The 48,083-nt window shown below is 64.9% G+C and carries 47 protein-coding genes (1 of these 47 cut by a window edge); 21 read left to right on the plus strand and 26 right to left on the minus strand.

Features of this window, described 5'->3' with window-relative positions; translation table 11 throughout:
- Together OB2597_RS03430 and OB2597_RS03435 are read right to left on the minus strand one after the other, a co-directional pair.
- On the minus strand, positions 1-201 hold the 5' portion of the coding sequence (locus tag OB2597_RS03430; protein WP_009804124.1) for a type II toxin-antitoxin system death-on-curing family toxin. The gene continues 186 nt to the left of window position 1, outside the view; only the first 201 of its 387 coding nucleotides appear in the window; the start codon lies at positions 199-201; its stop codon lies off the left edge, out of view.
- Complete coding sequence (locus tag OB2597_RS03435; RefSeq protein WP_009804125.1) at positions 198-422, minus strand: AbrB/MazE/SpoVT family DNA-binding domain-containing protein; 225 nt, start codon at positions 420-422, stop codon at positions 198-200. Before OB2597_RS03435 ends, OB2597_RS03430 begins: the two co-directional genes overlap by 4 nt.
- Before the next feature lie 480 nt (positions 423-902).
- Here OB2597_RS03435 and OB2597_RS03440 point away from each other — a divergent pair, with 480 nt between their 5' ends.
- From OB2597_RS03440 to OB2597_RS03450, 3 genes are read left to right on the plus strand one after another with little or no spacing between them, the layout of a single operon-like run.
- Positions 903-1,898 (plus strand): NADPH:quinone oxidoreductase family protein, encoded by a 996-nt coding sequence (locus OB2597_RS03440; protein WP_009804126.1) that lies wholly within the window; start codon positions 903-905, stop codon positions 1,896-1,898.
- A gap of 51 nt (positions 1,899-1,949) precedes the next feature.
- Positions 1,950-3,140 carry an acyl-CoA dehydrogenase family protein gene (locus OB2597_RS03445; protein WP_009804127.1) on the plus strand — a complete coding sequence of 397 codons (1,191 nt, stop codon included), beginning with the start codon at positions 1,950-1,952 and terminating at the stop codon, positions 3,138-3,140.
- A complete protein-coding gene (locus tag OB2597_RS03450; RefSeq protein WP_009804128.1) occupies positions 3,137-4,216 on the plus strand; it encodes a phosphotransferase family protein in 1,080 nt (359 codons plus the stop codon). The genes OB2597_RS03445 and OB2597_RS03450 overlap by 4 nt, the downstream gene beginning before the upstream one ends.
- A 27-nt stretch (positions 4,217-4,243) precedes the next feature.
- On the opposite strand, the gene OB2597_RS03455 is transcribed toward OB2597_RS03450, so the two are convergent.
- The 7 genes from OB2597_RS03455 to OB2597_RS03485 form a co-directional block, all read right to left on the minus strand.
- A complete protein-coding gene (locus OB2597_RS03455; protein WP_009804129.1) occupies positions 4,244-5,824 on the minus strand; it encodes a fatty acyl-CoA synthetase in 1,581 nt (526 codons plus the stop codon).
- A 34-nt stretch (positions 5,825-5,858) separates the two neighbouring features.
- Positions 5,859-7,166, minus strand: a complete 1,308-nt coding sequence (locus OB2597_RS03460) for a TRAP transporter large permease (RefSeq protein WP_009804130.1) — start codon at positions 7,164-7,166, stop codon at positions 5,859-5,861.
- Positions 7,159-7,695: a TRAP transporter small permease gene (locus tag OB2597_RS03465; protein WP_009804131.1), complete on the minus strand. Its 537-nt coding sequence runs from the start codon at positions 7,693-7,695 to the stop codon at positions 7,159-7,161. Before OB2597_RS03465 ends, OB2597_RS03460 begins: the two co-directional genes overlap by 8 nt.
- 78 nt (positions 7,696-7,773) lie before the next feature.
- On the minus strand, positions 7,774-8,910 hold the full coding sequence (locus OB2597_RS03470; RefSeq protein WP_009804132.1) for a C4-dicarboxylate TRAP transporter substrate-binding protein: 1,137 nt from the start codon (positions 8,908-8,910) through the stop codon (positions 7,774-7,776).
- Between the two features lie 91 nt (positions 8,911-9,001).
- On the minus strand, positions 9,002-9,781 hold the full coding sequence (locus tag OB2597_RS03475) for an enoyl-CoA hydratase-related protein (RefSeq protein ID WP_009804133.1): 780 nt from the start codon (positions 9,779-9,781) through the stop codon (positions 9,002-9,004).
- Positions 9,778-10,668, minus strand: coding sequence for a crotonase/enoyl-CoA hydratase family protein (locus OB2597_RS03480; protein ID WP_009804134.1), 891 nt, complete (start codon positions 10,666-10,668; stop codon positions 9,778-9,780). The genes OB2597_RS03475 and OB2597_RS03480 overlap by 4 nt, the downstream gene beginning before the upstream one ends.
- A complete protein-coding gene (locus OB2597_RS03485; RefSeq protein ID WP_009804135.1) occupies positions 10,665-11,423 on the minus strand; it encodes a FadR/GntR family transcriptional regulator in 759 nt (252 codons plus the stop codon). Before OB2597_RS03485 ends, OB2597_RS03480 begins: the two co-directional genes overlap by 4 nt.
- 835 nt (positions 11,424-12,258) lie before the next feature.
- Between OB2597_RS03485 and OB2597_RS03490 the strand changes: the two genes are divergently transcribed.
- The 10 genes from OB2597_RS03490 to OB2597_RS03530 all read left to right on the plus strand — a co-directional run bounded on the left by OB2597_RS03490 (position 12,259) and on the right by OB2597_RS03530 (position 19,240).
- Complete coding sequence (locus OB2597_RS03490; protein WP_009804136.1) at positions 12,259-13,170, plus strand: NAD(P)/FAD-dependent oxidoreductase; 912 nt, start codon at positions 12,259-12,261, stop codon at positions 13,168-13,170.
- The gene (locus OB2597_RS03495) at positions 13,167-14,381 is read left to right on the plus strand and encodes a GTP-binding protein (RefSeq protein WP_009804137.1); all 1,215 of its coding nucleotides are present in this window, start codon (positions 13,167-13,169) and stop codon (positions 14,379-14,381) included. The genes OB2597_RS03490 and OB2597_RS03495 overlap by 4 nt, the downstream gene beginning before the upstream one ends.
- The gene (locus OB2597_RS03500; RefSeq protein ID WP_050759197.1) at positions 14,378-15,016 is read left to right on the plus strand and encodes a DUF1826 domain-containing protein; all 639 of its coding nucleotides are present in this window, start codon (positions 14,378-14,380) and stop codon (positions 15,014-15,016) included. Before OB2597_RS03495 ends, OB2597_RS03500 begins: the two co-directional genes overlap by 4 nt.
- The gene (locus OB2597_RS03505) at positions 15,013-15,303 is read left to right on the plus strand and encodes a DUF6525 family protein (RefSeq protein WP_009804139.1); all 291 of its coding nucleotides are present in this window, start codon (positions 15,013-15,015) and stop codon (positions 15,301-15,303) included. Before OB2597_RS03500 ends, OB2597_RS03505 begins: the two co-directional genes overlap by 4 nt.
- A 115-nt stretch (positions 15,304-15,418) precedes the next feature.
- Positions 15,419-15,562, plus strand: coding sequence for a hypothetical protein (locus OB2597_RS22045; RefSeq protein ID WP_009804140.1), 144 nt, complete (start codon positions 15,419-15,421; stop codon positions 15,560-15,562).
- 73 nt (positions 15,563-15,635) lie between these two features.
- The gene (gene zrgA / locus OB2597_RS03510; RefSeq protein ID WP_009804141.1) at positions 15,636-16,298 is read left to right on the plus strand and encodes a zinc uptake protein ZrgA; all 663 of its coding nucleotides are present in this window, start codon (positions 15,636-15,638) and stop codon (positions 16,296-16,298) included.
- Between the two features lie 2 nt (positions 16,299-16,300).
- Positions 16,301-16,990, plus strand: a complete 690-nt coding sequence (locus tag OB2597_RS03515; protein ID WP_040608985.1) for an ABC transporter ATP-binding protein — start codon at positions 16,301-16,303, stop codon at positions 16,988-16,990.
- On the plus strand, positions 16,987-18,234 hold the full coding sequence (locus tag OB2597_RS03520; protein ID WP_009804143.1) for an ABC transporter permease: 1,248 nt from the start codon (positions 16,987-16,989) through the stop codon (positions 18,232-18,234). Before OB2597_RS03515 ends, OB2597_RS03520 begins: the two co-directional genes overlap by 4 nt.
- A gap of 5 nt (positions 18,235-18,239) precedes the next feature.
- Complete coding sequence (locus OB2597_RS03525) at positions 18,240-18,743, plus strand: DUF3299 domain-containing protein (protein WP_040608987.1); 504 nt, start codon at positions 18,240-18,242, stop codon at positions 18,741-18,743.
- On the plus strand, positions 18,734-19,240 hold the full coding sequence (locus OB2597_RS03530; RefSeq protein WP_009804145.1) for a DUF3299 domain-containing protein: 507 nt from the start codon (positions 18,734-18,736) through the stop codon (positions 19,238-19,240). Before OB2597_RS03525 ends, OB2597_RS03530 begins: the two co-directional genes overlap by 10 nt.
- 479 nt (positions 19,241-19,719) lie before the next feature.
- Here OB2597_RS03530 and hisN read toward each other — a convergent pair whose 3' ends face one another.
- On the minus strand, positions 19,720-20,508 hold the full coding sequence (gene hisN, locus OB2597_RS03535) for a histidinol-phosphatase (protein WP_009804146.1): 789 nt from the start codon (positions 20,506-20,508) through the stop codon (positions 19,720-19,722).
- A 208-nt stretch (positions 20,509-20,716) separates the two neighbouring features.
- On the opposite strand from hisN, the gene OB2597_RS03540 reads away from it, so the two are divergent.
- The 4 genes from OB2597_RS03540 to OB2597_RS03555 all read left to right on the plus strand — a co-directional run bounded on the left by OB2597_RS03540 (position 20,717) and on the right by OB2597_RS03555 (position 25,305).
- On the plus strand, positions 20,717-21,724 hold the full coding sequence (locus OB2597_RS03540; RefSeq protein WP_009804147.1) for an ABC transporter substrate-binding protein: 1,008 nt from the start codon (positions 20,717-20,719) through the stop codon (positions 21,722-21,724).
- 85 nt (positions 21,725-21,809) lie between these two features.
- Entirely contained in the window at positions 21,810-22,850 is a 1,041-nt protein-coding gene (locus tag OB2597_RS03545; protein ID WP_009804148.1) for an ABC transporter ATP-binding protein, read from the plus strand.
- Positions 22,847-24,529, plus strand: a complete 1,683-nt coding sequence (locus tag OB2597_RS03550) for an ABC transporter permease subunit (protein WP_009804149.1) — start codon at positions 22,847-22,849, stop codon at positions 24,527-24,529. Before OB2597_RS03545 ends, OB2597_RS03550 begins: the two co-directional genes overlap by 4 nt.
- The gene (locus tag OB2597_RS03555; RefSeq protein ID WP_009804150.1) at positions 24,529-25,305 is read left to right on the plus strand and encodes a DeoR/GlpR family DNA-binding transcription regulator; all 777 of its coding nucleotides are present in this window, start codon (positions 24,529-24,531) and stop codon (positions 25,303-25,305) included. Before OB2597_RS03550 ends, OB2597_RS03555 begins: the two co-directional genes overlap by 1 nt.
- A 564-nt stretch (positions 25,306-25,869) precedes the next feature.
- On the opposite strand, the gene amaB is transcribed toward OB2597_RS03555, so the two are convergent.
- From amaB to OB2597_RS20815, 9 genes are all read right to left on the minus strand, one after another.
- The gene (amaB, locus tag OB2597_RS03560; protein ID WP_009804151.1) at positions 25,870-27,393 is read right to left on the minus strand and encodes an L-piperidine-6-carboxylate dehydrogenase; all 1,524 of its coding nucleotides are present in this window, start codon (positions 27,391-27,393) and stop codon (positions 25,870-25,872) included.
- A 163-nt stretch (positions 27,394-27,556) separates the two neighbouring features.
- A complete protein-coding gene (locus tag OB2597_RS03565) occupies positions 27,557-28,810 on the minus strand; it encodes an amidohydrolase family protein (RefSeq protein ID WP_009804152.1) in 1,254 nt (417 codons plus the stop codon).
- Positions 28,811-28,814: 4 nt separating this feature from the next.
- Positions 28,815-29,795: a succinylglutamate desuccinylase/aspartoacylase family protein gene (locus OB2597_RS03570; protein ID WP_009804153.1), complete on the minus strand. Its 981-nt coding sequence runs from the start codon at positions 29,793-29,795 to the stop codon at positions 28,815-28,817.
- A gap of 31 nt (positions 29,796-29,826) precedes the next feature.
- Positions 29,827-30,807, minus strand: coding sequence for a succinylglutamate desuccinylase/aspartoacylase family protein (locus tag OB2597_RS03575; protein WP_009804154.1), 981 nt, complete (start codon positions 30,805-30,807; stop codon positions 29,827-29,829).
- A gap of 67 nt (positions 30,808-30,874) precedes the next feature.
- Positions 30,875-31,714 (minus strand): ABC transporter permease, encoded by an 840-nt coding sequence (locus OB2597_RS03580; protein ID WP_009804155.1) that lies wholly within the window; start codon positions 31,712-31,714, stop codon positions 30,875-30,877.
- Positions 31,715-31,724: 10 nt separating this feature from the next.
- On the minus strand, positions 31,725-32,573 hold the full coding sequence (locus OB2597_RS03585; protein WP_009804156.1) for an ABC transporter permease: 849 nt from the start codon (positions 32,571-32,573) through the stop codon (positions 31,725-31,727).
- Positions 32,570-33,673: an ABC transporter ATP-binding protein gene (locus OB2597_RS03590; RefSeq protein WP_009804157.1), complete on the minus strand. Its 1,104-nt coding sequence runs from the start codon at positions 33,671-33,673 to the stop codon at positions 32,570-32,572. Before OB2597_RS03590 ends, OB2597_RS03585 begins: the two co-directional genes overlap by 4 nt.
- Before the next feature lie 140 nt (positions 33,674-33,813).
- The gene (locus OB2597_RS03595; RefSeq protein WP_084658568.1) at positions 33,814-34,896 is read right to left on the minus strand and encodes an ABC transporter substrate-binding protein; all 1,083 of its coding nucleotides are present in this window, start codon (positions 34,894-34,896) and stop codon (positions 33,814-33,816) included.
- A gap of 44 nt (positions 34,897-34,940) precedes the next feature.
- Entirely contained in the window at positions 34,941-35,768 is an 828-nt protein-coding gene (locus OB2597_RS20815; protein ID WP_009804159.1) for an IclR family transcriptional regulator, read from the minus strand.
- A 132-nt stretch (positions 35,769-35,900) separates the two neighbouring features.
- Between OB2597_RS20815 and OB2597_RS03605 the strand changes: the two genes are divergently transcribed.
- Both OB2597_RS03605 and OB2597_RS03610 read left to right on the plus strand, forming a co-directional pair.
- The gene (locus OB2597_RS03605; protein WP_009804160.1) at positions 35,901-37,940 is read left to right on the plus strand and encodes a hydantoinase/oxoprolinase family protein; all 2,040 of its coding nucleotides are present in this window, start codon (positions 35,901-35,903) and stop codon (positions 37,938-37,940) included.
- Positions 37,941-37,944: 4 nt separating this feature from the next.
- Positions 37,945-39,921 (plus strand): hydantoinase B/oxoprolinase family protein, encoded by a 1,977-nt coding sequence (locus tag OB2597_RS03610; RefSeq protein WP_009804161.1) that lies wholly within the window; start codon positions 37,945-37,947, stop codon positions 39,919-39,921.
- A gap of 378 nt (positions 39,922-40,299) precedes the next feature.
- Here the strand turns inward: OB2597_RS03610 and OB2597_RS03620 are convergent, their stop codons facing one another.
- A complete protein-coding gene (locus OB2597_RS03620; protein ID WP_202944571.1) occupies positions 40,300-41,514 on the minus strand; it encodes an ABC transporter substrate-binding protein in 1,215 nt (404 codons plus the stop codon).
- Positions 41,515-41,735: 221 nt separating this feature from the next.
- On the opposite strand from OB2597_RS03620, the gene OB2597_RS03625 reads away from it, so the two are divergent.
- Positions 41,736-42,677 carry a LysR family transcriptional regulator gene (locus OB2597_RS03625; protein WP_009804163.1) on the plus strand — a complete coding sequence of 314 codons (942 nt, stop codon included), beginning with the start codon at positions 41,736-41,738 and terminating at the stop codon, positions 42,675-42,677.
- Positions 42,678-42,681: 4 nt separating this feature from the next.
- On the opposite strand, the gene OB2597_RS03630 is transcribed toward OB2597_RS03625, so the two are convergent.
- The 6 genes from OB2597_RS03630 to OB2597_RS03655 form a co-directional block, all read right to left on the minus strand.
- Positions 42,682-43,548 carry an alpha/beta fold hydrolase gene (locus tag OB2597_RS03630; protein WP_009804164.1) on the minus strand — a complete coding sequence of 289 codons (867 nt, stop codon included), beginning with the start codon at positions 43,546-43,548 and terminating at the stop codon, positions 42,682-42,684.
- Between the two features lie 4 nt (positions 43,549-43,552).
- Complete coding sequence (locus OB2597_RS03635) at positions 43,553-44,488, minus strand: enoyl-CoA hydratase/isomerase family protein (RefSeq protein WP_009804165.1); 936 nt, start codon at positions 44,486-44,488, stop codon at positions 43,553-43,555.
- 231 nt (positions 44,489-44,719) lie between these two features.
- Entirely contained in the window at positions 44,720-45,358 is a 639-nt protein-coding gene (locus tag OB2597_RS03640) for a MotE family protein (RefSeq protein ID WP_009804166.1), read from the minus strand.
- Entirely contained in the window at positions 45,358-45,723 is a 366-nt protein-coding gene (locus OB2597_RS03645) for a hypothetical protein (protein ID WP_009804167.1), read from the minus strand. Before OB2597_RS03645 ends, OB2597_RS03640 begins: the two co-directional genes overlap by 1 nt.
- Positions 45,707-46,660 carry a flagellar motor switch protein FliM gene (locus tag OB2597_RS03650; protein ID WP_009804168.1) on the minus strand — a complete coding sequence of 318 codons (954 nt, stop codon included), beginning with the start codon at positions 46,658-46,660 and terminating at the stop codon, positions 45,707-45,709. Before OB2597_RS03650 ends, OB2597_RS03645 begins: the two co-directional genes overlap by 17 nt.
- Before the next feature lie 2 nt (positions 46,661-46,662).
- Entirely contained in the window at positions 46,663-47,184 is a 522-nt protein-coding gene (locus OB2597_RS03655; protein ID WP_084658577.1) for a flagellar basal body-associated FliL family protein, read from the minus strand.
- Positions 47,185-47,368: 184 nt separating this feature from the next.
- Here OB2597_RS03655 and fliF point away from each other — a divergent pair.
- Positions 47,369-48,083 (plus strand): flagellar basal-body MS-ring/collar protein FliF (gene fliF, locus OB2597_RS03660; RefSeq protein WP_009804170.1); only part of this gene is annotated, 715 nt, incomplete at its 3' end.

The raw sequence follows: 48,083 nt of genomic DNA on the forward strand, positions 1-48,083 counted from the left end.
CCCCTTGGAGATGCCGAAGGCATAGGCCGCCGCCATGTCCACGAGCCGGGCGTCTGTGTATGCAGCAAGGTTCAGCGCGCGGGCGCAGCCCATCTCCAGAAGGGCGCGGTCGCGCATGCCGGAGGCGCCGCCATGGCGCGTGATCTGTCGGTCGTGGATGGCGATGACGGCAGCAAGAGGAACCCAGACGGGCTGCGTCATGCGAGCGCCTGAAGCAGATCCCTGTTCTCGTCCATGACGATCTCAGCGGCAGCCAAGGCAGCGGCAACGGCCGGATCCTGCGGCGTGATCTTCAGGCTGCCATCATCGCCACGAACGACGAACAGAGTATCGCCTTCCTTGGCGTCGAGGATCGTCAGCATTTCGGTGGTCAGGGTCATGACCGCCGAGTTGCCCACCTTCCGGATCTTGGTTTCAATCATGACACCCGCTCCTTGGATATATAACGGTATATACCTCTCGCCGGGCAGCAGGCAAGCCTGTCGCCACGGGCCGACAGGGCAGATCAGGCTTCTCAACCTGTCGGGCAAGACCCCGGGCCCTTGTGCGGACCGCTTTTCACCGGAGGCCCGAGGGCCGGTGCCAACCACGCGCGCACCTGTTGCTCGGTGAGACCAAGGTGCTCCGGCATAGCGCCGATGACGACACGCAACGGTGCACTCCCGATCCCCCGCTTTCGTGCCCCTCGGGATGCTGCGCGCGGATGTCCATCCATTCCCGTTGCGCGGCCACGGTGGCCGGTGCGGCGACGGCATCTTGCAGCCCGAGACGGTCCGCGGCGAGGTCCTGAAATCATGGAGCGACCCCCCTTTCGCCGCGAAAACCCTCCGATCCGCCTTTCATGAGGCGCCGGATTGTCCGACAATAGCGCAATCGACTGTGAGCCGCGAGGAACCGAGAAGATGAAAGCCCTGCTGAGCCATGCCCCCGGCGGTCCCGAAACACTGGTCCTGCGCGATCTGCCCGACCCCGAGCCCGGCCCCGCCGAAGTCCGGATCGCGGTGCGCACCGTAGGCATCAACTTTCCGGACACGCTGATCATCGAAGACAAGTACCAGTTCCGGCCGGACCGCCCTTTCGCGCCCGGTGCAGAACTTGTGGGCGTCGTGGATGCACTCGGCGACGGAGTGAGCGATCTCAGGGTCGGGGACCGGGTGATGGCGCTGCCGATGTGGGGCGCGCTGGCCGAAAAGATCTGCATCGCCGAGACCCGCTGCCACCGCCTTCCCGACGCGGTCGGCGATGAACAGGCCGCATGTCTGCAAATGACCTATGGCACCGCGCTCTATGCGCTGGAACAACGGGGCGATCTGACCGAGGGCGAGAGCCTCCTGGTGCTCGGAGCGGCGGGGGGCGTCGGCCTGGCCGCCGTCGAGCTGGGGGCGGCGCTTGGCGCACGTGTGATCGCCGCGGCGAGTTCCGAAAGCAAGGTCGGCGTCGCGCGGGATCATGGCGCCTCGGACAGCCTGGTCTATCCGGAGGCGCCGCTGGAACGCGCCGCTCAGAAGCAGCTCTCGGACCAGATCAAGCACCTCGCGGGCGCCGAAGGAGTCGACGTGGTCATGGATATCGTCGTCGGCGACTACACCGAACCGGCGCTCCGGGCGACGGCCTGGGGCGGGCGCGTCCTGATCGTCGGTTTTCCGGCCGGGATCGCCAGGATTCCCGCCAACCTTCCGCTGCTGAAATCCTGCGATATCCGGGGCATTTTCTGGGGCGGCGCGATCGAACGCGACTGGAACCGGCACCGCACGGACATGGCCCGCCTGGTCGACATGTGCGCCGCAGGGCAGATCCGCCCCCGTGTTCATCAGACCTTTCCCCTTGCCGAAGGCGGCGCCGCGATCCGCGCTTTGTCCGAACGCGGCGTGATCGGCAAGGTCTGCGTAACCCTTTGACAAAACAGGTGGCGCGGAACGACGCGCCGAAAAAGAAGGACCCGTTCCAACATGAGCACCCACGATCAGATCATCCACATCTCGGACCGCGCGGCCGAGATCGCCGCCCGCGTCGAAGACTTCGTGCGCACCACCGTCGCGCCCTATGAAAAGGACCCGCGTCTCGGCGCGCATGGCCCGTCCGATGAACTGGCGCAGGAACTGAAGGCCCTGGCCCGCCACGCAGACGTGCTGACCCCGCATATCCTGCCGGACGGCGGGCATCTGACGCATCGCGAGACCGCGGCGGTCCTGATCCGCTCGGGCCTGTCGCCGCTCGGACCGATTGCCTGCAACACCGCCGCGCCGGACGAGGGCAACATGTACCTCCTGGGCCAGGTCGGATCGCCGGAGATGAAAGAGCGGTTCCTCAAGCCCATGGTGGCGGGCGAAACACGGTCGGCCTTCTTCATGACCGAACCGGCCGAGGAGGGCGGCGCGGGCTCCGATCCGTCGATGATGCTGACCACCTGCCAGCCCGATGGAAACCACTGGGTCATCAACGGCCGCAAGACCTATATTACCGGCGCCGATGGTGCGGGCGTGGGCATCGTGATGGCCAGATCCGACGATGGCGCCTGCATGTTCATGGTCGATCTGCCCGATCCCGCGATCCGCATCGACCGGGTGATGGACACGATCGACAGCTCCATGCCCGGCGGCCATGCGGTCATCACCATCGACAACCTGCGGGTGCCCGCCGATCAGATGCTCGGCCAGTCGGGCGAGGGCTTCAAATACGCGCAGGTGCGCCTCTCCCCTGCCCGCCTGACGCACTGCATGCGCTGGCTTGGCGCCTGTATCCGCGCGAACGAGATTGCGTCGGACTATGCCAATCGCCGTCAGGCCTTCGGCAAGCCCCTGGTCGATCACGAAGGCGTCGGCTTCATGCTGGCCGAGAACCTCATCGACCTGAAACAGGCCGAGCTGATGGTCTACTGGTGCGCCGACGTCCTCGACACCGGGGCACTCGGCACGGTCGAAAGTTCCATGACCAAGGTCGCGGTCTCCGAGGCGCTGATGCGCGTTGCGGATCGCTGCGTGCAGGTCATGGGCGGACAGGGTGTGACAGCGGACACGATCGTCGAACAGGTCTTCCGCGAAATCCGCGCCTTCCGGATCTACGACGGTCCGACCGAGGTGCACAAATGGAGCCTCGCCAAGAAGATCAAGCGCGACTGGAAGGCGGCGCAGGGCTCATGACCGGCAGCGGGAACAACGCGACAGCGGCCTCTGCCAATGTCGGGGTCATGCCGGTCCGAAAGGGTTTCGCCCTCGATCTCGACCGGCTGACCGCCTGGATGCAGGCGAACGTGGCCGGGTTCGAAGGCCCGGCCGAGGTATATGAATTCAAGGGCGGGCAGTCCAACCCGACCTACAAGATCGTCACCCCGTCGCGGTCCTTCGTCCTGCGGCGCAAGCCACCCGGCAAGCTGGCCAAGGGGGCCCACGCCGTCGACCGGGAGGCCAGGGTCCTCTCGGCGCTTGGACCGACCGGGTATCCTGTCGCGAAGGTGCACGGAGTCTGCACCGACGACAGTGTTCTGGGCAGCTGGTTCTACGTCATGGACATGGTCGAGGGGCGGATCTTCTGGGACGCCACCTTTGCCGACGTACCGGCCGCGGACCGTCCCGCCTACTTCGGCGCGATGAACGCGACGCTGGCGCGGCTGCACCGGCTGGAACCCGAGGCCGTCGGCCTGCAGGACTTCGGACGGCATGGCGGCTACATGCAGCGGCAGATCCGGCACTGGGCGCAAAGCTACGAGGCCGACACCGACGCGGGGCGGCACCCCGGCATGGACGAGCTGATCCGCCTGCTGCCCGAGGGCATCCCCGAAGCTGACGAGACCACCATCGTGCACGGCGATTTCCGCTGCGACAACATGATCTTCCACCCGACAGAGCCGCGCATCCTGGCCGTTCTGGACTGGGAGCTGTCGACGCTTGGTCATCCGCTGGCGGATTTCACCTATCATGCGATGATGTACCGGATGCCGCCCGATATCGTCGCCGGGCTGGGCCATGTCGATCCCGCCGCGCTGAACCTGCCGACCGAGGCGGAATATCGCGCGATGTACTGCGCGAACACCGGGCGGGCGGACATTCCGGATTACGAATTCTACATGGCGTTCAACTTCTTCCGCATCGCCGCAATCTTTCACGGCATCAGGGGCCGCGTGATCCGGGGAACCGCCGCCTCTGCCAATGCCGAAGCGCGGGCAGAAGCCTTTCCCCGTCTCGTCGACCTGGCGCTCGAGGCGGCGCACGCCCGCTAGGCCGTCGCGCCCCGGCTCGGGCCCCCGTCAGGTGCCCGAGAAGACCTCGGCGAACTCGTCGCGCAGCAGCCGTTTCAGGATCTTGCCGCTGGCATTCTTCGGCAGCTCCTGCGCGAGCTCGATATGCTTGGGCGCCTTGAAATGCGAAAGCGTGTCGCGGCAATAGTCGTTCAGCACCTCGACCGTCAGATCCGCACCGGCCCTGGGCACGACCACCGCCGTCACCGCCTCGATCCAGGTCGGGTGCGGGATGCCAAAGACGGCCACCTCTGCCACGTCGGGATGCCGGAAGATCGCCTCTTCGACCTCGCGGCTGGCCACGTTTTCCCCGCCGCTCTTGATCATGTCCTTCTTGCGGTCGACGACATAGAGGTACCCTTCCTCGTCGAACCGCCCCAGGTCACCGCTGTGGAACCAACCGTTGCGGAAGGCCTCGGCGGTCTTCTCCGGGTTGCGGTAGTACTCGGTGATCAGCTGCGGACTGCGATGCACGATCTCTCCGACCTCGCCCACGGGCACCGGATTGTCGTCGTCGTCGACCACGCGGGTTTCCACGTTCAGGCCGGGCCGCCCGGCCGAGCCGAGCTTGCGCAGCTGGTCGTGCGGTTTCAGGATCGTCGCATTCGGGGCCATCTCCGTCTGGCCATAGAAGTTGAACAGCCGGATGTTCGGCAGCCGCGTCAGCAGTTCCTCGATGATGGCGGTCGGCATGATCGACGCCCCGTAATAGCCCAGCTGCAGGCTGGACAGGTCGCGCGTGTCGAAATCGGGATGACGCAGCAGCGCGATCCAGACGGTCGGCGGACAGAAAAGCTGGGTCACGCCATGCGTTTCGATCGCCTCGAGCATCGCTGCCGGATCGGCCTTTTCATGCAGGATGGAAACCGCGCCGAGGTACAGGGCCGGGGTCAGGAAACAATCGAGCTGCGCACAGTGGAACAGCGGCAGACAGTGCAGCGTCACCATGTCCTCGCGCATCTCGCCATCCGCGATGCAGGTCGCGTAATGCGAATAAAGCGATCCCGAGGTCAGCAGCGCACCCTTGGGCCGCGATTCCGTGCCGGAGGTGTACATCATCTGGATCGGATCCTCCGCGTCGACATCGACCCAGAGCGCGCTGTCGTCCGGATGCTCCAGCAGCTCGGACACCGGACGCCAGCCATCGGGTTCCGGCGTGCCTTCGTGTGGAATGAAGAACCGGGGCAGCTCCTGCCCGGTCTCCTTCATCGCGGCGTCGGCCACAGGACACAGGGCATCTTCCGCGATGATCAACTTTGCGCCGGAATGGTCGAGGATATAGGCCACGTCCGGCGCGCTGAGCATGAAGTTCACCGGCGTCGTCACCGCACCAAGCCGGGCCAGCGCGAACCGCACCACCACGAAGGTCCGGTTGTTGTGCGAAAACAGGGCCACCCTGTCCCCCTTTCCCACGCCTTCCGCGGCAAGGGCATGGGCCGCCCGGTTCACCGCGGTGTCGAGTTCGGCGAACGTGTCGGTGCGGTCGCGGAATGTCAGGGCATTGCGGTTCGGCACACGTGCCGCCGACCGGCGCAGCAGATCGCCCAGTTGCTGTGCGCGGGCCCGGCGGATGAGTTCTTCCGTTTGCATCGTTCACCTCATGAATATTCGAAAGACGCCCGTGTCAGTTCAGCAGTGCGGGCAGCCACAGAACCAGGTCGGGATAGGCGCACAGGATCGCCACTAGGATCAGATCCATCACGATGAACCAGACCACGCCCCGGAAGATGGCCGAGATCTTGACCAGCTCGCCGACGACGCTCTTGATGACAAAGACGTTCATGCCGATCGGCGGCGTGATCATCCCGATCTCGAGCAGCTTGGTAAGGACGATGCCGAACCACAGCAGGCTCCAGCCCGAGGCATCGACCACCGGCAGGATGATCGGCAGCGTCAGCAGCATCGATCCGATCGGCTCGAGGAACATCCCCATGAGCAGGTAGACCACCACGATCCCGACCATCAGCAGCACCGGGTTGGTGGCGACCGACAGGATGCCTTCGGACAGGAAGTCGCCCGCCCCCGACAGCGCGAGGAACCGGGTCAGCAGGCTGGCCCCGATGGCGATGATCAGCAGCGCGGCGGTGGTCGTCAGGGTTTCCCGCGCCGCGGTCAGGAACCGGTCGAGCGTCATCTGCCCGCTGACGATGGCCACCAGACAGGCGAGCGAAGCGCCGACGGCCCCGGCTTCGGTCGGGGTGAAGACACCGCCGAAGAGGCCCCCGAAGATCCCGATCATGATCAGGAAGATCGGCCAGGTCTCGCGCAGCGCGAAGATCTTCTCGCGCAGGCTGACGCTGGTGTCCCGCTCGGGCGCGAGATCGGGGTTGAGCCAGACCCGGACAAGCACGACGATGATATAGCCAAGCGCCGTCAGCAGACCCGCGACGACCCCGCCAAGGAACAGCTGCGAGATCGAAATCTGGGCAATCACACCGTAGAGGATCAGGATGATCGAGGGCGGGATGAGCGCCCCGATCGTGCCCGCCACCGCCACGGTGCTGGTGGCAAGCTCCGGGTGATACTTGTGCTTCATCATTTCGGGGATGGCGATCCGGCCCATGGCGGCCGAACAGGCGATGGACGACCCCGAGACCGCCGCGAACCCGGCGGACCCGAAGATCGCCGCGATGGCCAGTCCGCCGGGCAGCCCCGCCAGCCAGACCCGCGCCGCGTTGAACATGCCGCGGGTCAGCTGCGTGTGGTAACTGATGAAGCCGAGAAACAGGAACATCGGGATCGAACTGAGGATCCAGCTCGAGGTGAACTGGTAGGGCACGATGCTCATTGCGCCCCAGGCCACCCGCGGCCCCATGAGGACGTAGAGCCCGCCGAAAGACACACCGATCAGCGCAATGCCGATCGGCACACGCACCGCGATCAGGGCGATCAGGATGGCCAGGCCGGTCAGGCCGATTTGGGGGTCAGTCATTGATGAATTTCGCGTTGATGTCGGTTTCGCTCAGGCCGTTCCGCCAGCCGGTGATCTGTGTGATGACCCGGTAGCCCGCGATCAGCGCCATCAGCCCTGCCCCGAGGGGAAGCAGCCAGTAGCTTTGCCAGATGTCGATCATCTGGGACCCCTGCTCCATCGTGGCGCCCATGTTGGTCTTCTTGACCGCTTCGGTCCATCCGCCGATCGCGATGATGACGACCACGGCCACGGTCAGGATGCCGGACAGGATCGACAGGACGTTGCGCGGCCGGTCGGGCAGAAGGTCGGTCAGCACGTCGACCGAGATGTGCGACCGCTTTTCCTCGGCCACGCCGATTGCGATGAAGACCAGCACGATCATGTAATAGTGCGCCACGATCACCGTGGTGCCGGGTAGCGGCGCGTTGAACAGATAGCGTCCGATGACGTCACCCGTCACGTGCAGCATCATCAGAACGACGCAGATCGCCCCGAGGAGCGACGCGAGCTTGGCCAGGTTGGACAGAAGCCTGCCGATCTGGAACATGATGTGCCTCCTTGAAGTTGCGGATCGGGCAAGGGCATGTGTGCCCTCGCCCGACAGGACGTTCTACTATCGGACGTATTACTGGCCGTAGGAGGCCACGTCGATCTTGGAGTAGATCTCGTTCCAGTAGATCTCGGCCAGGGCCTCCGCGCTGTCGACGTCCTTGGTCAGCTCCGTCCATTTGCCCAGAAGCTCGGTCAGGGCGTCAGCCGCTTCGGAGCCGCTCTCGATGCTGAACCGCTCCTTGTAGATCTCGGCGATCGCGTCCTTGTCCTCGGCGATGAACTCACGGTTCATGGTAACCAGTTCATCCGAGGCTTCGACGTACTCGATCCCCTCGTTCGGGGCGCGTTCCTTGCCGACACGGGCTTCCTCGATGTAGACATAGGCGATGTCGGCGTTCAGCTTGGCCGCGGATTTCAGCATCGCTTCCTTGTTGTCCTCCGACAGGCTGTTCCAGCTGTCGCGGTTCATCGTGTAGGCCACGTTGAACTGCGCGCCCGGCAGACCGAGATAGAGGTACTTCACCACGTCGATGAAGCCGAAGTTCACGAAGTCCGCCGTATTGGAGGCCGTGCAATCCACGACGCCCTGGTTCAGTCCCTCGAGGGTTTCGTTGATCGACATCGACACCGGAACGGCGCCGACGGACTCGGCCCAACGTGCCCAGTAGGCGCCGGCAGCCCGGATGCGCTTGCCCTCCAGGTCCGCCACGGTCTCGATCGGAACCACGCACTGAAGCACGTAGGACGTGGTCGAGCTCGCGCCGAGGTAGACCTGGTTCTGCGCCTTGATCTGCTCCTTGCAGTCGGGACAGCTGTTGATAACGTATTCGGTGATCGCGCCGGTGAAGGCGAGGCTGGACATCTCGCTCGAGAATTCCTCCAGTTCGACCAGTTCCGAGAATTCGGCGAGCATGTTGAAGTGCGAGAATTCCTGAGGGAAGTAGGCCATCAGGTTCGCGGTGATGTCCGCAATCCCGTCGCGCACACCGGCGTTGGCTTCGGCAAAGCTCAGCAGCGACAGCGGGAACACCTTGACGGTCACGTCACCGCCGCTGTTCTCCTCGACCGCCTTGGCAAATTCCTCGAGCTTGGCGGTCGGCGCAGAGTTCGGCGGCCAGCCGCCGGCAAAGGTCAGGTCCTGAGCCTGTGCAGCCCCGGCCAGCGCGAACAGGGACGCCCCTGCGACAAGTGATGTGATCGTACGTTTCATGGTATCTCCTCTCATTACCATTGTTCAGTTTGGTCCCGCTGCCGGATGTTCGCGCCCCCTCCTCCTTAGAGGGGCGCTTCCATGCGCGGGCTCAGTCGTGGAATTTGGCCTGTCGCTTCTCCCGGAACGCTGCCAGGCCCTCTGCAAAGTCGGGGGTCTCCCCCGCCTCCTTCTGCAGCTGTCGTTCTGTCTTCAACGTTGCTTCGAACCCCGCATCCGCCGCGCTCCATGCAGCTTTCCGGATCAGGCCGTAACTGCGGGATGGTCCCTGCGACAGCTTCCGCGCCAGCTGCAACGCGGTGTCTTCGACCGCGTCATCCTCGGTCACGCGCGTGATGAGCCCCCATTCATGCGCCTGCGTGGCGGGTATCTTCTCGGCAAGCAGCATCATCTCCATCGCACGGACACGGCCGACAGCTCGGGTCAACAGCCAGGTCGCGCCGCCATCCGGCACAAGACCGATACGGGCGAACGCTTCCAGGAAATAGGCACTGCGGCCGGCGACGATGACATCGCAGGCCAGCGCGATCGACGCCCCGACCCCCGCCGCTGCACCGCGCACGGCCGAGATCAGCGGCACCGGCAGATCGCGGATCGCAAGCATCAGAGGGTTGTAATCCTCCTCGAGCGTGGCCCCCACGTCGAAGCTTTCGGCATTCTCCGGCATTGCCGCCTTGAGGTTCGCGCCGGTCGAAAAGCCGCGCTCTCCGCCGGCCAGGACGATCGCGCGGGCCCCCTGCTCCACTTCGGAGGCCAGCAGCGCGCGCAGCGTTTGCGCCATGTCCGGCGTGAGTGCATTCATCGTCGCCGGATCGTTCAGGCGCAGCACCGTGACGGCGCCCTCGCGTTCTTTCAAGATCGTGTCGGTCATGACCCTCCTCCCGAATGCCAGCCCGGTTCGGACCACCATGGATAAAACCCCGGCAGGTCCGCGGACACGGTGTCGGGGAACGCAGCCGGGCGCTTTTCAAGAAAGCTCGCAACGCCTTCCGACGCATCCGCCGAGGACGAACGCGCGGCAATGGCGCGGCTGTCGATCTGGTGCGCCCGCATCGGATGCGCCTCGCCGGCCATGCGCCACATCATCTGCCGCGTGAGCGCGACCGAAACGGGCGCCGCGTTGTCGGCGATCTCGCGGGCGATGGCGTGGGCCGCGGGCAGCAGGTCGTCGGGGGCATGGACCGACCGAACCAGCCCGCCTGCCCGCGCCTCCTCTGCCCCGAACACGCGGCCCGAGTAACTCCATTCCAGCGCCTGAGACATGCCGACCAACCGCGGCAGGAACCAGGCCGAGGCCGCCTCGGGCACGATACCACGCCTGGCGAAGACGAACCCGAACCGCGCGTTGTCCGAGGCCAGACGGATGTCCATCGGCAGTTGCATCGTCGCGCCGATGCCGACGGCCGGCCCGTTCACGGCGGCGATGATCGGCTTGAGACTGTTGAACATCCGGAGCGTCAGCACCCCGCCCATGTCGCGGTTCGATTCCGCGTCCCAGACGGCGGGATCCGTCGCCTTGGGATCGACCCGGGCCGAGGTAAAGGCGTTTTCGTCGTCCAGATCCACGCCGGCACAGAACCCCCGCCCTGCCCCGGTGACGATGACCGCACGCACCGCATCATCGGTGTCGGAGACATCGAACGCGGCTATCATCTCGTCCATCATCACGCGGGTAAAGGCGTTCAGACGGTCCGGCCGGTTCAGCGTCAGGGTCATGACGCCATCTTCGATCCCTGTCGCAATCGTCTCATAGCTCATGTCACACCCTCCGTGTGCGACACGGGTCGCGGCAGGACGGGGTTTGCATCGTCAAGCCCTGCCAGCTGCACGCCGCGCCAGAAATCCTCGATATGCATCCGCGCCCACTTGGAGGCACGTTCGACATCCCGGTCACGAATGGCAGCCAGGATGTTCGAATGCGCCTCGATCTGCCGCTTGTAGAAATTGGTGGCCACGGGCGCAATATGCTCGAAACCGCGGAACAGCAGCAGGCCGACGGGTTCCCGCGCGGGTCCCAGTACCCGGTTGTGCCCGATTTCGGTGACGCGGGAATGGAACTTCTCGTCCAGTTCGATGGTCTCTTCCAGCTGCCCTTCAGAGGCGACAAGCGCCGCGTGCAGCTGCTGCAGATCCTCGATCTCTTCCGGCGTGGCCCGTTCAGCGGCGGTCCGCGCGGCCAGCGGCTCCATCACCATGGCCACCTCGACCAGCTCGCGAAAGGTGACTTTCATCAAGGCCATCGCCCGCGTCGCCCGCGTCGTCAGCAGATCGACCGGCGGCACCGTGACCTCCATGCGCCGGGGCGAAGGGCGGTGGATCAGCCCGTCGGTTTCCAGCTGCCGCAGCCCTTCCCGCACGGTCGACCGCGTCACACCGAAGAGCGATCCCATTTCGGTCTCACCGGGAAGCAGATCACCGGGCTTCAGATCCCCGCGCAGAATCTGCGCTTCGATCTCCTCGGCGATCTTCTGATAAGCATAACCCGACTGAACAGGCTTTTCCGGGTGGCTCATGCCGCATGCCCCCACCCGGACAGCCGCAGCACAGGCGCGCGGGGTGTCGCCGTTTGTCTGTTCTGCAGTCGTCGAGTCACGAACCCCTCCCAGTGTCGGACACTAACCAATGCAGAGCGTTTCGAGTGGCCCTCGTCAACCGAATTGTTTTCTCTGTCGGCAAGGCTGCGGCGCCGCCATTTCCTCCGAAGAATGCAATCCCATCCACCGACATATGTGCCCGAAACCAGAAGAAATACCTTTGCTGACAGTCACTTACACGTCGACACCTTCGGCCGCTGCCGTGCGCACATTGTCGGACGCAAAAGCAGTTCCTTTGCTGCTGTCGAACGCCTTGACGCAACGTCCCCCATGACGATCGACAAGATCATGGCTTTCTTGCCATCTGCGACAGCCAAGGGCGGCTCAAGAACGGGCGTATGAGAACAAGCGAGGACCGCTGTCCGGACGCGCGGTCTGACCGCATATCCCCCTGCCCCTTCAGCCGAAGATCACCGCCTGCTTGTCCAGCCTTCCCCGCAAAAAACTGCCAAGTGGCGACATCGCATAAAATCGTTTTTGACAGACGGTTGAGCTCTCACTTTGTGGTTCTCCCGCTGCGCCAAACCCTCTCGCGTCGGACTTTGAAAACAGCGGCACCTGGCGGCGCAACTCTGCCTCTACCTGCGCGCCGGCAAAGATTGGGCTTGAGCATCATTCTTGTTATAAGGTAACAAACAGTAACGTGATATCATAACCACATCGGGATTACTTCGCCGATCCGGCGACCACAGCGTCACATGATCGGATGCCCGCAATCATGCTCCGGCGCGACCGGAAGAGGAGAAGTCTTGCCATGTTCGACGCAGCGATCATCGGGGGAAGCTTCGCCGGCCTGAGTGCCGCGCTGCAACTCGCCCGCGCGAGCCGATCCGTTCTGATCCTTGACGAGGGCCGTCCGCGCAACCGTATGTCCCTCGCAGCCCATGGTGTGCCGGGATGGGACGGCGTGCCGCCGACCGATATCCTGGCGCGGTTTCGCGCGGACCTGGCGAAGTATCCGACCATCAGCTTCATGGACACCCGGGCAGAAGAGATCTCGGGGGGCCTCGATGCCTTCACGGTGGCCACGGAAACCCGAAATCCAGTGCACGCGCGCCGGATCATTCTCGCGCACGGGGTGCAGGATGTTCTGCCGGATCTGCCGGGCCTTGCCGAGGCCTGGGGGCGGACGGTGCTGCACTGTCCCTATTGCCATGGCTACGAGGTGAAGGGACGGCCTCTGGCCGTTCGCGCGTCCGGCCCGATGGCGGTCCATCAGGCGCAAATGCTCCGCGCCGACTGGAGCGACGACGTCACCCTGCTGACGAACGGCGTCGAAGGCGTCGACGCATTGGCGTCGGCGGGCATCAGGGTCGATCACCGGGAGCCCCTGCGGCTCGTAACCGGCGATGGCATCCGGGTCTGCTTTCAGGACGGACCGGATGCCGAGTTCGCGGCCATCTTCACCGCCCCCGAGATCGACCTGACGGGGTCTCCGGCCGGCCGCCTCGGCGTGGGTCTGTCCGAGGGGCCGATGGGGCCTTTCGTCCGCACCGGCCCGATGCAGCAGACCGATGTTCCCGGCGTTTTCGCCGCCGGTGACCTGGCCACCCCCATGTGGAACGTCAACTACGCCGTTGGCGATGGCGCTCGCGCCGGTGCGGGCTGCCACCAGTCGCTTCTCTTCCCCGGTTTCATTCCAGCACTCGAAAAGGAGGCCGCATGACGACCCCCCAGGACCCCCGCCTTCCCGTCACCGTCCTTTCCGGATTTCTGGGGGCCGGCAAGACGACCCTGCTGAACCGCGTGCTGAACAACCGCGACGGGCGTCGCGTCGCCGTCATCGTGAACGACATGTCCGAGGTGAACATCGATGCCGACCTTGTCCGGGCCGACACCGAACTGTGGCGCACCGACGAGACGCTGGTCGAGATGTCCAATGGCTGCATCTGCTGCACGCTACGCGACGACCTGCTGCTGGAGGTCCGAAGGCTGGCCGCCGAAGGGCGGTTCGACTACCTCCTGATCGAATCCACCGGGATTTCCGAACCACTGCCCGTCGCCGCGACCTTCGACTTTCGGGACGAGGCGGGGGAAAGCCTCTCGGACGTCGCCCGCCTCGACACGATGGTGACGGTGGTCGACGCGGTGAACCTGCTGAACGACTACGCCAGCCACGATTTCCTGCGCGACCGCGGCGAGACCCTGGGCGAGGAGGACGAGCGCACGCTGGTTCACTTGCTGACCGATCAGATCGAGTTCGCGGACGTGGTCATCCTGAACAAGGTCACCGACGCCGGGCCCGAAAAGGTGGACGCCGCGCGCAAGATCATTCGCAGCCTGAACGCCGATGCCCGGATCATCGAGACCGACCGCTCGGAGGTCGCGGCGGGTGCGATCTTGGACACGGGACTGTTCGACTTCGAGAAGGCGCACGAGCATCCCATGTGGGCCAAGGAGCTTTACGGCTTCGCCGACCACGTGCCCGAGACCGAGGAATACGGCGTCACCTCCTATGTCTACCGCGCCCGGCAACCGTTCGATCCTTCCGGGGTCATGGCCGTCTTGAACGGCGATCTGCCCGGCGTCATCCGTGCCAAGGGCCATTTCTGGATCGCGACCCGGCCCGACTGGGTGGCCGAGTTCTCGCTGGCCGGCGCCCTGTCGTCGGTGACGCCGCTCGGCCAGTGGTGGGCCACCGTCCCGAAGGAACGCCACCCGGATCACGACAGTGCCCGGGCCTACCTGGCGCAGCACTGGGCCGAGCCCTGGGGGGATCGGCGGCAGGAAATCGTCTTCATCGGCGCGGGAATCGACTGGCCGTCGCTGAAGGCGCGGCTGGATGGGGCGCTGGTGCCGGAGCATATCGCGCCGGGCCCCGACGCGCTGCCGGATCTGCCCGATCCCTTTCCGGCATGGCGGAGGGCGGCTGCATGACGTCGATGCGTCCGATCCACGCCGCGACGAAGACAGGTGTCCTGACCGTCACTGCGCCGTCGGAGATCGCCCTGATCCGCGCGCCCGAGATCGGCGGACTGGTCTGGCGGCGGAGTCCTCTTCCGTCGTTCCAGACATGGATCGAAGGCCTCCCGCCGTCTCGTTTGCCGCGTGCGCGGGTCATCCTGCGGCCCGCGGCGGCCCGGTCTGTCGTGACGGAAGCCTGCAACAGCGCGGCGACGCCAGAAGGGCCGGAGCGGGAGCGCCTGATCGACGATGTCGCGGCGCTGGCGGACATTTTCGCCGGCGTGACGAACGCGCCATGGCTTCGGCTTCGGCTGGATGTGGTGACGGGCGATGCCTGCCGCCGGTTCCACGTCGACCGGGTCACGGCGCGACTGGTCTGCACCTACCGCGGCACCGGCACGCAGTACGGGGTCTCGGATGCGGACGGGGCAGATCCGCAGACCATCCACACCGTCCCGACCGGCGCGCCCTTCGTCGTGCGCGGCACGCTCTGGCCGGCGCAGCCCGATCCCGGCCTTCTGCACCGCTCTCCGCCGATCGAAGGCACGGGCGAGACGCGCCTGATGCTCGCGCTCGACCCGATCGACGACCCGGAGGAGGAGGCATGAAGCGCAACGTATCCACCACTCTCCGCCGCCGCCGCCGCGCCGACCCGATGCGGGCCTATGACGCTCTTCCACGCCCGCTGCGCCTCTGGATGGCGCAGGCCGTGCTGCCGTGGTCGCCCGCCTCCTGCCGCCGCATCTGGGCCAAGGCCCGGGCGGAGGGCGAAAGCCCCGATGCGATCCTGGACCGGCTCGACCGGGCCGAGGAGATGACCCTTTCCCGCGACCGGCTCTCGCTGGCCGCCGTCAGCCGCGCACCTCTCGACGAGCAACAGGATCGAAGTCCGTGAATCCTCCGCTGGCAGTCCTGTTTGCGCGAGGCGCCGCTGGCGCTTTTTTCTCGCTCGTGATCGCCGCTATCGCCCGGCTTCGTGGCCTCACCTATCTGGGCGGGAGCCGTGAGACATGACTTTTCTGAAAGCTTCTGACATCGCTGTGTCACAGGGCGACACGCCGATCCCGCACTCGGTGTCCCTGCACCTGGAACCGCGGAAGCCGCTGGTCATTCTCGGCGAAACCGGGTCGGGCAAGCGCCAAACGCGGATCTGATCCCGCCGCGTGTCGTGGAGGCGTTGCAATGACCCGTTCAACTCTTCATCAATCAAACCTGAAAGGACCCATCATGAAACCGATCCACCTGGCCCTTGCCGCCTCGACCCTTGCCGCACCTGCATTTGCACAGGACAGCCGTGAAATGGACGCCCATGTGCACGGCGTCTCGACCGCGGAAATCGCCGTCGAACACGGCAAGGTCGAGATCAACCTGCTGTCGCCCGGCATGGACATCGTCGGCTTCGAATACGAAGCGACCTCAGCCGAGGACAAGGATGCGGTCGAGGCCGCCATCCGCACCATGCTCATGCCCGAGAACATCGTGACCCTGCCCGAGGCCGCCGGCTGCCGGCTGACCGAGGTTCTGGCGCACCTGCATTCGGGCGATCATGACCACGATGACGCCGACGCGCACATGGATGACGTTCATGAACACGAGCACGAGGACCATGCCGAGGACGACCACGATCACGACCATGAAGATCATGGGGATGACCATGACCACGAGGATCATGCGGGCGATGACCATGACCACGGCGACGAAGCCCAGCATAGTGAGCTTCACGTCAGCTATGCTTTCGCCTGCGAAGACGAGGATGCGCTGACCACGATTTCCTTCCCGTTCTTCGACCAGTTCGAGAACGCGCAGGAGATCGAGGCGCAATACGTCACCGAAACCGGCGCCGGTCAGGCCGAGATCACGCGGGACGCGCCCGAACTGACGCTGGAGTGACGATGACGGACCCGGCGCTGACACTCGAGGATGTCCGCTTCCGCTGGCCGGGGCGTGCGACCTTCGGGCTGTCGGTGCCCGGCTTCCACATGACGCAGGGCGAGAGCGTCCTGCTTCTGGGCGAAAGTGGGTCGGGAAAATCCACCCTGCTCTCGCTGATCTGCGGGATCGTCACCGCGGAGCGCGGGCGGGTCGAGGTCGGCGGCACCGACCTCTCGACCCTGCGCGCCGGGGCGCGGGACCGTTTCCGCGCCGAACGGATCGGGGTCATCTTCCAGCAGTTCAACCTGCTGCCCTATGCAAGCGTGTCGGACAATATCCTGCTTCCGCTGCGGTTTGCCCCCGAACGGCGCAAGCGTGCCGCACCGGATGAGGTCGCGACCCTGTGTTCCGCGCTTGGTCTGCCCGTCGGTATCACCGGCGCGACCGCAGGGCGCCTATCGGTCGGCCAGCAACAGCGGGTCGCCGTGGCGCGCGCCCTGATCGGGCAACCGCCGCTGATCGTCGCGGACGAGCCGACCTCGGCGCTGGATGCCGCGACACAGGATACGTTCCTCGGCCTGCTCTTCGACCGGATCGCGCCCAGCCGTTCGTCGCTGCTGATGGTCAGCCACGACGAACGGCTGGGGGCCCGGTTCGACCGTGTCGTGCGCCTGGTCGACATCGCGCAAACCGAGCGGCTGGCCGCATGATCCTCCGCCTCGCCTTCGGCTCGCTTCTGGCGCGGGCGCTGACGGTCGGCATGACAATCCTTGCCATCGCCCTGTCGGTCGCGCTCTTTCTCGGTGTGGAAAAGGTGCGCACCGGCGCGCGGGCCAGCTTTGCCGACACGATCTCGGGCACGGATCTGATCGTGGGGGCGCGCTCGGGGTCCGTTCAGCTGCTCCTCTATTCCGTGTTCCGGATCGGCAATGCCACCAACAACGTGACCTGGGAGAGCTATCAGGACATCGCCTCGCGCCCAGAGGTCGACTGGATCGTCCCGATCTCGCTCGGCGACAGCCATCGGCAGTTCCGCGTGATGGGCACGACGCAGGCCTTCTTCGAGCACTACAGGTATCGCGGGGGCCGGTCCCTTGTCGTCGGCCAGGGACATGGTCTCGACGACCTCTATGACGCCGTGATCGGAGCCGAGGTCGCGGCGTCGCTCGGCTACGAGGTGGGCGACCCGATCATCGTGTCGCACGGGCTGGCCAGTTTCACCGACCACGACGATCAGCCCTTTCGCGTCGCCGGGATCGTCGACCGGACCGGCACGCCGGTCGACCGCACGGTGATCGTCAGCCTCGAGGCGATCGAGGCGATCCACGTGGATTGGCAGTCGGGCGCTCAAACCGGACGGACCACGCCGGTCGAGCGGATCAGGCAGATGGATCTGACACCCTCGGCGGTGACGGCGGCGCTGGTCGGGGTGAAATCGCGCCTTCAGATCTTCGGCCTGCAACGGGCGATCAACGAGTACCAAGAAGAGCCGCTGCTGGCGATCCTGCCGGGTGTCGCTCTTCAGGAACTCTGGCAGATCGTCGGTGTCGCCGAAACCGCTCTCATCGGTGTCTCTGCCATGGTGGTGGTCACGGCGCTGCTGGGCATGATGGCGATGATCTTCTCGTCCCTCAACGAACGGCGGCGGGAGATGGCGATCTGGCGCGCCATGGGGGCGCGACCCGCGACGATCCTCGGCCTGCTGGTACTTGAGGCGGCTTTGATGGCCGCCATCGGTGCGATCCTGGGGCTCGCGCTGCTCTATGCCGCACTGTTTGCCGCGCAGCCGCTGGTCGACAGCGCCTTCGGCCTCTGGCTGCCGATCGACCCGCCGACGGCCCGGGAACTGTCCGTTCTCGCAGGTGTGATCGGCGCCGCGGCGATCGCCAGCCTTCTTCCTGCACTCAGGGCCTACCGCCTGTCGCTCGCCGATGGCATGATGGTGAGGATATGACACCCATGCACCCGTCCCGACGCGCCTTCATGGCCCTTGCCGCCGCGACCCTTGTGCCGGGGCGCGCCCTGGCCAGTCCGTTCCGGGAAATCACCTGGCAGGACCTGATCCCCGAGGGCGTACCCTATGGAGAGATCATCGGCCCCGGCCAGATCGACGCGGTGAACGACACCTGGGTCCCGCAGTTCGACGAGAATGCCGGCAAGCTGAACGCCAGGCTGGACGGCAAACCGGTGAAACTGCCGGGCTACATCATCCCGTTCGACGTAAGCTCGGAGGGCGTGACCAGCTTCATGCTCGTGCCTTACGTGGGCGCCTGTATCCACACGCCGCCGCCGCCCCCGAACCAGCTCGTCTTCGTGACCGCCTCGACGCCCTGGCCGAGCGAGTCCCTGTGGGACCCAGTCTGGGTCTCCGGCCGCCTGTCGGCGAAGGCGATCTCGACCCAGATCGCCGAAGTCGGCTACCAGATCGCGGCCGAAAAGATCGAGGTATACAAATGGCAGTGACCCTCCCATCGCGTCGCGCGGTCCTGCTTGGCCTTGCCGCTGCTGGGCTGGCGAGCCGCGGATTGGCCGAGACGGTGGTCGACCTTGAATGGCGGGACCTGCTGCCCGAAGACGACCCTTCCCTGCCGGGCAACCTTGCCGGGATCGTGCCGCATGAGGAAAGCAGCCTCGCCGCGCAACAACCCGCTTCGTCCGGCATCCGCACGGACTGGAATGGACAGATCGTCCGGCTGTCCGGGTTCATCGTTCCCATCGACCACAAGGGAACCGGCGTCACGGCCTTCATCCTTGTGCCCTACGTCGGCGCCTGCGTGCACGTGCCGCCGCCCCCGGCAAACCAGCTGGTCTTTGTCACCACGGGGACGCCCTACGAAAGCTCCGGCATGTTCGAAGCTGTTACCGTGACCGGCATGTTCGGAACCGCGTCGACATCGACACAGCTGGCCGAGATCGGATATGCGCTCTCAGCTGAAGAGATCCGGGCGTTCCGAGCGTAGCGCTCAAGAGCGGAGGCGCAGACGCAAGGGGCGCGGCATTCAGCGGGACCCGTCCGTCCTGGACCGGATGAAATCGCTCATGTCGAAGGTTTCGGGCGGGCCGCTGTTCAACCCATCGTCGATCAGCCCTTGTAGCTCTGCGATCGCGTCATGCCGCTGCTGATCGCGACGGATCAGATCGCGGACATAGTCGCTGACATTGCTGAATTGCCCATCCCGGGTTCGGGTTTCGACCTAGGTCTTCATCGGATCGGGAGAGAAACGTTCATCGTGGCCATACAAGGAAGATGGTGTTCCCGGCAAAGTTTTGTCAATCACCGTGATGCTGGGCGAAAGGTCACATCGGAAAGTCCCAGGGGGCGCAGTCTGAACCGCGGCTTCCAGAATGGCTGAGTCAGGTGAATTCGTCCGCCCGGTCTGACGGGGAAGATGACCGCCGGGTGCCTTGACCGTCAGCTCGGGGATCACACGCCCGGGCCTCAAGCCAGTGCTGCAAGCGCAGACCGATGCAGTTCGGCACTCGCTGCGGCAATGACGCGACCGTCAGACTGCAGCGAGAGCGACTTTCCGTTCCAGTCGGTGATCACGCCGCCGGCGCCTTCGACGACCGGGACGAGCGCCAGGTAGTCGTAGGGATGGAGGTTCATCTCGAAGACGATGTCGACATGTCCCGAAGCCAGCAGCCCGTATGCGTAGCAATCTCCACCGAAGCGGCGCATTCCGACTTTTGCCGACAAGGCCTCGAACTTGGCGTGCCCCGCGGAATCGAACGTGTCGGGCGTCGTGGTGTAGAGCGTGGCCTCGGCCAGGGCGACCCGGCCACTTGCCCGGCAAGGTTCGCCGTTCAGCGTGGTGGTCCTGCCACGGACCCCCATCCACCTTTCGCCCGTTGGCGGAATCGAGATCACGCCGACCTCGGGCCGACCGCCCGATAGGCAGGCGATCAGGGTTCCGAAGGTGGGCATTCCCGTCATGAAGCTCTTGGTGCCGTCGATCGGGTCGAGAACCCACACCTGCTCTGCATCCAGGCGCGCGTCCTCGTGCTCCTCCCCCAGGATGCCGTGGGTCGGAAACCGGCTGTTTATCCGCTCGCGCATGGCGGCCTCGATGGCGCGATCGGCCTGCGTGACCGGCGAGGCATCGGCCTTGTGCTCGACCTCGAGCGATTTGCGGAAATAGCTCATCGCCATCGCGTCCGTCACCTCGGCGAGGTCGCCGGCGAATTGCGCCAGAATCTCCGTCTCGCGGAAAGTCGTCGGGCTCTGCATGTTTTTTCCTCGTCCGCGGCGGGCCAGCAGCAGGCGCGATGCCCCTGCCGAAATAAATCGTAGACAAAACGCACAGAAATGCAAGACTACACAAATACCCACGCCTCACACACCGGGCGCGGCAACGAGAACGAGCCGGCAGCAGGGCTCGCACCGATCCGGGGCAGGCACTGGCTCAGGAACGCGTGGACCAACAAGGAGAGAAGACATGATCACCTGGACGAGACTCACCGCGGCGTCGCTGGTCGCCCTCGGCCTGGCCGCACCGGCCGTCGCCGACGAGATCACCGTGTACACCGCCCTCGAAGAAGAAGAGATCGCGGCCTATGTCGAGGCGGCGCAGAAGGCCATGCCGGACACCGAGATCAACGTGCTGCGCCTGTCCACCGGCAAGCTGGGCGCGCGCCTGCTGGCCGAGGCGGGCAATCCGCAGGCCGACCTGATCTGGGGGTGGGCGGTCAGCGCCATGATGGACCCGCAGATCCTCGATATGCTCGAGCCCTACGCGGCCGAGGGTGTGGATGTCCTGCCCGCTACCTTCCGCGGCGAGGACGGCAAGTGGTTCGCGCCGATCGGTTACATGGGCGCCTTCTGCGTCAACACGGCCCGGCTGGAAGAAAAGGGCCTCCCGATGCCGTCCAGCTGGGAAGACCTGGAAGATCCAGCCTTCAAGGGCGAGATCCTGATGCCCGACCCGAATTCCTCGGGTACCGGCTACCTGCACGTCAACGCGGTGCTGCAGAGCATGGGCGAAGAGGCCGGATGGGCGCAGCTCGAAGCCGTCGATCCCAACATGGCGCAGTACACCTCTTCCGGTTCCAAGCCCTGCAAATCGGCGCGCGTCGGCGAATATACCGTCGGCATCTCGCTGGCCTTCACCGCGATGCAGTCGGTCGAGGAAGGCTATCCGCTCGCCATGGTCTTTCCCGAAGGCGGTGTCGGGTATGAGCTCGAGGCGTCCGGTCTGATGGCCAGTTCCGACAACAAGGAGGCGGCCAAGGCGTTCCTCGACTGGACGATGTCGGACGACGCCATCGACCTCTACCAGCAGTACAAGGCGCTGATCACCATTCCGGGCGTCGACGCCTCGCAGGCGGCCGAGGATGCCGGACTGCCGGCCGACATCTCGACCATCCTGGCCGATATCGACTTCGTCGAGGCGGCCGGGAACCAGGACGCGGTCAAGCAGACCTGGAAGGACAAGTTCGGTCGCTGACCGCAGGCACGGGCGGCCTGTGCCGCCACCCAGAGCGCGGGCCTCGCCGGGGTCCGCGCCACAATACTGAGAAGACAAGATCACCATGTACCTGACCGTTCGCGACGCCACGAAAACCTACGGCTCCTTCACCGCGCTCGACCGCGTCTCGATCGGGATCGACCAAGGGGAATTCGTGTGCCTGCTGGGCCCGTCCGGCTGCGGAAAAACCACGCTGTTGCGGCTGATCGCGGGGCTGTCGGACCTGGATGGCGGCCAGATCCTGCTCGAGGGCGCAGCATTGTCCGACCTGCCCGCCCGCAAGCGGGGCTTCGGCATCGTGTTCCAGTCCTATTCGCTTTTCCCGAACATGACCGTGGCCGAGAATATCGGCTACGGGCTGAAGATCCGCGGCACGCACCGGTCCGAGGTCGCCCGGCGGGTAAGCGAGCTGCTCGAACTGGTGAAGCTACCGCAGCTGGCGGACAACTTTCCCGGCCAGCTTTCGGGGGGACAGCAGCAACGGATCGCGCTGGCCCGCGCCATCGCCGTCGATCCGCGGGTGCTGCTGCTGGATGAGCCTCTCTCGGCGCTCGATGCCAAGGTCCGGTCCGAGTTGCGGGACGAAATCCGTCATGTCCAGCGCTCTCTCGGGATTCCCACCCTGATGGTCACCCATGACCAGGAGGAGGCGCTGGCGCTGGCCGACAAGATCATCTGCATGAACCACGGCGTCGTGGTACAGGCGGGCACGCCGGAACACCTCTACCACCGACCCCGGACACGGTTCGTGGCCGAGTTCATGGGCATCAGTAACCTTCTGACTGCCGACGCGGTCCGACGGGCCTTCCCCGACCTCCCGGCGAGGCAGCCCGGCGGAACGGAGGGAAACCATGTCGCCTGCATCCGCCCCGAACAGATCGGCGTGACCCCGGCCCCGGACGGAAACGCCACCGTGCGCAACATCAGCTTTCTCGGCAACCTGCGGCGGCTAGAGGTGGACAGCGCCGGCGGTCCGCTGGTGGTCGAAACCCACGGCTCCGACGCCTGCCGCGAAGGCGACCGCGTGATGCTCCGGCTCGCGCCGGACGCCTGCACCTGGGTCGCTGACGACCTTGCCCGGGACCCGGCCGAGGTACGGGCATGAGCTTTGCGAAGACGGCAGTGACCGCCGCTCGCCGCCGACCGGACGCCGACCGGCTCCTGACATGGCTGTGCGTGGGCCTGCCCCTGCTCGGCCTTGTTCTGTTCTTCCTCTATCCGATGGTGATCGTCTTCCTGCGCTCGCTGACGGTGGAGGATGGCTACGGCCTTGCCAACTATTCTCAGGTCCTGGCCTCGGCCGGGTTCTGGCGCGCGACCTGGCATTCGCTGCTCATGGGCGGCACCACCACGGCGCTGAGCGTTTTTCTCGGGTTCATCATCGCGCACGGCCTGCACCGCTGCGCCTTTCCCGGGAAATGGCTGGTCCGCGGGGTGATCGTCCTGCCGCTGCTCGCCCCCTCGCTGGTGCAGGCCCTGGGGCTGATATTCCTGCTGGGGCGCAACGGCGTCGTCAGCCGCGCGCTCGGCATCGAGATCGAGATCTATGGCTTCTGGGGTCTGCTGATCGCGAACACGCTCTACGCCCTTCCGCAGGCGGTGATGATCATCGGCGCGGCGCTGGTGTTGCTGGATGCGCGGACCTACGAGGCCGCAGAGGTCATGGGCGCCTCTCCGTCCCGCCAGTTCCGCGACCTCACGCTGCCGGCGGCGCGCTTCGGGATCCTGAACGCCGCCTTCGTGTGCTTCACCATCACGATTACCGACTTCGGCAACGCTGCGGTGATCGGCGGCGACTATTCGGTCCTGGCCACCGAAATCTATTCGCAGGTGGTCGGGCAGAGAAACTTCAACATGGGCGCGGTCGTCGGCATCATGCTGCTCCTCCCGACGGTGGTCTCCTACGCGATCGAGCGGCAGGCGATGAAACGCCAGCAGACCGGCCAGGCCACCGGGCAGGTCCGCTATCGCCCCAGCTTCGCGCCGCTGCGCGACACTGTCATGGCCGCGCTTGCGCTTCTGATCTGCGCCGGCATCGTCGCGGTGATCGGCATCGTGGTCTACGCCAGCTTCGTCACCCTGTGGCCCTACAACATGGCACTGTCGCCCAAGCACTACGACATAACGCTCGCGGGGGGGTATTCCTCGCTCTGGATGACGATCGTGATCTCGGTGATGGCGGCGACCGGCGGCACGCTTGCCGTCTTCCTTCTCGGGCTGGGATTGCGACGCTTGCCGCGCCGCGCGGCCCAGCCGATCCAGGTGCTGGCCGCGATGCCGGCGGCGGTACCGGGGATGGTGCTGGGGCTGGCGTACATCCTGACGTTCAACTCGACGGCAACGCCGCTCTACCTGCTCTACGGAACCGCGGCCCTTATCGCGATCATCAACTTCTATCACTACCACACGCAGGGTTTTCTGACCCTGATGACCGGCTTCCGCCAGTTGCCACCCGCGCTCGAGGAAGCGGCGGGCAGCCTGGGGGCTGGCCTCGGCCGCACGGCCGTCGACATCGTGGCGCCGTTCATCGCGCCCATGCTGGTTTCGGTCTTCTTCTTCCTCTTCATGCGTTCCATGGTGACTCTGTCGGCGGTGGTCTTTCTCACGACCCCGGACCTCAGTGTCGCTGCCGTCACGATCATGCGGCTGGACGATGCCGGGCTGACCTCGCAGGCGGCAGCCTTCTCCACCTGCGTGATGGCCGTCGTATGCCTTGCCCTGCTGAGCATGAAGGCTACGCTGGCGCTGATGTCGCGGCGGAAGCGGAGCAAGGACACAGCGTGATGTGGGCGAAGGAGCGGCACCAGAGGATCCTGTCCATGCTGGCCGCCAACCAGCAAGTGAGCGCCAACGATCTCGCCGAGATGCTCAACGTCTCGAGAGAGACCGTCCGGCGCGACCTCGTGGACCTGGCGGAATCCGGCCAGGTCGACCGCGTCCACGGCGGCGCGGTCCTTCCCGAGCCTCGGTCGGAACAGCCGTTCCGTCAACGCATGACGGCCCAGCTCCGCGCAAAGTCCGAAATCGCGCGGAGAGCCGCCGCACTCGTCCAGCCGGGACAGACCCTCTTCGTGGATGCGGGCACGACCACGAGCATCTTCGCCCGCGAACTCGCGAAGCTTTCGGGCATCTCGGTCATCACCAATTCGCTGGACGTGGCGACCACCTTGCAGGGCGCGGGCCGCCAGGTCCTGCTTCTGGGCGGTCGGATGGCCGCCGACGTTCCGGCGACGGTGGGCGAGCTCACGCTGGCCGAGATATGGCGTTTCCACGCCGACGTGTGCTTCTCTGCGCCGGTCGCGGTACATCCTGCCAAGGGCGCCTTCTTCTACGACCTGCAGGAAGCCGAGATCGCGAGCGCCATGTCGGCGCAAGCGCCGCGTTCGATACTCTTGGCCGACCACAGCAAGTTGGGAGAAACCAGCCGCGTCCGTTCCTGGGAGGCAAGTGAGATCGACGTCTTGGTGACCAACAAGGCGGCGCCATCGGAGCAGCTCGCGGCTTTCCGCCGCGCCGGCGTGCAGATCACGACCCCGGACGACCACGGGCACTCGGCCTGAGGGCAGTTGTCTGGACTGAGTCCCCCGTTAATTCGCACGGGAATGTACGCTACAGACGTGAACAGAAGAAGCTTGTCGGGCCGCTGGCGAGGGGAGGCCGTCCGGTACCGCCTCGATCTGCCTCAACTTCTCCAGTTCGCAGATCATGCGCGTTGCGGAAGCTGTGGTTTGCCGGTCGTAGTCACCATGAACGTCCTGTCCCGCATGGATTCCAAGCAATCGATCAAGGGCCAGCGCGGCGATGACCCGCGGTCATTCCCAGATGTTTCGATGCTCCTGCCATGCAAGGGCTTGCGCTCATGGGACGGGAGCGTCAGGCCGGATACCCGCGAGGGCTGACGTCCCGGACAGAACAAAGGCGAGCCCCAGGCAGACCGGGTTCGGTGCTCATCGACGGCGCCAATCCACAGACGCGGTCGCGGCCGCTGTTCCCGCGCCGCCTGCTTGACGTGATCAGGCGCGTCGGAGCCGGGCTCGTCGGCCGCGATACAGAGGATCTTCGACACGCAGACACGGCCGATCCGATTATCGGGCCGGAAGACGGGGGTGGCGGAACGTCCACGATCAGTCGATATCGAACACCACGCCCTGCGCGAGCGGCAGGTCTCTGGAATAGTTGATCGTGTTGGTGGCGCGTCTCATGTAGGCGCGCCAAGCGTCCGACCCACTTTCGCGGCCGCCCCCGGTTTCCTTCTCGCCCCCGAAGGCTCCGCCGATCTCGGCGCCGGATGTGCCGATGTTGACGTTCGCGATCCCGCAGTCCGACCCTTTCGCCGACAGGAAGATTTCCATCTCGCGCAGGTCGGTCGTGAAGATCGACGAGGACAGCCCGCCGCCTACGGCATTATGTTTTTCGAGCGCGTCCTCGAGGTCGGAATACTTCATCACGTAGAGGATCGGCGCGAAGGTCTCGCGTAGAACCGGGCCGTCGTGTTCCGGCATTTCCACGAGGGCCGGCTTCACGTAATATGCCGTCTTCGGCCCGACCTTCTGCCGCTCGCCTCCATGTACGGTGCCGCCAAGATCCGAGGCTTCCCGCAGCGCCGAGGTCATCGACTCGTATGCGGCGGCGTCGATCAGCGGACCGACCAGCGCATCGGTCTCCAAAGGGTCTCCGACGGAGACTGAGGCATAGGCCTTCCTGAGGGCGGGCAGGATCTGTTCGTAGACATCCTCGTGGACGAACAGGCGCCGCATCGTGGTGCAGCGCTGTCCGGCCGTTCCCATGGCCCCGAACGCGACGGCCCGGAGCGTCATGTCGAGGTCGGCCGATGGGCAGACGATGCCCGCGTTGTTGCCGCCGAGCTCCAGAATGCACTTGCCGAACCGTTCCGCTACCTTGGGGCCGACAATGCGCCCCATGCGCGTGGACCCGGTGGCGGAAACCAGAGCGACTTTGGGGTTCTCCGCGAGCGCCGCCCCGACCTCGGGGCCGCCGACAAGCACCTGGCTCAGATGCGCCGGTGCGTCATCCCCGAACCTCTTCAAGGCCCGGTCGAGAACCGCCTGACACGCGAGGGCCGTGAGGGGGGTCTTCTCCGACGGCTTCCACACGACCGGGTCGCCGCAGACCAGGGCGAGTGCGGCATTCCAGCACCACGGCGCACAGGGAAAGTTGAAGGCGGTGATGATGCCGACGACCCCCAGGGGGTGCCAGGTTTCCATCATGCGGTGGCCGGGGCGTTCGGTCGCGATGGTCAGGCCGTAGAGCTGGCGAGACAGACCGACCGCAAAATCGCAGATGTCGATCATCTCCTGCACCTCGCCTTCGCCTTCCGAGGGCGATTTGCCGGCCTCGATGGACACCATCCGACCGAGATCCGCCTTCGACGCGCGAAGCTCCTCGCCGAACAGCCGCACGAGCTCGCCCCGGCGGGGGCCCGGCACCATGCGCCAGCTTTCAAAGGCGGTCCTGGCGTTTTCGATCGCGATGCGTGTGTCCGCCTCGCCGTTCGGGGCGAGCGATGCGACTGCCGTGCCCGTCAATGGCGACATGACCTCCATGCCTTCGGCGACAGACGTGTCGATCCTCGACCCGCAGGCGGCCAGCGTTTCCCTTGTGACGGTCTTGAGATCTCGGGTCCCCATCGGGTTTCTCCTGTTTCATCGGGATCTCCGGCCGGGCGCGAGTATCGGCAGGCCGTCGATCGCATTCGGCGGCGGGCGGGGCACTTGGGCCTAGGACGTCGCCGCTCGGGGTATGGTCGTTTCACCCTTCGCCGGCCGGCGAAGGATGAATGGCAGGCGGCGATCAGCAGGTTACCTGCCGACCTCCGGAGGCGACGCGACGCCCGGCGACGAGGACCTCCCGCATTCTGGTTCGGTCAGCGAGCAGGTCGGGGTCGCCGGCCACGTCGCCATCGACCACGATCAGGTCCGCCTGCTTGCCGGGTTCCAGCGTGCCGATCGTATCGTCCTGAAGCAGCTTGGCAGTGTTGCGCGTGGCGACCTCGATCGCCTGCACGACGGTCATGCCGCACTTGACGAACTGGATCACTTCCTGCCCGCCCGAGCCGTGCGGGGTCAGAAGCGAACCGGCATCGGTCCCGGCGGCGATGTTGACCCCGATGTCATAGGCATACTTGACGTATTCGCGGTGCTTGTCGGTCCGCTCGATCACGTTCTCGATGATGTAGTCGGGAACGCCCGCTTGCTTGCCGTCCTGAATGATGCGGTCCATGACCGTCAGTGTCGGGACCAGCCAGGTGCCGTGCTCCTTTGCCAGTTCCGCGCATTCCTCGTCGAAGTGCATGCCGTGCTCGATCGAGCGGCAGCCGTTCCGGATCGACCGGATGATCGCGGGCTTGTTGTGCGCATGGACACAGACCGGCATACCCAGAAGGTTCGCCGCCTCCAACGCCGCCTCGAATTCGCAGGGGAGGAACTCCTCGGCGTCGAGCCGGCCGTGCGGATCCACCACCCCCCCGGTCTGGAAGAGCTTGATCCAGGTCGCGCCGGCCTTGGCTTGCTTGCGGATACCCTTACGGATCTCGTCCGGGCCGTCGACGATCTCGGCGATGTCTCCATGGGACTGGCTCAGCCAGCACGGCATGATGTCGCCATGTCCCCCTGTTGTGGTCAGACCGTGACCGCAGGGATGGACCCGCGGACCGTTGAGCTTGCCCTTCACGATGGCGTCCCGCGCCGCAATGTCGAGATGACCGAGGTCGCTCACCGTCCGGATCGTGGTCACGCCACCGGCCACAGTGTCCGCGAGATTGGCGGAAACCTCGAAGGCCGCCTCTCCGAACGACCTTGCCGTGACTTCCTGCACGAGGTGCGCGGGCGCGCTGAGCGAGATATGCACATGGACATCCATCAGGCCCGGCATGACGGTCGCGCCGTCGGCTTCGACAATTCTCGCGTTTTCCGGCTCTTCGGCCTGATCGGCGGGGCCGGCATAGGTGACGAGCCCGTCCTGCACCACGACCGTCGCATTCCGGACCGGATCCGCTCCGGTACCGTCGATCAGCGTGGCGCCCTTGATCACATGGGAAGTACTCATGGCTTCAGTCCTTTCTTGGGTCATGGCCGATGTGAACGAGCGTCTCGCCGTTCGTCATCACGGGGCCTGGATGAATGGCGAGAACGGTGCCGTCCCGCGGGCTCTTCGCGGTTCCCGAAGGTGCCCCGTAGATATCGAAATACTCGCCGATGACCTGTCCGGCCGAAATCGCGTCGCCGCAAGCGACCGACGGACGAAACAGGCCGCCGCGCGGCGCATGCACCCAGTCGAAGCCCGAGAAATTGGCGATTGGGCCGTGATCGTCGACTTCGCCATCCAGGATCTCGAGCGCCCGCAGGACGTTGCGCAGACGCTCTGCCGCATCCTCGACATTCTTCCTGAGAAAGGCCGGCCCCTTGCCGCCGGCCTCGACGATCAGCGCCGGAATGCCGTCGCCGGCGGCCGTCATCATGGCGGAACCGGTCAGCATGCCCGGCGGCGTGGCAAGCGTATCGCGGTACCCGAAGGCCTTCGCCATCCGCTCGCCCGTCTCGCCCACCTTGCCGTCGAGCGCTGCATAGAGCGCCCAGTGCACGTCATGGGTATGCGCCGTGTGGAAATCGACGAGATAGTCGGCATGGTTCTTCAGGTGTGGGTAGACGGCCGCCGCCATCTGCTGAGTCAGGGATCCGCCCGGATCGCCGGGGAAATTCCGGTTCATGTCGCCCCCGTTGTACTTTTCGAATGGGCTCATCCGGATGCCGGCGTTGAAGGCTGTGATATTGAGCGCGGGCAGCGCCACGACGCGACCTGCCATCCCGTCCGGATCGAGCGAGCGCAGCAGCGTGTGGATGATCTGCGTTCCGCAGTACTCGTTGCCGTGAACGCAGGCATGGAGCCAGACTGTCGGCCCTGCCTTCGCACCTGTCACGATGACGACCGGGGCGCGCATGGAGCTGCCGTCGGGATAATGCGCCAGGTCCAGCCAGCCCGTCACGCGTCCCGCGCCCCCGGTGCGTGCGGTGCCGATTTCTATGTCATTCATGTCGTTCCTCCCTGGAGGTTGATCGCCACGTTTAGCGGTTGTCGGGATTGAGCCCGATGTGGATCAGAAGCTCGCCCCTGGCCATCACCGGCCCGGGATGGATGGCGAGGACGATTCCGCTGCTGGGAGCATGGGCTTCGGCGACCATGTCGCCGAAGACGTCGCTGAACTTGCCGATCACCTGGCCTTCCGTGATCGTGTCGCCGCAGCTCACGGTCTTCTCGAAAAGGCCGCCGTGCGACGAACAGACCCAGTCGAACGACGAGAAATAGTTGAGCGGGCCGTGGTCCTCGACCTCGCCGCCAAGCATCGCCAGCTCTCGCATCATGTTGCGCAGACGATCCGCGGCCTCGTCGACGGCGGCCTTGGTGAAGGCGGGCCCGACCCCACCCGTCTCGACGATGAAGGACGGGATCCCGGCCTTGCCCGCACTGTGCATGGCCGACCCTTGGAGAAGATCGTCCTTGGCCGGCAGCGTGCTGGTATAGCCGAAGGCGCGGGTCATTCTCGCTCCGACCTCGCTGATCTCGCCACCGTAATCCGCGTAGAGCGTCCAGCGGGTATCGGAGGTCAGCGCCGTATGGAAATCGACGAAGTAGTCGGCGTGTTCCTCGAGAGGTCCAAAGACGGCATGAGCGATCTGTTCGGTCACGGTCCCGTTCTCGCGCCCCGGAAAACAGCGGTTGAGATCGCCCCCGTTGTAGCCTTCAAACGGGCTCATGCGTTGCATCGCCTGGAAGGCCGTAAGGTTCAGGGCCGGCAGCGCGACCACGACGCCCTTGAGGTCGGCCGGATCGATCGACCTTATAAGGGAATGGATCGTGAAGGTCCCGCTGTATTCGTCGCCGTGCACGCAGGCATGCATCCAGAGCACCGGCCCCTCTTCTGCACCGCGCAGGATCATCACCGGCGTGTCGACCGGATTTCCGTCCGGCGTCGCCCCGATGTTCAGGTGCCCCGTCGCCATTCCGGGCTTGTCCGCGACCGCGGTTCCGACTTCGATCTTGTTCATGTTAATATGCCTTTTCTGAAGATTGAGGGCCGTCGCGGAACGTGCCGCGAAAAACTTCGGGACGCGCTCAGATGCGCATGATCTGCCGCAATCCGACCAACCGTTCGATGATCAGGCCGAGCCCGAAGATCATGATGATCTGGACGGTCGTGATCGCGGCGATGACCGGCGTGCTTTCCCATTGCATGTACGAGAAAATCTCGATCGGCAGCGTCGTCATGCCGGGCCCTGACAGGAAGAGCGCGATGTAGACGTCCCCGAACGAGATGATGAAAGCGAAGATCAGCGACGAGAACAGGCCGGGCGCGACCAGCGGGATGACGACCTCCCAGAGGATACGCAACCGGCTCGCGCCGAGGGTCCATGCGGCCCGCTCGAGCTGCGGATCGACGCCGTCGAGACTGGCGAGAATCCCGGCCACGGTGAACGGCAGGCAGATGATAATGTGTCCGATGATCAGCCCGGCGAGTTCGGGAATGGGCAGGACCGTGAGCAGGATCAGCAGCGAGATGGAGATCAGGATGTGCGGCACCATGATCGGCAGCATGGCGATGGACTGGGCCACCTCGCGGTAGCTGCCGACGTAGCGGATGATGCCGTAGGCGGTGAGGAACCCGATGACGGTCGCCCCGACGGCCGCGACGACCCCTAGCCAGGCGCTGAACTGGAACGCCGCGAGGAACGAGGGGCTTTCCAGAAACTCCCGGTACCATTGCAGCGACAGCCCGTCCGCCGGAAAGGTGTTGGCGCTGGTCGTGTTGAAGGACGACAGGATGATGATGAGGATCGGGGTCAGGAGGAACGCGTAGATCGCTGTCACCGTCACGCCCATGACGATCTGCCGCGTGATCCGCGACCGCCTCGCCGCGTGGAACGAACTTCCCGACGAATTTTGCTGTGTGGTCATTGGCTTTCTCCTACGCCGGTCCATGGCGTCCGCCGCGGAAGTAGAGAGCGATGATCGAGAACTGGCAGAGCACCAGCACGAAAGCGACGGCCGAGGCCAGCGGCCAGTTGAGCGTGGTCAGGACGAGATCGTAGATCTGCTGCCCCAGCATCTGCACGTCCTTGCCGCCCAGAAGCGCCGGCGTGACGACAGAACCCGCCGACAGGGTGAAGACCAGAGCGGATCCCATGAGGATGCCCGTCCGGCTGAGGGGAAGCGTGACCTCCAGAAAAGTCCTTATGCGGCCGGCGCCGAGCGTGCCGGCCGCGCGCTCCACGTCCGGGTCCTGCGATGCGAGCGAGGAGAACAGCGGGAAGACCATGTAGGGCATGAGGATGTGGACCAGCGCTAGCAGCACGGCGGTTTCGGTGTTCAGGATCTGAACCGGCTGATCGATCAGCCCTATGGAGATCAGGGTCTTGTTGACCGCACCGTCGGAGCCGAGCAGGACGATCCAGCCATAAGTCCTCACGATGATCCCGCTCATCAGCGGCGCGATCACAAGAAACATGAGGATACCCCGCCACTGCGTCCGCGACCGGGCGAGAAAATAGGCCAGCGGGTAGCCGAGGAGCAGGCTGAACAGAGAGGTGAGAAACGCGATCTTGAGAGTGCGGAAGATGATTTCCTGATAGTAGCCATCGGTCAGGACACGTTCGAAGTTCTCGGTCGTGAGCGCGGGAACATACAGTTCGAAAGCGTCGTAGCGGAACAGGCTCATCGATAGAAAGAACCCGATCGGCGCGAGAAGGAAGAGCAGATAGACGATGCCTATCGGGCTGAACAGAAATGTGGAGAACAGGCGACCGCTGGTATTCATGCCGCGCCTCCCTTGCGCGTGTCGACCCGCGGGAGAACCCAGCAGTCGTCGGCGCTGATCCAGACCGGGTCGCCGATGTCGAAACCGCGGTAAAGCGCGGTGCTCGGCTTTGAGCAGAGGAGTTCCAGATCCTCCGTCACCCGCATGGTGAGCGAGACCTGATCGCCCGAGAAGACGCGGCTCGAAACCTTGCCCTGCAGCGTGTTGCCTCCGCTGATGGGCGTCTTGGAGACCTCGACCCGTTCCGGGCGCACCATGACCGTGACCCGGTCGCCTTGAGCGACCGTCATCTTGCCGGCCGGAGCCGTGAAGATCGCCTCAGCGACCTTGACCTTGAGTTCGCCCTGGCCCACCTCGACGACCTCTCCGGCCACTAGGTTCGCCTCGCCGATAAATTCGGCTGCGAACCGGCTTTCGGGTCGGTCGTACATCTCCTCGGGCGGCCCCGACTGCTCGATCCCGCCCTTATTCATCAGGATGACGCGATCGGACATTTCGAACGCCTCGTCCTGGTCGTGGGTCACGAATATCGTCGTGATGCCCAGCCTCTGCTGGATGTTGCGGAGATCCAGCCGCATCCGTTTCCGCAGAACGGCATCGAGGTTGGACAGCGGCTCGTCCAGTAGCAGGATGCTCGGCTCGATCACGACTGCCCGCGCCACGGCGACCCGCTGCCGCTGACCACCGCTCAGTTCGCTGGGATAACGCGACCCGATCCCGGGCAGTCCGACTACTTCGAGCACGCGCTCGACCCGCTCCTTGATCTCAGGCTTGGGAACCCGGCGCATGCGCAGCCCGAAGGCCACGTTGTCGAACACGGTCTTGTGCGGAAACAGGGCGTAGTTCTGAAAAACCAAGCCCATGTCCCGCTGCGGCGGCTCGAGCGCCGTGATGTCCCGCCCCTTCATGGACACGGACCCCTCGGTCGGGTTGGTGAGGCCGGCAATGATGTGCAGGGTGGTGGTCTTGCCGCAGCCGGACGGGCCGAGCAGGGTCAGAAACTCCCCCTCGCGGACGGAAATTCCGACGGGGCCCAGGGCGCGGACATCCCCGTACTGCTTCACAACATCCCTGATTTCGAGGACCGGCTCTTGAGTCACGTAAGCACTCCTTGTCGTGTCATGCCAAAGCTCCGCTGGTTCGTGAGCCTCGGTTGCGGCTGGTCCCAGCCGAGTTGCGATTCCGGATGATCCCGAAGTGGTCGGGCTGGACGTCAATGCCCCGCCCGGCCGCCGGTAGGTCAGCCTCCGAGAACCTCGCGGTCCCAGCGGGTCTTGATTTCGTCCCGGTAGGCGAACATTGCCATGTAGTCGAAGTTGCGCTGGATGTTGCCCAGAGATTCGACCTCGTCCGGTGTCATCTCCAAGTGTTTCAACTCGGGCGGAAGGTTGTTCATCAACTCAATGTTCGTCGGCGGGTAGTTCGTGAGCTTGCTGAACGTGGTCTGCGCCTCCACTGAAAGCGAATGGTTGACCAGGTCGAAGGCCAGCTCCCGGCTTGCGTCCGGCCGGTTGGCCACCACCGACGTGTTCCAGATGAAGCTGAGCCCGCCCTCTTCGGGAAGAATGAACTCCACATCCGTGCCCGCGTCTCGAATCTGCATGGTCCGCGCACCGAAGTGCGGCATGATCCACACTTCGCCGGCCGACATGAGCTGCATCGCGTGTTCAACGTTGTCCACGATGATGGCGTCGTTCTCGGCGAACAACGCCTTCAGGCGCTCGATGCCGGGATCGACATTGTCCGGGGCGCCGCCGTTCAGTTCGTTGATCGCGTGAAAGACCTCCTGGCCCATCCAGTTCCAGGCGGGGAAGCCCACCTTTCCCTTGAAGGCCGGGTCCCAGAGATCGGTCCAGGCCGAGGCGCCGTTCGGCACCTCGCTCACATTGACGGCGATGCCGTAGGGAGTGTGCACCTTCCCGGCAAGATGCGGGTACCGGAACGAGGGGTGAATCTGCGCGAGGTTCGGGATGTTTTCTTCCGTCCACTCCTCGATCGCTTCCATCGCCCCGAGCTGGCTAGACGTGTTCTGGTTCTGGTGCGCAAGGTCCCATTGCGGCCGGCGCCGCTGCGCAATCAGCAGGGGCTCGAACCCGAGACCGGTCTTCCAGACGATCTCGGTTCCGCGGTCCGCGACGAAAGGATCGATGATCGCCTGCTGGAAATACTCTTGCCATGTGCCGCCGGGAAAGAGGATACGCAGTTCGCTGGCCTGCGCGGCGGCGCGGCCGGAGAGCATCGGGGTCGCCAGTGCGGCTGCTCCGAGGGCGGCGGAACCGCGAAGAAACGTGCGGCGTGTTGGGTCTGTCTTCCTGATCTTCATTGTTAAGCTCCACTGTTGGTTTGAGCGCTTTGCAATTTTTCTTGCTATTGGGAGGACAGTTCTATGCCGCCCTCCATGACGACCTGGATGGAAAAGGCGTCGCCCGGTACCGGTGCGCGCTTGGTCCAGTACGGATCTCCGACACGGCGTCCGACTTCGCGAGCGGACGCCAGAATGGTCTGTGCGATGGCTTCGATTTCGTGTGCCTCCGCGAACTCGGACGGATACGACAGGCTGAAGCCGATACTCTGCTGTTCGCTCGGGCTGGACACGGCGACCGCGAATGAGCTGAACCCCCGGTGCGCGGAACCGTCCACGGCCGCGTAGCCCAGGTCGCGGACGGTTTCCGCCCGCTTGTTGACCTCGGCTGGCGACAGCGACACGTTCGTTTCGGCGTGGTCCACCTGCGTCGTATAAAGCGCCTGTCGCTCCGCGTCGTCGAGACGCGACAGCAGCGACAGCCCGATCCCGGTGACATGTGCCGGCATCCGAGCGCCCTTGGGAAGTACGAGGCGGATCGGATAGCTGCCCTGAAAAACGTCCGTGAGCACGATGTCCTGGCCGCTCAGCACCCCGACGTAAAAGGTCAGCCCGGTCTTTTCCACGAGCTCCCTCACCATGTCGTCGACCAGCGTCTTGATGTTGAGGTTGCTGTGGTAGAGATTGCCAAGCTGGAATGCGAGGACGCCCGGGACATAGGCCCGCGACGCGCGATCCCGCTCCAGCAGCCCCGCCTCCGCCATTGTCTTCATCAGCCTGGACACCGAGCTCTTCGGCTTTGCGATCTCGGCCGCTGCCTCCGAAACCCCGATTGAGGGCCGGTCGACAGCGAATAGCGACAGTATGTCGAGGGCGTTTTGCAGCGAACTCATTTGTTGCCCTATGTGGAACATGTTGCTGCATATGATATTTAGCGTGGATTTTGAGTCAATACATTTGCTACGGTCTCGGTGTGGCGCCCTTCGGGTGCGCCCCTCGGCAATCGCAAAAAAAGGCACTCAATCGTGTTCAAGATCGGCGTCGACATCGGAGGAACGTTCACCGACTTTGCAGTCTGGAGGAGCGGAGAGGACACCTATGCACAGATCGGCAGTCACAAGCTGTCGTCATCGCGGCCGAACTACGCCGAGGCGGTGGTGGACGGGCTGTCCGAGATCGCGAGGGCCTACGGGATATCGGGCGAAGACGACCTGCTGGTCGTTCATGGAACGACCGTCAGCACCAACGCGATCATCGAGAGGTCCCAGCCGCCCGTCGCGCTCCTGACCACCGCGGGATATCGTGACATCCTGGAGCTCGCGCGGCTGCGCCTGGACAAGCCTGTAGACCTGTTCAACCGGCGCCACCCGCCCCTGACCTCCCGCGAGAATGTCTATGAGGTGCCGGAGAGAATCTTGTCGGACGGAACCGTCGACACGCCGCTCGATACGGATGCCGTCCTCGCCGCGGCCAGAAAGGCGATGGCAGAGGGCATCCGCTCGTTCGCCGTGTGCTTCTTGCACTCCTACCGAAGTCCCAGGCACGAAAAGCAGGCAGCCGAACTGCTGAGGGACACGTTCCCCGAGGTCGACGTCGTCGCCTCGCACGAGGTGTGGCCCCAGCAATCGGAATACGAGCGCGCGGTCCTGACACTGCTGAACACCTACGTAAAGGACATCATGAGCATCTACCTGAGGGAGATCGAGGATTACCTCGCTCGCACCTTCCCCAGGGCCCGGCTGCTGGTGATGAAGTCCAACGGCGGCGCGATGTCCTCGCAGGAGGCACGGGCTCTGCCCGTCCACACCCTGCTGTCCGGTCCGGCCGCGGGCGTTACCGGGGCCTACGAGCTGGCCCGGAAACTTGATGCCGGGAGCGTCCTGACCATGGACATGGGGGGCACCTCGACCGATGTGTCGCTCGTTCAGCCCGACCGGGTCCCGATCACCGCGCAGGCCGAAGTCGGCGACTTCCCCCTCCTTCTGCCCGTGACCGCGGTGGAGGCGCTCGGCGCCGGCGGGGGGTCGGTGATCTGGCTCGACGAGGGCACGCTCAAGGTCGGGCCGCACAGCGCCGGCTCGGTGCCCGGACCAGCCTGCTACGGCAAGGGCGGGACGCTTCCCACGCTGAGCGATGCCTACCTCGTCAACGGCTACCTGCCCGAGACCGGCCTTCTGGGCGGACAGCTCCCCCTGTCGAAGGACAGGGCGGTCGCCTCGCTTGAGGATATTGGCCGCGCGACGGGCGCGGGGCCGGACGATGTGGCGGACGCCGCGATCGCGGTCGCGACATCGAACATGCTGGCGCGCACCCTGCCCTTCCTCGCGCGGCTCGGCGTTGAACCGAGCGAACTGACCCTCATGATATTCGGAGGTGCAGGCGGCATCCACGGCCCGCTGCTCGCCGACGAACTGGGGCTCAGGCAGGTGCTTGTGCCGAGACTGCCATCGGTCTTCTGCGCCTACGGATGTCTCGTGGCCGACCTGGTGCATGACGCCGTGCAAAGCGTTCGCGGGCGAAATCTGGACGGCAGGGAACTTTTCTCCACTTTCCAACGCCTGCAGGAGGACGGCACGGCCTGGGTCCACGATCAAAGCAGTACCCTGACCCGGACGCTGCATTTCGCCGAAATGCGCTATGCCGCACAGGCCTTTACGATCTCGGTGGAGGTCACGGACCTGGTGGAGCGCCAGGCCGACCACTCCTCCTATTCCGACGCCTTTCACGCCGAACACCAGAGGCTGTTCGATCACCACAACCCCGAGGCTCCCGTCGTGATCGACGAATTGCGCACGCGCAGCATCGGAGACCAGTCAAAGCCCGGCGCCGGCACCGGGACAAGCGAGACGCGGGCGCACCCCGAGCCCGTCAGCAGGCGCGAAATACGGTTCGGCGGCGATACAATTGCGCGATGTGCAGTCTACGAAAGGGCTGCGCTCACCGATACGACGGCGATTCGCGGACCGGCGATCATCGAGCAGGACGTCGCGACCATCCTGGTGCCGCCCTCCTTCACCGCCCGGGTCGGCGCGCTTGGCGATCTCTGGCTGAAAAACGAGGTTTGACACGATGCAATCCGCCTTTACCGAGATCATGCGCAACAGGTTCACCGCTATCGCCGAGGAAGCCTCGACGATGGCCTATCGCACCGCGCACACCACGTTCGTCAAGCAGACCCAGGATTTCCAAGTCGCTCTCGCACGCACCGACGGCGCCTTTTTCGCCTTTCCGACGATGACCGGTGTGACGTCGTCCGTGGCTCAGGACATTTCTCCATTCACCCGGGCCATCGACGAACCTTTCGAACCCGGCGACGTCATCATCACCAATGACCCGCACCGTACGGTCGGCCTCGTGACGCACACGATGGACATCCACATGGCCCAGCCGATCTTCTACAAGGGAGAGTTGATCTGCTTCGCGTGGTCCTTCGTGCACGCCACGGACATCGGCGGCGCCGTGCCGGGCAGCATTTCGCCCGACCTCTACGAGGTGTATCAGGAAGGCATCCAGATCCGGCCGGTCAAACTGCGCCGCAAAGGCGTCCAGAACGACGACATTGTCAACCTGCTGAAGGACAATTCCCGGATCGGCGAGGAAGTCTGGGGCGACCTCGAAGCCATGCAATCCGCCATGCGTCTGCTCGAGCGGCGCGTCGACGAGATCTGCGACAAGATCGGGCCCGAAAGGTTCCGGACCGCGACAGACGCGCTGCTCGACTACGCGGAGACCAAGGCGCGAAGCGTGATCGCGAACCTCAAGGACGGCACCTATCGTTTTTCCGACTACCTCGAGGCCGGTTCGGCGGACGACGCCGTGCATATTCACTGCAAGTTGACGATCCGCGGCGACGAAGCCGAGATCGACTACTCGGGCAGCGATCCGCAGGTTGCATCGGCGCTGAATTTCGCGACCGGCGAGCGTACGCATCCGTTTCTGTGCACTGCGCTGACCAACTACATCAACACCATGGAGCCGTCGACACCGGTCAACGGCGGGATCATCCGTCCGATCCGTGCCTATGCCCCGAGGGGCACGATCATGAATGCCGAATTCCCCGCCGCCATGGGGAACCGTTGGGTGGCCGTCATGCGCACCTACGATGCATTGATGGGATGCCTGAACCAGGCGATCGACGGCGCGATCACCGCGGGAGGCGCCGGGCAGGCCGGGATCATCAGCGTGTCCTGGCCCGAAGAAGCCACGGGCCGGACACGGGTCTCGGTGGTGGAACCCTTCTCCGGCGGCTCGGGCGGCCGGAGGAACATGGACGGCGTGCACGGCAATGACACCATGGTGGGCTACCTCAAGAGCACACCGGTCGAGAGCGTCGAAGTCGACTGCCCGCTTGTCGTGCGGCGGCACGAGCTGGTTCCCGAAAGCTTCGGCCACGGAAAGTTCCGGGGCGGGGCGGCTGTCCGGATCGAACTGGAGGCCCGCGCTCCGCAGTGCCGCATCGCCGTGCGGGGGCTGGACCGGCTCCGCTTCCAGCCATGGGGGGTGCAGGGCGGCGCGCCCGGGACTGCGGGCAAGCTTTCCGTGAGGAAGGAGGGCTCGGACGCGGTCATCCGCCAGATCAACATCCTCGCGCTGGCCCGGGGCGATACGCTCACCATGACCTCGCCGGGCGGAGGCGGTTTCGGGCCGCCCCTGGAGCGCGCGCCAGAGCATGTCCTGAAAGACGTGCGTGATGGTTTCCTGGGGCCGGACACGGCGCGGCGGCACTACGGCGTCGCGATCTCGAACGGTCAACTGGATTTGGAGGAAACGAAGGTCCTGAGGGCCAGGATGATGGAGGAGACCGGGCCTCCGTCCCTTTTCGCCTTCGGAGTGGAACGGGAGAACTATCAGGCCACCATCGACCCAGACATCGCGGCCGTCGCGGCGAAGCTGGTCCTTCGGGAACCTCAAGGCAGACGTCCGGCCCTGATCCGGCAGATCCGCGGGCTTCAGAGGAACGGCGAACTTCCGGTCGACCCGGCCGAGGCGGAAACTTGGCTCCTGCGCACGATTGCCTTCGCGCACCCTGCCGCCGAGGCCGGATGACGAGCGGAGACGCGTCGTCTTGCGCAGGAACACTCTTTTGACCACCGGGGGTCCTTAACCGCAGGTACAGATTTGTCGCGGCGGGTCGACCGTCGTTCGGCGCGCGGGCACCCCGCCTATATGGCCCGATGGGATCAGCGACACGAGCCGGGCCTCGCATCATGACAAGTGCCCCGGCCCCACAGGCAACGCAGGGTAGTGTTCTCCGCAGAGCAATGCTCTTTCGCTTTTTTTGGAGCATCGGCAGGCAAAACAGGCCGAAAAGCGAAGAACGGCTACCAAGACGCGATCTCGGTAGCCGTTGTTTTCATTTCGCGAACTCTGGCGCGAGCCGATCTTCCGCCGGAGTGCATTCTCCAGCTCTGGCTCTGCGGCCGCTCAGTAGAGGTCGCCGAACAGTTCCCATCTCTCGCCGTTGAACCTCATCAACTGCATGTTCTCGATGACACCGTAGTCGTCGGGGCTGGTGGTTACTGACACCCCCGGAAGCAGCATCGGGGGGACGTAGTCTTTGAGATTGGCGGCTTGCCGGATGACGTTCTCGCGGCTCAGGTCATCGCCCGCCTGCTCAAGCACCTTAACCAGCGTGTGCGCTGCGGCATAGCCATAGGCGGTAAGGATGCTGTTCTTGTCACCGTCGGGAAAATACTCATCCATAAAGGCGTTCCATTCCTTCATATCGGGCGCATCCGCCCAGGTCGGGTCGGTCGGGTCCTTGATGTACGCCGCGGAAATGATGCCTTCCGACGCTTCGGTACCAGCGGGCTTCATCACCGCCGCAACGGAATTCGCCACACTGTTGAGCAGCTGGACAGGCTTCCAGTCGATCTCGTGCGCCTTTCGGATTGCCTGCGCCGCTGCCTTGTTGGTGGCGATATTGACGAAGACGGTGGCCCCGGAGTTCTTCAGCGTCACGACCTGTGAATCAACCGTCGGATCGGATGTTTCGTAAGACGCCGTGGCGACGATCATCTCGTCGGCCTTATCCCCCAAACCGATGCGGAGGCCTTCCAGAACCTCGCGACCGTAGTCGTCGTTCTGGTAGAGAACGGCAACCGTCGCGTCGGAATGTTCTTGCAGGATGTAGCGGCCGTAGATGGTCCCTTCGTCCTCGAGCGTCGGGTTCCAACCGAACGTCCAGGGATATTCCTCGGGGTTGGTGAACGCCTTCGCGCCGCTCGAAGCGAACAGTTGCGGCACCTCGCGGGCGTTGAGATATTTGTGAATGGCGGTATTGGCGGGCGTGCCCAGGGTCTGGAAAACTGCCAGAACCTCGTCCCGTTCCACGAGTTCGCGGGTACGCTCGACGGTCTTTGGCGGGCTGTATGCGTCATCATAGGAGATGAACACGATCTTGCGCCCGTTGATGCCCCCCTCGGCATTGACCTTGTCGAAATACGCCTGCTCGGTCTTCGCGATCGTTCCATATGCAGAGGCCGGGCCGCTGTAGGCTGTGGTGTTGCCGATGCGGATCTCCGTTTCGGTCACCCCCGGCATGTCCGCTGCTGCCAAGGGCGCGGCGAACATCAGCGCGAAAGCCCCGATGAGTGCTGCCCGCATCGTCGAGCGAGCCGGCAATTTGGATGATGTCATGACTTCTCTCCCCAGAAGCTTGTATACTATTCAAGAGGTCGCGCTCGGCCTTGCCGTTGGCTCGACCGAAGTTCCCGGTGCGGCCTGCAATTTGCGGTTGGCTAGTCCTCCCTCTCGTGAAACTTTAGTTAGGTTGCCTCGCGAAGGGCTAGGCGAACTCAAATGATGGGGGCCATCATCGAATTTGATGGCTGCACCGACGCTTCGGAAGGGGCTCATCCATGGATCTGAAACAGCTATCGTATTTCATGCTCATCCACGAACACGGTAGCATCAGCAAGGCCGCATCCGCGGCAGGTGTCGTCCAGCCGGCACTGAGCTCTCAGATCAGAAAGCTCGAAGCCGAATTTGGTGTGCCTCTCTTCGTTCGCACGCATCGGGGTGTAGTGCCGACCTCTGCGGGCGACCGCATTTATCAGCTTGCCGCGTCCATCACCGCGAATATCGCCGATGCCAAGCAGGATCTCTCCGCGCTTGTCGAAGCGGACCAGGTCGGTGGCAGGATCAAGGTGGGTTTCCCGCCCTCCTTGGCCCGCGGCATCTTCAGCCCGTTGATGACCAGTTTCACCAATGACTTTCCCAATGTGAAGGTCACCATGATGGAAGCTTTCAGCGGCACTCTGACGGAATGGGTGATCGACGGCCGCATCGACTTTGCCATCGGCGCAGTGCCGCTGGATGTCGCCGGCCTGCGCCAGCGAAAGATATATACCGACAACATCGTGTTGATCTCGGGGCAACCGATTGCGGGGAAGCAACTGGAACCGTGCCGGCTGGACAACATCCCCGGGCTCAAGCTGATCCTTCCCTCGGAAGCGCACAGCTTTGGCGCAGTGGTCCGGAAGTACCTGGAGGAAGGAAGGATCGTGGCCGACTCCACCGTCGAGGTGGATGGCGCGTCCGGCGGTATCGCGTTGGCACGATCCACCGACTGGGCCGGTCTCTGTCCGTTCTGCGCCGTTCACGGGGATCTGCGCCGCAACCAGATTTACGTGAACCCGATCGCGGCACCGGAACTGAAATGGGATCTGTATCTGCTCTACGACGAGAAACGCCCGCTGACTGCGGCGGCGCACCGCTTCATCGCAATGGTGGAACGCGAACTGGCCGAGCTGAAGAAAGTTTGGACCGAACTCAGCAGAACGAGTTCGGAGGCGATCTGATCCCTCAACCGTCCGGTGGTTCCCGATCGAACAGGACACCGAGAATGCCGTTCACCCGGTCGGCGGCCTCGTACTGGGCCCAGTGGCCGACGCCCGCCAGCAGGTGACCCCGTGCCTGCGGGCCCCAGGAACGGACGAGGTCGGGACGATGGGGCAGATCCTCGGGCGGAGGGAAGGGGTCGCCGTCGCCCCAGATGCCGACGAGTTGCCCGTCGAACCCCGGCATGGTCTCACCGAGACCCGGGCCCCAGACAAGCCGCTCGACCCGCAGCCGCGCGAGAGCGGATCCTTCGTACTGGATCCGCATGGCCTGGGGGCAGACGGCCGCGGGGTCGGCGAACATGATGGAGTTGAGGTTGAAGCGGATCGCCTCGGCCAGGTCCTGACCGGTGCGGTGCCGGACGCTGCGCATCGCGGGCGCACGGGGAGTGGAGAGACCGCCGGGAGCGATAAGCGCGATGTGGCTCTGCCGGCCGGGATGAAGCCGCCGCAGCGGGCCGGTCACCGCCCCGCCGAGCGAAAAGGCGACAAGCCGGTAGCGCGCCTCTCCGAGTATCTCGTCCAGCCCGCCGGCCACGCCACGGCCGATTGCGGCGATGGAGGGCTCGGGCGGCATGTCCGACAGGCCGTAACCGGGCAGGTCGGGGATCAGGACGCGGTGATCGACCATCAAGGGCTCGATGTTGCGGACGAAATGGGGCCAGCCGCCATAGGCGCCGTGCAGCATCACGAGGGGCGGACCCTCGCCCCATTCCGCCCAGTGCACGCGCGCGCCCGGGGGGCCGGTGACCCGGCGCCGCGCCGTCGCGGCAAGCCGGTCGAGCTGCGCATCCGGCGCGCAGAGCTCGGGCGGCAGGGACGTGTCCTTCACCGGTTCAGTACCCCTTGAACAGAGGCGTGCGGCGTTCGTTCATCGCGCGCACCCCTTCCTTGAAATCATCGGTCGGGCGCACGAGGCCCTGTTCGAAATGCTCGGCATAGGTGGCCAGCTTGAAACCGTCGAGGAAGCCCTGGCGCAGCGTGCGGCGGACCCCCTGCACGGCCAGCGGGCCAGAGGTCGCGATCTCCTTTGCCTTTCCGATCGCCATTTCGAAGACATCGGTCTGATCCACGATCCAGTCGAGCAGCCCCATCTCGTGCGCCGCCTGCCCCGGCACGCGTTCGCCGGTCATGAACATCCACGCGGCCTTCTGCTGGCCGACGATGCGCGGCAGGCTGAAGGTCGTGCCGAAACCCGGATGATAGCCCTGCCGCGCGAAGTTGGCCGACAGCCGCGCCTCGGGGCAACCGACCCGGAAGTCGGCGGTCAGTGCCAGGCCGATGCCCGCCCCGACGGCCGCGCCCTGGATCGCGGCGACCACGGGCTTGGCGTTCGACACCAGCCGGTGCGCCTCCTGATAGAGATGCCGTCCGGCCTCCTGCGTGATCGAGTCGCCGTCGTCCTTGACCCGCTCCGCCAGGTTCGCCCCGGCACAGAAATGCTTGCCCTGCGTGCAGAGCACGATGGCGCGGATCTCTCTGTCGGCGTCCAGTTCGTCATAGGCGTCGCCGATGGCGGCAATCGCGGCGATATCGACGAAATTGTTCGGGCCGCGCTGAAGCTCGACGATGCCGACATGGCCGTCGCGGATGATCTGGACGTCGCTCATGGTTCCTCCCTCCGGGTGGTCCGGACCCGGTATCCTGTCCCGAGGCGCGTGGTGGGCGATGACCCTGCGATGCGCCTCGCGCGGGCCATCGGGGTCCGCATGGTGCGCCATCATGGCAAGCGGCAGCTCCTGCGTCACCCCCATTCCGTCGATGTCCTGCATCGCCTTGCGGATCGTGACTTATGCCTGTCGACCACCTATCCCTGCCCGTCCGGCCCCGCGCGGCTCATGTGGAATGCGCCCGGGCGGACGCGGCCGGCCGCCGGGGGCTGTCTGCCCCCGGACCCCCGAGGATATTTCCGGCAAAAAGAAGTTTCATGCTCTTCTTCTTGCCGACAGGATTCCGGAGGGTGATCCACGGAGCGTCGAGGGGCGCAGCCCCTGCCCGGCTGGTTACTGGAGCCGGAGGTTGTTCAGCCGCTGGTCGCCCGGCAGTTTCGACCGCTCGAGGATGATTTTCGAGATCGCGCGCGCACGGACCGGGTTCAGGCCGGCGAGGATCGGGGCGGCGGTGCGTTCCGGCATGGTGCCCAGGACCATGACCGAGACCTCGATGTCGAGATCGTTCATGATCGCGGCGGCGTCCTTGGGCTTCATGTTGGAATAGAGCGCGACGAGGCGGCGGACGTCGTCGGTCTGCGCGGCCTCGACCTTGGCGAACAGCGTGTCGAGCGCGGTCTTGAGTTCGTCGAGCCGCCCCTGTTCCAGTTGCAGTTTTTCCGCCGCCAGCGCGACCTCGGCCTCGCGCCGGGCGATCTGGACCTTCTGCTCTTCCAGGAACTCGCGTTCGCGCGCGATGATCTGGAGCATTTCCTCGGGCATGGCGCAGGCTTGGGGCAAGTCGGTTTCCGCGGGCTCCGTCTCTTCCGCCGGTTCCTCTTCCTTGGCCGTGGCGGCGATGGCGGGGGTGAGGAACAGCCCCTCGCCCGCGCTCGGAACGGCGGGGGCCGGGTCGATCAGCGACACCGCAAGCTTGGCTACACCGACGCCGCCCAGGGCGAGCAGCATCATCGGGAAGGGACGGATGGCCATCAGGCGCCCCGGGTGCGCGCGGTTTCGAAAAATCCGCGGACGAGATCGGACTTGCCGGTGACACGGGTCACGCCGGCGGGCTTCTCGACCTTTTCGCGGCTGGTGCGGAAGGACACGACCTGCGCGCTGTCCTCCGAGGGCCGGGCCGCCGGTTCGGGCGAGGGCACCCTGACCTTTTCGGCCACCGATTTCAGCAGCGAGACCGAGCTTTCGGACTTGTCCACCGCTTCGGAGAACTGGCCGACCACCGGCTCCATGTCCTTCAGCACGGCCATCAGCGCCCGCACGCGGCGGTCGACGAGGTAGGCATAGGCCAGGGTCCCGACCAGCAGCACAAGGATCGTCAGGTCAATCAGGTAGGACATCGGTCATTTCCTCTTCGTCTTTGAGCTGCTCGGTGATCTTCAGCGCCATGCGGCCGTTCTTGCGCTTGCCGGTCTGGGCCATGTACATCTCGTGGCCGCTGCAGATCAGCGATACCGGCTGGTCGACCTCGATGCCGAGGTCCAGCACCTGCCCCCGCTTCCACTCCAGCACCTCCTGAAGCGGCACCTTGGTGTCGAAGAGCCGGGCGGTGACCAGGACATCGGTGTCCGAGATCACCTCGGTCATGTTCTTGCGCCAGCTCTTGTCGCCGCCGAGCGACCCGCCGTGGAACGGCTGCACCAGCATGTTGCGGATGTTCGAGAGCGCGTTGAACGGCATGACGATGTAGAAATACCCGTCGCGGTCGTCCATCGTCACATGCATCCGCAGCCGCACGCAGCCGGTGTTGGGCGGGGCCAGGACCATGGCCTGGGCGTTGGTCTCGATATGCGAGATCGTGAACTCGATCTGCGCGAGCTGGCCGAAGGTCTCGCTCAGCTCGTTCAGCATCAGCTGCGTCACCTCGGTGCCGATCTTCTTCTCGATCGCGGTAAAGCTGCGCGGGACCCATTCGCTGCGGCCGGCCATCCGTCCGCCGAAGGTGATCTCGAGCGTCGAGATCAGGAAGGACGGGTCGATGACCAGGGCGAAGGGGCCGTCCCAGTCGGGGGATTCGATGACCGAGATCAGCGCCGGGCTGGGCATGCTTTCCAGCGCGTCGCCCGTGGGCAGGTAGTCGATGGCGTCGATGCTGGATTCGCAGATCGCGCCGACGTAGTGCTTGATCGCCGGCCCGACGGCGAGCGAGAAACGTTCCAGGATCACCTCGAGAATGGGCAGCCGTTCATAGGACCGCTTGGCCTTCTGGATGATCTCTTCCTCGACCGGGGTGCCGGCGGGAAGCTTGGGGTCTGCCTTGGCTGTGGATGCGCTCATGTCTATTGCACGATCAGGTCGGAGATGAGGATTTCCCGCGGCGCCTCGGAATCCGATACGGACCGGGCGCGGCGCAGCAGTTCGGCCTTGAGGATCGTGATCCCCGCGCTGCCCTGCACGTCGCGCTCGGACAGCTGGCGCAGGTAGTCCTGAAAGGCGTCGCGGACGAAGACCATGCGCTCTTCGACATGCGCGGCGCCGGGGAGGGTCTCGTCATAGACCAGCGCGGCGTTCAGCTTGAGAAACCGGGTGGTCTGGCGGCCGGTCGCGGTGGTGGCGTGGATATTGACGATAATTTCCTTGAACGGCGCCACGACCACAGTTTCGGCGCTTTTCTGTGAAGAATGTGTGATCGCGACACTGTCGTTCTTGGTCACTTCGGGCGCGGCCTCGTGCGTGTCGCTCCCGCCGCCGGTGGCCAGCGCCAGCGCGTCGTCGAAGCCCATGGCCGCCACCAGCCCGCCGATCAGGGCCACGAGACCCACGACCGCGATCAGGACCAATGATACGACCCGTTTTCCCATCACTCTTTCCAGTGTCCGCCCGTTTTCGATTTCGCCCTTCGGTCATGAACAGGGCAGTGTTATTTCTTGTGGAAGATGCCGATTTGAGTGGTGATTGGCAAGTATAAACTGTAAAGTTATCTTGCCTTTCAAGAATAGTTTCGCCTATTCTTGGTCAATAGCACAGAACAACCTGGGGGCGGCGTTGCAGGCCTTGCTCGAAAATCTCAAGGCACTTGGTCAGGGGCGTTTGATCGCCCTCGGCGTGACCGGCGTCGTGCTTGTTCTTGCGACTTTTTTCGGCGTGCGCGCCGTTCTCGAGCCGAGCTACAGCACCCTTTACCGCGACCTGACCCCGTCCGAGGCGTCGCGCATGGTCGGGGCGCTCGAAGGTGCGGGTTTCGCCGTGCAGGTCGATTCGTCGGGCAGCATCCTGAGCGTTCCGCAGGAGGATCTGGCGCGCGCCCGGATGGAGCTGGCCGGCCAGGGGCTGGTCGGCGACGGCGCCGCGGGGTGGGAGATCTTCGACGAGGCCAGCGGCCTGGGGATGAACTCCTTCATGCAGAAGATCAACCGGCTGCGCGCCCTCGAGGGCGAGCTGGCCCGATCGATCCAGACGATCGACGGTGTCGACGCCGCGCGCGTCCACCTTGTTCTGCCCGAGCGCGAAGCCTTTTCGCGCGAGCGGCCGCAGCCCTCGTCCTCGGTCATCATCCGGTCGCGTGCCGGCCATCAGGTCAATCTGCGTCAGGCGCAGGCGATCCGGGCGCTCGTCTCCTCGGCCGTGCCCGAGATGTCGCCGGGCCGGGTGACGGTGCTGACCGCCAACGGCGAAACGATCCTGGCCGAGGAAGGCACGGACGTCGCCGAGGTCACGCAGCAGTCGCTGAAGGCCTCGGTCGAGGATCGCATCGCCTCGA

The organism is Pseudooceanicola batsensis HTCC2597 (genome assembly GCF_000152725.1).
Taxonomy (GTDB): domain Bacteria; phylum Pseudomonadota; class Alphaproteobacteria; order Rhodobacterales; family Rhodobacteraceae; genus Pseudooceanicola; species Pseudooceanicola batsensis.

Excerpts from the sequence above, each read along its gene's own strand:
- OB2597_RS03435 (WP_009804125.1), bottom strand. The coding sequence starts at position 422 with ATGATTGAAACCAAGATCCGGAAGGTGGGCAACTCGGCGGTCATGACC.
- OB2597_RS03440 (WP_009804126.1), top strand. The coding sequence starts at position 903 with ATGAAAGCCCTGCTGAGCCATGCCCCCGGCGGTCCCGAAACACTGGTC.
- OB2597_RS03445 (WP_009804127.1), top strand. The coding sequence starts at position 1,950 with ATGAGCACCCACGATCAGATCATCCACATCTCGGACCGCGCGGCCGAG.
- OB2597_RS03450 (WP_009804128.1), top strand. The coding sequence starts at position 3,137 with ATGACCGGCAGCGGGAACAACGCGACAGCGGCCTCTGCCAATGTCGGG.
- OB2597_RS03455 (WP_009804129.1), bottom strand. The coding sequence starts at position 5,824 with ATGCAAACGGAAGAACTCATCCGCCGGGCCCGCGCACAGCAACTGGGC.
- OB2597_RS03460 (WP_009804130.1), bottom strand. The coding sequence starts at position 7,166 with ATGACTGACCCCCAAATCGGCCTGACCGGCCTGGCCATCCTGATCGCC.
- OB2597_RS03465 (WP_009804131.1), bottom strand. The coding sequence starts at position 7,695 with ATGTTCCAGATCGGCAGGCTTCTGTCCAACCTGGCCAAGCTCGCGTCG.
- OB2597_RS03470 (WP_009804132.1), bottom strand. The coding sequence starts at position 8,910 with ATGAAACGTACGATCACATCACTTGTCGCAGGGGCGTCCCTGTTCGCG.
- OB2597_RS03475 (WP_009804133.1), bottom strand. The coding sequence starts at position 9,781 with ATGACCGACACGATCTTGAAAGAACGCGAGGGCGCCGTCACGGTGCTG.
- OB2597_RS03480 (WP_009804134.1), bottom strand. The coding sequence starts at position 10,668 with ATGAGCTATGAGACGATTGCGACAGGGATCGAAGATGGCGTCATGACC.
- OB2597_RS03485 (WP_009804135.1), bottom strand. The coding sequence starts at position 11,423 with ATGAGCCACCCGGAAAAGCCTGTTCAGTCGGGTTATGCTTATCAGAAG.
- OB2597_RS03490 (WP_009804136.1), top strand. The coding sequence starts at position 12,259 with ATGTTCGACGCAGCGATCATCGGGGGAAGCTTCGCCGGCCTGAGTGCC.
- OB2597_RS03495 (WP_009804137.1), top strand. The coding sequence starts at position 13,167 with ATGACGACCCCCCAGGACCCCCGCCTTCCCGTCACCGTCCTTTCCGGA.
- OB2597_RS03500 (WP_050759197.1), top strand. The coding sequence starts at position 14,378 with ATGACGTCGATGCGTCCGATCCACGCCGCGACGAAGACAGGTGTCCTG.
- OB2597_RS03505 (WP_009804139.1), top strand. The coding sequence starts at position 15,013 with ATGAAGCGCAACGTATCCACCACTCTCCGCCGCCGCCGCCGCGCCGAC.
- OB2597_RS22045 (WP_009804140.1), top strand. The coding sequence starts at position 15,419 with ATGACTTTTCTGAAAGCTTCTGACATCGCTGTGTCACAGGGCGACACG.
- zrgA (WP_009804141.1), top strand. The coding sequence starts at position 15,636 with ATGAAACCGATCCACCTGGCCCTTGCCGCCTCGACCCTTGCCGCACCT.
- OB2597_RS03515 (WP_040608985.1), top strand. The coding sequence starts at position 16,301 with ATGACGGACCCGGCGCTGACACTCGAGGATGTCCGCTTCCGCTGGCCG.
- OB2597_RS03520 (WP_009804143.1), top strand. The coding sequence starts at position 16,987 with ATGATCCTCCGCCTCGCCTTCGGCTCGCTTCTGGCGCGGGCGCTGACG.
- OB2597_RS03525 (WP_040608987.1), top strand. The coding sequence starts at position 18,240 with ATGCACCCGTCCCGACGCGCCTTCATGGCCCTTGCCGCCGCGACCCTT.
- OB2597_RS03530 (WP_009804145.1), top strand. The coding sequence starts at position 18,734 with ATGGCAGTGACCCTCCCATCGCGTCGCGCGGTCCTGCTTGGCCTTGCC.
- hisN (WP_009804146.1), bottom strand. The coding sequence starts at position 20,508 with ATGCAGAGCCCGACGACTTTCCGCGAGACGGAGATTCTGGCGCAATTC.
- OB2597_RS03540 (WP_009804147.1), top strand. The coding sequence starts at position 20,717 with ATGATCACCTGGACGAGACTCACCGCGGCGTCGCTGGTCGCCCTCGGC.
- OB2597_RS03545 (WP_009804148.1), top strand. The coding sequence starts at position 21,810 with ATGTACCTGACCGTTCGCGACGCCACGAAAACCTACGGCTCCTTCACC.
- OB2597_RS03550 (WP_009804149.1), top strand. The coding sequence starts at position 22,847 with ATGAGCTTTGCGAAGACGGCAGTGACCGCCGCTCGCCGCCGACCGGAC.
- OB2597_RS03555 (WP_009804150.1), top strand. The coding sequence starts at position 24,529 with ATGTGGGCGAAGGAGCGGCACCAGAGGATCCTGTCCATGCTGGCCGCC.
- amaB (WP_009804151.1), bottom strand. The coding sequence starts at position 27,393 with ATGGGGACCCGAGATCTCAAGACCGTCACAAGGGAAACGCTGGCCGCC.
- OB2597_RS03565 (WP_009804152.1), bottom strand. The coding sequence starts at position 28,810 with ATGAGTACTTCCCATGTGATCAAGGGCGCCACGCTGATCGACGGTACC.
- OB2597_RS03570 (WP_009804153.1), bottom strand. The coding sequence starts at position 29,795 with ATGAATGACATAGAAATCGGCACCGCACGCACCGGGGGCGCGGGACGC.
- OB2597_RS03575 (WP_009804154.1), bottom strand. The coding sequence starts at position 30,807 with ATGAACAAGATCGAAGTCGGAACCGCGGTCGCGGACAAGCCCGGAATG.
- OB2597_RS03580 (WP_009804155.1), bottom strand. The coding sequence starts at position 31,714 with ATGACCACACAGCAAAATTCGTCGGGAAGTTCGTTCCACGCGGCGAGG.
- OB2597_RS03585 (WP_009804156.1), bottom strand. The coding sequence starts at position 32,573 with ATGAATACCAGCGGTCGCCTGTTCTCCACATTTCTGTTCAGCCCGATA.
- OB2597_RS03595 (WP_084658568.1), bottom strand. The coding sequence starts at position 34,896 with ATGAAGATCAGGAAGACAGACCCAACACGCCGCACGTTTCTTCGCGGT.
- OB2597_RS20815 (WP_009804159.1), bottom strand. The coding sequence starts at position 35,768 with ATGAGTTCGCTGCAAAACGCCCTCGACATACTGTCGCTATTCGCTGTC.
- OB2597_RS03610 (WP_009804161.1), top strand. The coding sequence starts at position 37,945 with ATGCAATCCGCCTTTACCGAGATCATGCGCAACAGGTTCACCGCTATC.
- OB2597_RS03620 (WP_202944571.1), bottom strand. The coding sequence starts at position 41,514 with ATGACATCATCCAAATTGCCGGCTCGCTCGACGATGCGGGCAGCACTC.
- OB2597_RS03625 (WP_009804163.1), top strand. The coding sequence starts at position 41,736 with ATGGATCTGAAACAGCTATCGTATTTCATGCTCATCCACGAACACGGT.
- OB2597_RS03635 (WP_009804165.1), bottom strand. The coding sequence starts at position 44,488 with ATGCAGGACATCGACGGAATGGGGGTGACGCAGGAGCTGCCGCTTGCC.
- OB2597_RS03640 (WP_009804166.1), bottom strand. The coding sequence starts at position 45,358 with ATGGCCATCCGTCCCTTCCCGATGATGCTGCTCGCCCTGGGCGGCGTC.
- OB2597_RS03645 (WP_009804167.1), bottom strand. The coding sequence starts at position 45,723 with ATGTCCTACCTGATTGACCTGACGATCCTTGTGCTGCTGGTCGGGACC.
- OB2597_RS03650 (WP_009804168.1), bottom strand. The coding sequence starts at position 46,660 with ATGAGCGCATCCACAGCCAAGGCAGACCCCAAGCTTCCCGCCGGCACC.
- OB2597_RS03655 (WP_084658577.1), bottom strand. The coding sequence starts at position 47,184 with ATGGGAAAACGGGTCGTATCATTGGTCCTGATCGCGGTCGTGGGTCTC.